General features: G+C 61.8%; 54 protein-coding genes and 2 pseudogenes (2 of these 56 only partly in view). 35 read left to right on the top strand and 21 right to left on the bottom strand.

Translation table 11 applies throughout. The features are described 5' to 3' along the window. Nucleotides 1-810, top strand: partial view of an MFS transporter gene (locus ABDW49_RS28400; RefSeq protein ID WP_343617323.1) — the 3' portion only. Its footprint begins 381 nt before the window's first position; the window shows 810 of its 1191 coding nt (coding positions 382-1191); its start codon lies off the left edge, out of view; the stop codon is at nucleotides 808-810. A 26-nt stretch (nucleotides 811-836) separates the two neighbouring features. Continuing rightward, nucleotides 837-3077 carry a TonB-dependent receptor gene (locus ABDW49_RS28395; RefSeq protein WP_343617321.1) on the top strand — a complete coding sequence of 747 codons (2241 nt, stop codon included), beginning with the start codon at nucleotides 837-839 and terminating at the stop codon, nucleotides 3075-3077. Between the two features lie 494 nt (nucleotides 3078-3571). On the opposite strand, the gene ABDW49_RS28390 is transcribed toward ABDW49_RS28395, so the two are convergent. Both ABDW49_RS28390 and ABDW49_RS28385 read right to left on the bottom strand, forming a co-directional pair. Beyond that, nucleotides 3572-4054 carry a PA2169 family four-helix-bundle protein gene (locus ABDW49_RS28390; RefSeq protein ID WP_343617319.1) on the bottom strand — a complete coding sequence of 161 codons (483 nt, stop codon included), beginning with the start codon at nucleotides 4052-4054 and terminating at the stop codon, nucleotides 3572-3574. Nucleotides 4055-4119: 65 nt separating this feature from the next. Further along, nucleotides 4120-4704, bottom strand: a complete 585-nt coding sequence (locus ABDW49_RS28385) for a DUF4142 domain-containing protein (protein WP_343617317.1) — start codon at nucleotides 4702-4704, stop codon at nucleotides 4120-4122. A gap of 361 nt (nucleotides 4705-5065) precedes the next feature. Here ABDW49_RS28385 and ABDW49_RS28380 point away from each other — a divergent pair, with 361 nt between their 5' ends. The 3 genes and pseudogenes from ABDW49_RS28380 (at nucleotide 5066) to ABDW49_RS28370 (ending at nucleotide 7534) form a co-directional block, all read left to right on the top strand. Beyond that, on the top strand, nucleotides 5066-5437 hold the full coding sequence (locus ABDW49_RS28380) for a hypothetical protein (protein ID WP_343617315.1): 372 nt from the start codon (nucleotides 5066-5068) through the stop codon (nucleotides 5435-5437). Nucleotides 5438-5985: 548 nt separating this feature from the next. Beyond that, the gene (locus ABDW49_RS28375) at nucleotides 5986-6306 is read left to right on the top strand and encodes a hypothetical protein (RefSeq protein ID WP_343617313.1); all 321 of its coding nucleotides are present in this window, start codon (nucleotides 5986-5988) and stop codon (nucleotides 6304-6306) included. 60 nt (nucleotides 6307-6366) lie between these two features. Next, a pseudogene (locus ABDW49_RS28370) lies at nucleotides 6367-7534 on the top strand (IS3 family transposase). 355 nt (nucleotides 7535-7889) lie between these two features. Here the strand turns inward: ABDW49_RS28370 and ABDW49_RS28365 are convergent. Together ABDW49_RS28365 and ABDW49_RS28360 are read right to left on the bottom strand one after the other, a co-directional pair. Further along, nucleotides 7890-8870: an NAD(P)H-quinone oxidoreductase gene (locus ABDW49_RS28365; RefSeq protein WP_343617311.1), complete on the bottom strand. Its 981-nt coding sequence runs from the start codon at nucleotides 8868-8870 to the stop codon at nucleotides 7890-7892. Continuing rightward, on the bottom strand, nucleotides 8867-9406 hold the full coding sequence (locus tag ABDW49_RS28360) for a hypothetical protein (protein ID WP_343617309.1): 540 nt from the start codon (nucleotides 9404-9406) through the stop codon (nucleotides 8867-8869). The genes ABDW49_RS28365 and ABDW49_RS28360 overlap by 4 nt, the downstream gene beginning before the upstream one ends. Nucleotides 9407-9541: 135 nt before the next feature. Here ABDW49_RS28360 and ABDW49_RS28355 point away from each other — a divergent pair, with 135 nt between their 5' ends. Continuing rightward, nucleotides 9542-10465, top strand: a complete 924-nt coding sequence (locus ABDW49_RS28355) for a LysR family transcriptional regulator (protein WP_343617307.1) — start codon at nucleotides 9542-9544, stop codon at nucleotides 10463-10465. A gap of 273 nt (nucleotides 10466-10738) precedes the next feature. On the opposite strand, the gene ABDW49_RS28350 is transcribed toward ABDW49_RS28355, so the two are convergent. After that, nucleotides 10739-11128 carry a helix-turn-helix domain-containing protein gene (locus ABDW49_RS28350; protein WP_343616959.1) on the bottom strand — a complete coding sequence of 130 codons (390 nt, stop codon included), beginning with the start codon at nucleotides 11126-11128 and terminating at the stop codon, nucleotides 10739-10741. A gap of 78 nt (nucleotides 11129-11206) precedes the next feature. Between ABDW49_RS28350 and ABDW49_RS28345 the strand changes: the two genes are divergently transcribed. The 7 genes from ABDW49_RS28345 (at nucleotide 11207) to ABDW49_RS28315 (ending at nucleotide 16434) form a co-directional block, all read left to right on the top strand. Continuing rightward, on the top strand, nucleotides 11207-11941 hold the full coding sequence (locus tag ABDW49_RS28345) for an SDR family oxidoreductase (protein ID WP_343616957.1): 735 nt from the start codon (nucleotides 11207-11209) through the stop codon (nucleotides 11939-11941). Between the two features lie 226 nt (nucleotides 11942-12167). Next, entirely contained in the window at nucleotides 12168-12467 is a 300-nt protein-coding gene (locus ABDW49_RS28340) for an EthD family reductase (RefSeq protein WP_343616956.1), read from the top strand. A 42-nt stretch (nucleotides 12468-12509) separates the two neighbouring features. Beyond that, a complete protein-coding gene (locus ABDW49_RS28335) occupies nucleotides 12510-13334 on the top strand; it encodes an oxidoreductase (RefSeq protein WP_343616954.1) in 825 nt (274 codons plus the stop codon). Between the two features lie 51 nt (nucleotides 13335-13385). Continuing rightward, nucleotides 13386-14234 carry an alpha/beta hydrolase gene (locus tag ABDW49_RS28330; protein ID WP_343617305.1) on the top strand — a complete coding sequence of 283 codons (849 nt, stop codon included), beginning with the start codon at nucleotides 13386-13388 and terminating at the stop codon, nucleotides 14232-14234. A gap of 37 nt (nucleotides 14235-14271) precedes the next feature. Further along, complete coding sequence (locus ABDW49_RS28325) at nucleotides 14272-14802, top strand: VOC family protein (RefSeq protein ID WP_343617303.1); 531 nt, start codon at nucleotides 14272-14274, stop codon at nucleotides 14800-14802. A 66-nt stretch (nucleotides 14803-14868) separates the two neighbouring features. Beyond that, the gene (locus tag ABDW49_RS28320) at nucleotides 14869-15861 is read left to right on the top strand and encodes an alpha/beta hydrolase (protein WP_343617301.1); all 993 of its coding nucleotides are present in this window, start codon (nucleotides 14869-14871) and stop codon (nucleotides 15859-15861) included. Between the two features lie 30 nt (nucleotides 15862-15891). Beyond that, nucleotides 15892-16434: a GNAT family N-acetyltransferase gene (locus tag ABDW49_RS28315; protein WP_343617299.1), complete on the top strand. Its 543-nt coding sequence runs from the start codon at nucleotides 15892-15894 to the stop codon at nucleotides 16432-16434. Here the strand turns inward: ABDW49_RS28315 and ABDW49_RS28310 are convergent. Further along, nucleotides 16388-17251: a LysR family transcriptional regulator gene (locus tag ABDW49_RS28310; protein WP_343617298.1), complete on the bottom strand. Its 864-nt coding sequence runs from the start codon at nucleotides 17249-17251 to the stop codon at nucleotides 16388-16390. The two genes, ABDW49_RS28315 and ABDW49_RS28310, sit on opposite strands and share 47 nt — an antisense overlap. A 156-nt stretch (nucleotides 17252-17407) precedes the next feature. On the opposite strand from ABDW49_RS28310, the gene ABDW49_RS28305 reads away from it, so the two are divergent. The 4 genes from ABDW49_RS28305 (at nucleotide 17408) to ABDW49_RS28290 (ending at nucleotide 22231) form a co-directional block, all read left to right on the top strand. Then, on the top strand, nucleotides 17408-17551 hold the full coding sequence (locus ABDW49_RS28305) for a hypothetical protein (protein WP_343617297.1): 144 nt from the start codon (nucleotides 17408-17410) through the stop codon (nucleotides 17549-17551). Nucleotides 17552-17577: 26 nt separating this feature from the next. Then, nucleotides 17578-18861 carry a retropepsin-like aspartic protease gene (locus tag ABDW49_RS28300; protein ID WP_343617296.1) on the top strand — a complete coding sequence of 428 codons (1284 nt, stop codon included), beginning with the start codon at nucleotides 17578-17580 and terminating at the stop codon, nucleotides 18859-18861. Nucleotides 18862-19124: 263 nt separating this feature from the next. Then, a complete protein-coding gene (locus ABDW49_RS28295; protein WP_343617294.1) occupies nucleotides 19125-21038 on the top strand; it encodes a CocE/NonD family hydrolase in 1914 nt (637 codons plus the stop codon). A gap of 923 nt (nucleotides 21039-21961) precedes the next feature. Continuing rightward, on the top strand, nucleotides 21962-22231 hold the full coding sequence (locus tag ABDW49_RS28290; RefSeq protein WP_343617292.1) for a hypothetical protein: 270 nt from the start codon (nucleotides 21962-21964) through the stop codon (nucleotides 22229-22231). 357 nt (nucleotides 22232-22588) lie between these two features. Here ABDW49_RS28290 and ABDW49_RS28285 read toward each other — a convergent pair whose 3' ends face one another. The 3 genes from ABDW49_RS28285 to ABDW49_RS28275 all read right to left on the bottom strand — a co-directional run bounded on the left by ABDW49_RS28285 (nucleotide 22589) and on the right by ABDW49_RS28275 (nucleotide 24741). Beyond that, complete coding sequence (locus ABDW49_RS28285; protein WP_343617172.1) at nucleotides 22589-22816, bottom strand: 4-oxalocrotonate tautomerase family protein; 228 nt, start codon at nucleotides 22814-22816, stop codon at nucleotides 22589-22591. Between the two features lie 14 nt (nucleotides 22817-22830). Further along, complete coding sequence (locus ABDW49_RS28280) at nucleotides 22831-23514, bottom strand: SDR family oxidoreductase (RefSeq protein ID WP_343617290.1); 684 nt, start codon at nucleotides 23512-23514, stop codon at nucleotides 22831-22833. A gap of 58 nt (nucleotides 23515-23572) precedes the next feature. Then, nucleotides 23573-24741, bottom strand: a protein-coding gene (locus tag ABDW49_RS28275) for an IS3 family transposase (RefSeq protein ID WP_343617288.1) whose coding sequence is annotated in 2 segments (ribosomal slippage) — nucleotides 23573-24480 and nucleotides 24480-24741 — 1170 coding nt in all. Because the reading frame shifts where the segments join, the coding sequence is not laid out codon by codon here. A gap of 36 nt (nucleotides 24742-24777) precedes the next feature. Between ABDW49_RS28275 and mug the strand changes: the two genes are divergently transcribed. Together mug and ABDW49_RS28265 are read left to right on the top strand one after the other, a co-directional pair. Then, a complete protein-coding gene (mug, locus tag ABDW49_RS28270) occupies nucleotides 24778-25272 on the top strand; it encodes a G/U mismatch-specific DNA glycosylase (protein ID WP_343617287.1) in 495 nt (164 codons plus the stop codon). Nucleotides 25273-25413: 141 nt separating this feature from the next. Next, nucleotides 25414-26763 carry a hypothetical protein gene (locus ABDW49_RS28265; RefSeq protein ID WP_343617285.1) on the top strand — a complete coding sequence of 450 codons (1350 nt, stop codon included), beginning with the start codon at nucleotides 25414-25416 and terminating at the stop codon, nucleotides 26761-26763. A gap of 22 nt (nucleotides 26764-26785) precedes the next feature. Here ABDW49_RS28265 and ABDW49_RS28260 read toward each other — a convergent pair whose 3' ends face one another. Both ABDW49_RS28260 and ABDW49_RS28255 read right to left on the bottom strand, forming a co-directional pair. After that, entirely contained in the window at nucleotides 26786-27175 is a 390-nt protein-coding gene (locus tag ABDW49_RS28260) for a type II toxin-antitoxin system death-on-curing family toxin (RefSeq protein ID WP_343617283.1), read from the bottom strand. A 1-nt stretch (nucleotide 27176) separates the two neighbouring features. Next, nucleotides 27177-27404: an AbrB/MazE/SpoVT family DNA-binding domain-containing protein gene (locus tag ABDW49_RS28255; protein WP_343617281.1), complete on the bottom strand. Its 228-nt coding sequence runs from the start codon at nucleotides 27402-27404 to the stop codon at nucleotides 27177-27179. An 80-nt stretch (nucleotides 27405-27484) separates the two neighbouring features. On the opposite strand from ABDW49_RS28255, the gene ABDW49_RS28250 reads away from it, so the two are divergent. After that, entirely contained in the window at nucleotides 27485-28117 is a 633-nt protein-coding gene (locus ABDW49_RS28250) for a tyrosine-type recombinase/integrase (RefSeq protein ID WP_343617279.1), read from the top strand. Nucleotides 28118-28279: 162 nt separating this feature from the next. On the opposite strand, the gene ABDW49_RS28245 is transcribed toward ABDW49_RS28250, so the two are convergent. Continuing rightward, complete coding sequence (locus ABDW49_RS28245; protein ID WP_343617277.1) at nucleotides 28280-29263, bottom strand: aldo/keto reductase; 984 nt, start codon at nucleotides 29261-29263, stop codon at nucleotides 28280-28282. 97 nt (nucleotides 29264-29360) lie between these two features. Further along, complete coding sequence (locus ABDW49_RS28240) at nucleotides 29361-30485, bottom strand: NADH-dependent flavin oxidoreductase (protein ID WP_343617275.1); 1125 nt, start codon at nucleotides 30483-30485, stop codon at nucleotides 29361-29363. Between the two features lie 101 nt (nucleotides 30486-30586). On the opposite strand from ABDW49_RS28240, the gene ABDW49_RS28235 reads away from it, so the two are divergent. Then, nucleotides 30587-31480, top strand: a complete 894-nt coding sequence (locus tag ABDW49_RS28235) for a LysR family transcriptional regulator (protein ID WP_343617273.1) — start codon at nucleotides 30587-30589, stop codon at nucleotides 31478-31480. A 144-nt stretch (nucleotides 31481-31624) separates the two neighbouring features. Here the strand turns inward: ABDW49_RS28235 and ABDW49_RS28230 are convergent, their stop codons facing one another. The 3 genes from ABDW49_RS28230 to chrA are packed head-to-tail and all read right to left on the bottom strand — an operon-like array spanning nucleotide 31625 to nucleotide 34515. After that, nucleotides 31625-32455 (bottom strand): chromate resistance protein ChrB domain-containing protein, encoded by an 831-nt coding sequence (locus ABDW49_RS28230; RefSeq protein ID WP_343617271.1) that lies wholly within the window; start codon nucleotides 32453-32455, stop codon nucleotides 31625-31627. 14 nt (nucleotides 32456-32469) lie between these two features. Next, nucleotides 32470-33189 carry a Fe-Mn family superoxide dismutase gene (locus ABDW49_RS28225; RefSeq protein ID WP_343617269.1) on the bottom strand — a complete coding sequence of 240 codons (720 nt, stop codon included), beginning with the start codon at nucleotides 33187-33189 and terminating at the stop codon, nucleotides 32470-32472. 15 nt (nucleotides 33190-33204) lie between these two features. After that, on the bottom strand, nucleotides 33205-34515 hold the full coding sequence (gene chrA, locus ABDW49_RS28220; protein WP_343617268.1) for a chromate efflux transporter: 1311 nt from the start codon (nucleotides 34513-34515) through the stop codon (nucleotides 33205-33207). 570 nt (nucleotides 34516-35085) lie between these two features. Between chrA and ABDW49_RS28215 the strand changes: the two genes are divergently transcribed. The 6 genes and pseudogenes from ABDW49_RS28215 to ABDW49_RS28190 all read left to right on the top strand — a co-directional run. After that, a complete protein-coding gene (locus tag ABDW49_RS28215) occupies nucleotides 35086-37971 on the top strand; it encodes a TonB-dependent receptor (RefSeq protein WP_343617266.1) in 2886 nt (961 codons plus the stop codon). 14 nt (nucleotides 37972-37985) lie between these two features. After that, nucleotides 37986-39434 carry a YfcC family protein gene (locus tag ABDW49_RS28210; RefSeq protein WP_343617264.1) on the top strand — a complete coding sequence of 483 codons (1449 nt, stop codon included), beginning with the start codon at nucleotides 37986-37988 and terminating at the stop codon, nucleotides 39432-39434. Between the two features lie 10 nt (nucleotides 39435-39444). Continuing rightward, the gene (locus ABDW49_RS28205) at nucleotides 39445-41280 is read left to right on the top strand and encodes a CocE/NonD family hydrolase (RefSeq protein ID WP_343617262.1); all 1836 of its coding nucleotides are present in this window, start codon (nucleotides 39445-39447) and stop codon (nucleotides 41278-41280) included. Between the two features lie 6 nt (nucleotides 41281-41286). Then, nucleotides 41287-42204 carry a LysR family transcriptional regulator gene (locus ABDW49_RS28200; protein ID WP_343617260.1) on the top strand — a complete coding sequence of 306 codons (918 nt, stop codon included), beginning with the start codon at nucleotides 41287-41289 and terminating at the stop codon, nucleotides 42202-42204. A 588-nt stretch (nucleotides 42205-42792) separates the two neighbouring features. After that, nucleotides 42793-44034: an SGNH/GDSL hydrolase family protein gene (locus ABDW49_RS28195; RefSeq protein ID WP_343617258.1), complete on the top strand. Its 1242-nt coding sequence runs from the start codon at nucleotides 42793-42795 to the stop codon at nucleotides 44032-44034. 162 nt (nucleotides 44035-44196) lie between these two features. Continuing rightward, nucleotides 44197-44787 (top strand): annotated as a pseudogene (locus ABDW49_RS28190) (NAD(P)-dependent oxidoreductase); the annotation flags it as partial. A gap of 230 nt (nucleotides 44788-45017) precedes the next feature. Here ABDW49_RS28190 and ABDW49_RS28185 read toward each other — a convergent pair. Then, nucleotides 45018-45923, bottom strand: coding sequence for a LysR family transcriptional regulator (locus ABDW49_RS28185; RefSeq protein ID WP_343617256.1), 906 nt, complete (start codon nucleotides 45921-45923; stop codon nucleotides 45018-45020). A gap of 144 nt (nucleotides 45924-46067) precedes the next feature. On the opposite strand from ABDW49_RS28185, the gene ABDW49_RS28180 reads away from it, so the two are divergent. Then, nucleotides 46068-47051: an amidohydrolase family protein gene (locus ABDW49_RS28180; RefSeq protein WP_343617254.1), complete on the top strand. Its 984-nt coding sequence runs from the start codon at nucleotides 46068-46070 to the stop codon at nucleotides 47049-47051. Nucleotides 47052-47336: 285 nt separating this feature from the next. On the opposite strand, the gene ABDW49_RS28175 is transcribed toward ABDW49_RS28180, so the two are convergent. After that, on the bottom strand, nucleotides 47337-47540 hold the full coding sequence (locus ABDW49_RS28175; RefSeq protein ID WP_343617252.1) for a TetR family transcriptional regulator: 204 nt from the start codon (nucleotides 47538-47540) through the stop codon (nucleotides 47337-47339). Nucleotides 47541-47564: 24 nt separating this feature from the next. Between ABDW49_RS28175 and ABDW49_RS28170 the strand changes: the two genes are divergently transcribed. After that, nucleotides 47565-48356, top strand: a complete 792-nt coding sequence (locus ABDW49_RS28170; RefSeq protein WP_343617250.1) for an SDR family oxidoreductase — start codon at nucleotides 47565-47567, stop codon at nucleotides 48354-48356. A gap of 2 nt (nucleotides 48357-48358) precedes the next feature. Next, nucleotides 48359-48754 carry a nuclear transport factor 2 family protein gene (locus ABDW49_RS28165; protein ID WP_343617248.1) on the top strand — a complete coding sequence of 132 codons (396 nt, stop codon included), beginning with the start codon at nucleotides 48359-48361 and terminating at the stop codon, nucleotides 48752-48754. A gap of 84 nt (nucleotides 48755-48838) precedes the next feature. Here ABDW49_RS28165 and ABDW49_RS28160 read toward each other — a convergent pair whose 3' ends face one another. Further along, the gene (locus tag ABDW49_RS28160) at nucleotides 48839-49753 is read right to left on the bottom strand and encodes an AraC family transcriptional regulator (RefSeq protein ID WP_343617246.1); all 915 of its coding nucleotides are present in this window, start codon (nucleotides 49751-49753) and stop codon (nucleotides 48839-48841) included. Nucleotides 49754-49980: 227 nt separating this feature from the next. Here ABDW49_RS28160 and ABDW49_RS28155 point away from each other — a divergent pair, with 227 nt between their 5' ends. Beyond that, on the top strand, nucleotides 49981-51027 hold the full coding sequence (locus tag ABDW49_RS28155; RefSeq protein ID WP_343617244.1) for an aldehyde reductase: 1047 nt from the start codon (nucleotides 49981-49983) through the stop codon (nucleotides 51025-51027). 164 nt (nucleotides 51028-51191) lie between these two features. Here the strand turns inward: ABDW49_RS28155 and ABDW49_RS28150 are convergent, their stop codons facing one another. Next, nucleotides 51192-51971 carry an NAD(P)-dependent alcohol dehydrogenase gene (locus tag ABDW49_RS28150; RefSeq protein WP_343617241.1) on the bottom strand — a complete coding sequence of 260 codons (780 nt, stop codon included), beginning with the start codon at nucleotides 51969-51971 and terminating at the stop codon, nucleotides 51192-51194. Further along, entirely contained in the window at nucleotides 51968-52819 is an 852-nt protein-coding gene (locus ABDW49_RS28145) for an NAD(P)H-dependent oxidoreductase (protein WP_343617239.1), read from the bottom strand. The genes ABDW49_RS28150 and ABDW49_RS28145 overlap by 4 nt, the downstream gene beginning before the upstream one ends. A 112-nt stretch (nucleotides 52820-52931) precedes the next feature. Here ABDW49_RS28145 and ABDW49_RS28140 point away from each other — a divergent pair, with 112 nt between their 5' ends. From ABDW49_RS28140 to ABDW49_RS28125, 4 genes are all read left to right on the top strand, one after another. Then, on the top strand, nucleotides 52932-53834 hold the full coding sequence (locus ABDW49_RS28140; RefSeq protein ID WP_343617237.1) for a LysR family transcriptional regulator: 903 nt from the start codon (nucleotides 52932-52934) through the stop codon (nucleotides 53832-53834). Nucleotides 53835-54207: 373 nt separating this feature from the next. Then, nucleotides 54208-54432 carry a hypothetical protein gene (locus ABDW49_RS28135; protein ID WP_343617235.1) on the top strand — a complete coding sequence of 75 codons (225 nt, stop codon included), beginning with the start codon at nucleotides 54208-54210 and terminating at the stop codon, nucleotides 54430-54432. Between the two features lie 28 nt (nucleotides 54433-54460). Further along, entirely contained in the window at nucleotides 54461-55792 is a 1332-nt protein-coding gene (locus ABDW49_RS28130; protein WP_343617233.1) for an MFS transporter, read from the top strand. 46 nt (nucleotides 55793-55838) lie between these two features. Continuing rightward, nucleotides 55839-55983: the start of a substrate-binding domain-containing protein gene (locus ABDW49_RS28125; protein ID WP_343617231.1), read on the top strand. 905 nt of this gene lie beyond the right edge of the window; 145 of the gene's 1050 nt are visible here — the first part of the coding sequence; the start codon lies at nucleotides 55839-55841; the stop codon falls past the right edge of the window.

Genomic DNA, 55983 nt, shown 5'->3' with positions numbered 1-55983 from the left:
ACGCTGATCGGCGATTACTACCCGCATGACAAGCGCCGGACCTGGCTGATGCTGCAGGCTGCGGCGGGGCCGGTATTCGGGGTGTCGCTGCTGATGTTCTCGGGCCATCTGGCGGCGCAGGACTGGCATCTCTCCTTCCTGATCTATGGCGTGGCCGTTCCGATCTTCCTGGCGATGCTGGCCTTCATCTTCGAGCCTTCGCTGGTGAGGGAAACCATCGCCAAAGCCTCGCCCTTTCCCCTGCGCTCGGTCGTGATCACGGGCGGTGTCACCCTGTTCTCGGCCAGCCTCTACTATGTCTACATCGTTCAGGTGGGGCTGGCCTTTTCCGCGATTGGCGTCACCGCGCCTGACCGTGTCGGAATGCTGATCGGTCTGGCGAACATCGGGGTGTTTATTGGCGGCATCGCCTTCCAACCCCTTTCGGCGCGGCTGTCGCCCATGTGGCAGATCGCGATTTTTCTGGTGCTGCTGGGCATTGGCATGGCCGGGATCGGCATCGCCCATACCGAGAGCACCATGACCATCTTTGCCTGCGTGCAGCAGCTGGGTGCCGGCATCCTGATCCCGGCGCTGGTCCTCTGGGCGATGCAGGGCCTGCCCGCTGAGCACCGGGGCCGTGGCATGGGGGTGTGGAGCGCCTGCTTCTTCCTTGGACAGTTCACCAGCCCCCTCTTCGTTTCGGTGGGCACTGCTGCCACGGGCAACATTCAGAATGCTTTTAGCCTGCTGGGCCTCATCGCTTTGCTCGGAGCCGTAACAGCGGCCGTGCGGGCCAACATACCGATGAAAAGGGCATCGATCGCATGACCAATAAACTAAGGGAGGGTAATAACATGAAAAATAAACTGATTTTGGCGGCGTTGCTGGGCTCTTCGGCCCTGCTTTCACCCGCTGTTGCTTCGGCTCAGGACACGGCAGCCGACAATAAGGCTGGCTTGCAGGAAATCGTGGTGACGGCCAATCGCACCGCCAGCGCCGCCCAGAAAACCTCGGTGGCACTGACGGTCTATTCCGGCGCCGATCTGGTGTCGAAGGGCGTGACCAACATCATGACGCTGGCGACGGTCGATCCCAGCGTCAGCGTGACGCCCAGCAATGGCGCGGGTTATGTCGCTGTGCGCGGCATAGCCTCGACCGACACCACGGAGATTGGTGATCCTTCCGTGCCGATCGCGCGCGATGGCTTCTACACCAACCGATCCTTCAGCATGCAGACGTCGATGTATGATCTGGCGCGTGTCGAGGTGCTCAAGGGCCCGCAAGGCACGCTTCAGGGGCGCAACTCGACCGGTGGCCTGATCTCGCTCATCACCAACCGCCCGACTGATAAGGATGGCGGCTATGCCCGGATGGGCGTGGGCAATTATGGCGCCTTCAACAGCGAGCTGGGTGTCAATCTGGCGCTGACGGACACGTTCCAGGTCCGGGCTTCGGGCATCTACACCTATCACAATGGCTATCGCACCGTGACAGGGCTCTACACCGGGCAGCCTGAAAGGGGTGACGATCAGAATGTCGCCTCCGGGCGCGTCCAGTTCGCCTGGCAGCCGGTGGACAATCTCAAGCTCTGGGCGTCTTACCAGCATGACTCCGTCGTCGGCGTGGGCGATGTGTCGATGAACCTGCCGATCAGGACGGTGCCCACCATCACCAACGCTTCCACCTTCACGAATGTCGCGCCGACCAGAAACAATGTGCAGGGCGATCGCGTGCGCTGGGAGGCGAGCTACGCCGGACTTCCCGGCAATGTCAGCATGATCTACTCGGGCGGCTGGGACAGACAGATATGGACCCATGCGCTCGACGCGACCATGGCTGGCTACAATGATCCGACGAGTACGGGCTATCCGGCCGTCCGCCAATTCCTTCAGAGCGAGCATCCCACCACCTGGAACCATGAGGTGCGTTTTGCCAATGACTCGGGCTCGCGGCTCTTCGTTCAGGCAGGCTGGTTCCATTTCCAGGAGGTCAACAATCTCGACTCCGGCATTTACAATGTTGCGATGACGGGGCTTTTCGCGCCCGGCGCTCCGCTGGCGGCTCTGGGGCAGGCGGGGCAATATGCGATCCACTTCAACTACAATGTGCTCACCAAGTCGGATGCGGTGTTCGGGCAGGGGGTCTATCGCCTTGGCGATAAGGTCAAGCTGAGCGTCGGCGCGCGTTACACCTGGGACAAGAAGATCCGCACCGGCGGCGCTGCGCTCAATCTTGCGGCGCTCGTCAGCCCCTTCATTCCGGCGCCGGTGATGGTCACGCCCGGCAATGGCCAGCTGAGCACGGGCCAGGCAACCTTCCACGGCGGCATCGATTACAATCCGACCAACAGCAACCTGCTCTATGCCAAGGTCGATACGGGCTACAAGCCAGGCGGCTTCAACTCGAATGGCAGCGCGCCGCCGGTTAATTACGGGGCGGAAAAGGTCACCACCTTCGAAATCGGCAGCAAGAACCGGTTCCTGGGCAGCCGTCTGCAGATCAATCTGTCGGCCTTCTATTCCGACTATCGCGGTTATCAGGCCTCGCAAATGACCGGGGCGCTCTCCAGCGGATCGGGTGTGTTCAACGTCGGCAGCGCGAAGATTTTTGGTGGAGAAGCACAGTTGATCGCCTTGATCGGCGATGGTTTCCGCTTCGATTTCAATGGCGCGGCTTTGCACACCAAGCTCGGACAGAACATCTTCGTTGCAGATGGCGAGACGCCGCCTGTCACCTTCAATATCTCCGGGCATCGGCTGCCTAACGCGCCCAGCCTGTCTTTTTCGACCGGTCTGGAAAAGGCTCAGAAGATCGGGTTCGGCACTGTTACGGCGCGGGTTGAAGGGAAATATTCCTCGGCCTTCTATTACGATGTGCTGAACAATGCGGACACGCGATCAGCTTCCTATATGACCGGCGGCGCATCCCTGCGCTTTGAACCGGATCAGGGCGGTTGGCAGATCGAGGCTTATGTGCGCAATCTTACGAATAAGATCGTATTCGCCAACGCTCAGCGTAACTACAATTCCAATTACAACACTTACGAATTTCAGCCGCCACGAACTTACGGCGTCACGGGTAGCGTGAAATTCTAAGATAAAAGTGATGAGTGTTGGTGTCACCCAGGTGGTGGGCGACACCAATCCATCTCTCGAGCAACCAGCGTCGAGGCTTCATCGAGTGGGGTAACCCGGCGATTCCGAATCGGCAGGGAAGCCATCGGCAAGGCGATCGAGATCGATGGCCTCGAAATGCCCATGCAGGATATCTACGATGCGTTCCTTTTCGATATCTGGATGCGGCTCAAGAAAGATGTCTGGAGCCGCGAGCCAACTGAAGGCGTCGTGTTGATTGGGGTCGATGACTTTACTTAGACCATGGCGGTCCAGTCCGCCCCCCTCCTGCGGAACAGTGAGTTCCCTAGACTATATCATGCCCGTTCAGCGCGATGGTGCCGTTTTCGTCTATACTGTGGGGACAGCCAACCCCGCCGAGAGGGCGGCCATTCGAATCTCAATTCGCATGCCATAATCACGACCACCAGTTCAGGTTATTGGGGCTGGCCTGAATTGAACTGGTATCGCCCATGCTAGATACGATGGGTATGTCGTTCTCTACGAAACGGCGAGCGCTTGCTACGCTTAAGCGCACTTGCCTGATCCTGATCAGCCTTCACAAAAGCAAAACCCTTCTCAATCGCCGTAATGGTCGTCAGCTGAAGTGCTTTGTCCATCAGCGCCTCCTCGAACCTGGCGGTAATGTAATTTTCGCCGCGCTCGACTTCAGCAATAATCACGTTGTCATTCTTACCGGCAAACGGCCGCTCGGTGTTGATGATGTTGCGATGGGCCGCCGCCAGCACGCTGGCGCTTTTCCCAGATTCCCCGTGGAGTTCACGGACTTTGGCTTGAAGGATAGCGGCAACCCGCCCGCGATCCTCCGCGAAATCGGTGAACATTGTGGCATATGCAATGCCCTTAACATTCTCTGCCGCGTCTTCGAACCCCTTCATGCTATCAAGGGTCGCTACGGTTAGCCCGTTCAGCACGCGAATATCACGGTCGTGGGACATTCGTCTTATCCTCGATGCTAGGTCGGAAAAACCGGGCAGATACGAATCTGCCCGATTTTGCGTGCTTAGTTGCCTGAAAGCGCCGAAGGCAGAAGCGCCTGCGCCTGCTGGATTTGCTGCGCAATAAGGGGTGCGCCATTGCTGGCCACCTGCTTGAGAGACGGGTCGGAGCCATCCTCGGCATAACCTTTGTAGGTTGCCCAATTCCCCTGCTGCACCTTCACCGACTGAGTGAGATAGAGGTTGTCGAAGGATCCGCTGGGCGCGTCGCGCAATATCTTGAGCATCGAGGCCCGTTCGGCTGAGAGTCGTACCCCAGGCTCGGCGAACTTGCGCTGAAGGTTGTTGAGCGAAGCCATGAGCATCTGCTCGGATGTCTGCGATTTCGGCATGATGTCCCGGGCATAATCCTTGACATCACTGCGCTGTGAACGCTCGAGACTGAGCCGGCTTGCCGCCATCTGATACTGATTGGCATCCGATGCGGCAGCCAAGAAGGCTGGCCCATCGAGACCATGAATTGGTGCGACTCCGACATCCATGCTGGACTTGTCGTTCGCTGTCATCGGCTGCGCGACCTGGGCCGATGCAACCAAAGGCATCCCAAGCACGGCCGTCCCGAGCAGGACCGAGAAGATTGCATATTTCATATTGGTTTCCTCGCAAAGGCGAACTCACACCGCGCTTTGATGAGAAAGATCGCATCTGCTCTTGGCTGGAAACGCACCGTCCGGGATGGGCAGCATCGCTTGGAGCAATGAAGCAACAAGCGACAAGGAAAAACGTTGCCTTGCTGTCCAAATATTTTAATTAATTTGTGAGAATGTTGATTCTATTAAATATTGACTTTCCATAAAGAAAATAAAATCACTAGAGTATGGATAAAATTTTATTTTTCAGTCGTTGAATTTGAGAATTAAGATCTTATTTTATTTCTATCGTAAATTGATGTCCGGGCAAATATACGACTGAGAGACGGTCCGCGCTCCCGCTCCTGAATGGAGACGCGAAATGACACCTTTCCCTAATCCTGCTGCAAGCCCGCGCAAAGCGGCAGTCCCAATTGCGCCGCCAGCCGGCCCGGCATCGGTCGTCGCCCTGGATGATGCCAGCCGATCCCGCGCGGAGGACAGTTGGGAAAATGAAGGTGGCCATCTTTCCAGTCGCAAGCCCAAAGTAGTATCGCTTACGCCTTCCGCTAGCGAAATCGACAAGCTGGAAGCTCAAGTCAACATTTCGGCGAGCAAGTTGGTCAACGATTTTGCAAGTGGGCGGGTGGGAATCCGTTACAACACCTATGCTCACCGCGCCCGCGTGCTGCGCCTGCAAAGGGCGGAGTTGGCTGCCATGAGGGCCCGCTTGTATGAGTCGGAGCAAGGCTAATGAAAAGCTTAACTCAACTCGATCAATCGGACGCATCCGCCCTTATGGTACGCTATGGAATCACCCGCGTTCCCGTTGATCAATATCACTATAGAATATATAGATATTCTCATCTGGGCGATGCAATCGCCCAGGCAGAGCGCGATCTTCGGTCTTTCTGAGATGCTGAGATGCTGAGATGCTGGGAAGATGGTCTGTATTCGCCGAATCTCGCGACACCTCAGCCTATCATGCCCTTTCATTGAGGAACGCGCGAAGGCCATCGTTGCAGACGAAGCGCTGATAAAATAATGCATTCTGGCGGTACCCTCGCCTTCATTTTTACGAGACGACGCAAATGACGCATATTATTACCACAAAATCAGATAATTATTGATTTATATGAATTATTATATGAGTTTTTAAAAATTCGGGGAAATAAATTTCCGGCACTTGCCTTTCATGCTTGAATGTCCATTGGCGGATTACCACGTATGCTCCTATCGCTATCCTTATTTTGAGCGAACGGCGACTGAGAGTTGATTGCTCCCGCTCAAGCGGTGAAAGCCATGACTTATAAATCTTTCAAAGGAAGAGGATCCTTTTCTGCGCTTTCGTCGGCAGCGGAAGAAGCTCAACACCATCAGGCCCCGTCCGGCTCGACAGAATCGGTGCCGTCCGACCTTGGCGATCACGGAGCCAATGCTAAACCTCGCGAGGTCACGACGCTCGAGCGGCGCGTTCTTGCTCACGAGCGCATCCTGCAGACCCTGATTAGCCATCTCGCTGAAAACGATCCGGACATTTTCGAACAATTGAACATCCGGTTTGGTGCTCCATATGACCTTGGTGCTCACGAGCAGGATTATGTCACGACAAGCCACTACTGATCTGCCCCCTTCTGAGTGGCCCATCGACTATCATAGTCTGGATCACGAAGGAGGAATGGAATGGCTCGGAAGCACAAGCCGGAGGAGATCATCGGCAAGCTGCGTGAAGCGGAGATCGTGCTGGCGCAGGGTGGGACGGTGGCGGATGCCTGCCGACGGATCGGCGTCACCGAACAGAGCTATTATCGCTGGCGCAAGGAGTATGGCGGCCTGAAGATGGATCAGGCGCGGCGGATGAAGGACTTGGAGCGCGAGAATGCTCGGCTTCGGCAGGCGGTGTCGGACCTAACGCTAGACAAGATGATCCTCCAGGAGGCTGCACGGGGAAACTACTGAGCCCCGCGCGCCGACGTCGCTGTATCGACCACATCCAAGGGATGATGACTGTCTCCGAGCGGCGGGTCTGCCGTGTGCTCGGCCAGCATCGATCGACACAGCGCAAGGCCCCCGCGGGGCAGACGAGGAAGCAGCTCTCACAGAGGACATCATCGCTCTGGCTCGGCAATATGGTCGTTATGGCTATCGCCGGGTGACGGCCTTGCTGCGCGATGCCGGCTGGCACGTGAACCGCAAGCGGGTCGAGCGCATCTGGCGGCGCGAGGGGCTCAAAGTGCCGCAGAAGCAGCCGAAACGCGGCCGTCTCTGGCTCAATGACGGATCGTGCATCCGGCTGCGACCCGAGTATCCGGGGCATGTGTGGTCCTACGACTTCGTCGAGGGCCGCACCCACGAAGGCCGCAAGTTCCGCATCCTATCGATCATCGACGAGGCCAGCAGGGAGTGCTTGGCCTTGCCGGTCGCGAGACGGCTCAGAAGCGAGGATGTGCTGGCGGCGCTGGCCGATCTGTTCATCACCCGCGGCCCGCCGGCACATATACGTTCGGACAATGGTCCTGAATTTATCGCCGCGGCCGTGCAGCAATGGCTGGCCAGGATCGGTGTGAAGACGCTCTACATCACGTCCGGCAGCCCATGGGAAAATGGCTATTGTGAGTCCTTCAACGGCTCGATGCGCGATGAACTGTTGAACGGGGAGATCTTCTACACGCTGGCCGAGGCGAAGATCCTGATCGAAGCCTGGCGGCGGCACTATAACACCATCCGCCCGCACAGCTCGCTCGGCTATCGACCGCCGGCACCGGAAACAGCGACGCCGCCATGGCCGCCCTCCGGTTCCGCTGCGCTCCACCTACGGTCGACCATGGCGCCGGAAGCAACAATGCACTAACAATCAACACGGACCACTCAGTGGGGGCCGATCACTTCCCGTTATCAGGTGCATCGTCACACGCTCGAACGCGGGCCGGAGAAGGCGTGGGTAAAAGGCGGGGGGCCCTGGGCCCATCGCCCCCGCAGCAATTGCTCCTTTTCAACAGATTCTTCGCCATTGGAGGGGCTTTTCGGCCGGATCACATCTTCAGCGCGTGAGGGAATACGAAATGCTCTCCGGCTGCTGCTCATCCCCATTAACGAAGGGCGGCTTCTGACAGCTACGTCTAAGGGCCTGTATGTCGCCTTTGTCAGCGCTACCGAAAGAAGCGGCAGGCTCGCGCGGTTCCAAGCGAAGAGCCTGCCCGGGGCCCTTACACAGCCAGAATAATTTTGCCCATACCGCCACCGGCCTCCATCAGTCGATGGGCATCGGCGGCCTGGTCCAGCGGGAATTGCGCATGGATCAAAGGGCGCGGGCGGCCATCGGCCATCAGCGGCAGGGCGATTTCGGCAAAGCGCTCGACCATCGCGCGCTTTTCGGCGGGTAAGCGCGATTTCATCACCGTGCCCTGCAGACGCAGATGATTGTGCAGCAGCAGGTTGAGCGGAAGTGTGGCATCCGCCTTGCCGCTCAGAATGCCGACCTGAACCAGCGTGCCGCCAGGGCGCAGGCTCCGCAGATTGGGCGCCAGAGTGTCGCCACCCACAAAATCGATCACGGCATCGACGCCCTGCCCATCGCTTGCCGCCCTTACACCGGCCTCCCAGTCGTCAGCGCGATGGTCGAAGGCAACGGAGGCGCCGATCTCCAGCACATCGGCCAAGCGGCGGGCGCCTGCCGTGGCGAGCACGCGGGCCCCCAGCGCATGGGCCAATTGCACGCAGGCCGAGCCGATCCCGCCCGCCGCCGCATGGACCAACACGCTTTGGCCCCGCTGCAGCCGGGCGAGATGGCACACCGCCTCGACCGCCGTGACGAAGGCTTCCATCACCCCCGCCGCCTCGGCAAAGGACAGGTTCGGCGGAACTTTCACCGCCATCGCCTGGTCGACCCGCGCATATTCGGCATAGGCGCCACCGCCCACGATGGCCATCACCCGGTCTCCGGGCCGCATGTCGGCCACTGCCTCGCCGACGGCGATGATTTCTCCCGCCAGTTCCAGCCCCAGCAGATCGCTTTCGCCGAAATGCTGCCCGGCGTAGAAACCTTCGCGCTGGAGAATGTCGGCCCGGTTCACGCCTGCGGCATGCACGCGCACCAGCAGGTCATTGGGTCGGATGTCGGGCATCGGCACCTCGGCGGAGTGCAAGACCTCCGCCGGGCCGAAGCTGCTTTGAACGATCGCTTTCACAGCGCCGCTTCCTGGGCGCGGCGGGCGATGCTCTCGGCGAAGAAGGGCGTTTCGCGGCGGTTGTGGTCGCCCCCAGCGGCCTGACGCCCGGCGGCGGCATCCTCGAAGCGCAGGCCGTGCTGGGCCAGGAAGTCCATGAAGGCGTCGGTGGGGCGGGCCGTCACGCGGTTGGTGTAGCGGGTACGCCCGTTCCCGGCATCTTCCGCGATCAGCTCCCACAGCACATTGACCTGCGTGCGGCCATTGGCGGTGAAGACGTCGCTGATCGAATTCATGCGGACGTAATCGGGCCGGGCCTCCTCGGCGACATAATGCTGCACCACCAGCCCGCTGCCGATCATCTCGACATTGATTACCATGCGGCGGCCATCGTCGGCGGTGGTGATGCCTGATGCGATATGGTCGGGCACGCAGCAACGCAGATATTCCGCCTCGGGCAGGGTGAAGAGCCAGTCTGCGATGTCGATTTTGCCCAGTGGCACGTCGATCTCATGCGAATAGGCCGATTGCGACAGGATCTGGTCGAGCACTTTCATGAGGTTTTTCCTTGGCTTGGGGCAGATCGCCGTGATCTGCCGGTACCCCTCAGATGCCTCGACTTGGGCGCGATGATAACGCATGGTGATGCGCAAACGGCTTTGCCAAAACCGCAAAGATGGAGATCCACGCGCATGAAAGACCCCCGCTTTGCCGAGCATCTGGCGGTGTTCGTCGAGGTGGTGCGCCATGGCAGTTTCTCGGGTGCGGCGCGGCGGCGCGGGCAGACGCCCTCGGCCATCGTGCGGCAGATCGACGCGCTGGAGCATTCGCTGGGCGTGCCATTGCTGGTGCGCTCGACGCGCGCGCTGGTGATGACCGATGCTGGCGAGCGCCTGTTCGAGCGGGCCCAGCCGTTGTTGGATCAACTGGCTGATACCCATGCGGAAGTCGCCGCTTTCGATGGCGCGGTGGCGGGCGTGGTGCGGATCGCCTGCTTTCCCACTTTCGGCAAACGCTATGTGATCCCCGCGCTGGAGCAGGTGATGGTGAACCACCCACAGTTGCAGGTAGAGCTGGACCTGACCGAGCGTCTCGCCGATCCCGTGCTGGAGCGACTGGATGCGGTGATCCGCATCGGCCAATTGGCGGACAGCACGCTGATCGCCACCAAACTGGCCGACCAACGCCGCCTGCTGGTGGGCAGCGCGGCCTATCTGGCGCGTATGGGCATGCCCCAAACGCTGGAGGATCTGGCAGGGCACAGGCTGATTGACAAGCTGCACGGCGCTGACCTGCTGGGCTGGGCAGACCTGCTGGGTAGCCCGCTCAATGGTCTGGCAGACAAGGACGCAGTGTTCCGCTGCGACGATTTCGAAGCGATGCGTCTGGCTGCCCGGGCCGGATTGGGGCTGGCTTTGTTGCCCGACTGGGTGGTGGGGGAGGATGTGCGCTGCGGTGCGCTGATGCGCCTGCGCCTGTCGGGCGAGATATGGAATGCCCAGCTGGTGGGGATTTGGCTCCTGCGTGCCTTGGCCCAGCCCTCGGCGCGTTTGCGGATTGTGACCGCCGCCTTAAGGCAGGCGATCGGCAGCCCGCCGGTATGGCAGGCTGAATGAATGTCTGGTTGCGGCTTCTGACCCAAATGGCGCAATGGCTAGCTGGGTGGAGCCGCTGCTGAAAGACAGTCGGCGCCCGAACTGGCAGGTTTCGACCAAGCCCAGCCATTTGCCAGTCGTCCCTCCAGCGGCAACTTCCGCCAAAATCGTCCGTTCGCCTTGCCCAAAGACATCCGGCGGCAACATGCCCACCTCCAAGCCTTTAGGCCCATTCTGATCTGTCCTGTAAGATGGCATTGGTTGTGGCGCATCAGCCATTTACAAGCCCGATGGTCATTCTCCACGCGACCGGTCGTAGGCTATGGCAGCGGTTGCCATAGCATGCTCATGCGCCAGCGCCCAGGAACAGAGCGCCTCAAAGGGTTCGCGGAGCGAGTGACCCAGTGGCGTAATCCTGTATTCGACACCGATAGGGCTGGTTGGAAGTACAGTTCGAGTAATCAGTCCGTAGCGTTCCAGGCGCTTCAACGCGTCGGCGAGCGATTTGTGAGTGATGCCGCCCAAGCGTCGCTTGATATCGTTGAAGCGCGCTGGCTGGGGGCAAAGCACCGTCAGGATCATGACCGTCCATTTGTCCGCGATCTTGTCGAGCACGGGGCGGATCCTGGGTACATCCATCATCGCCTTGCACGAGAGTGCCTCTAGGTCGGTATCGTCAGCCATATCTAGGCTACTCCAGGTGCGTTCTTGATAGCAGATATGCCTCGTATATCTGGTTGCCCGTCTCAAATGGAAGGACGGATGATGGCAAGCATGGAAAACAAGGTTGCACTGGTGATCGGCGGCGCGAAGGGGATCGGTCTGGCAACTTCGCGGGCGCTTGCACAGGAGGGTGCTTCCGTGATCCTCACGGGACGAAGGCAGTCCGAGGTAGCGGCTTCGGCGGAGGCGATCGGTCCTTTGGCGCAGGGCTTGGTGGCGGATGCGGCTTCGCAGGCGGACCTGCGGCTGGTCGTGGGCGAAGTTGATCGCCGCTATGGCCGCATCGATGCGCTTGTGCTGAATGCCGGACTGTCGGAGCCGGCGACAATCGCCGAAGAGACGTCCGGGCATTTCGATCGGCACTTCGCGGTGAACGTGCGGGGCGCTTTGTTCGGTATCCAGGTGGCGCTGCCGCTGCTCAAGGAAGGCGCGTCGGTCGTGCTGATCGGGTCGATCGCGGATGCCATGGGCGTAACGCCCTTCAGCACCTATGCCGCGACCAAGGCCGCGTTGAGGTCTTATGCGCGCAGCTGGGCGGCCGAACTCGCGCCGCGGCGCATCCGGGTCAACGTTGTGGCGCCGGGGCCTACCGACACGGACATGATGACCGCCGTGTCCGATGAGATGCGACAGAAACTGATCGCACCCATTCCCCTCGGCCGGATGGCGCACCCCGCAGAAGTAGCGGCCGCCGCGGTGTTTCTGCTCAGCGATGCGGCAAGCTTCGTGACCGGAGCGGAGCTTTGCGTCGATGGCGGCATGGGGCAGGTGTAGAGGCACGGTGCCGGCGGGGGAGAGCAGCCACGTTAACGATCAATCTGGCGGCTCCCTTCGCGGCAGATCATCTGTACAAAACTGAACGGCAAGTGTGCAACCTTGGCGGTTCAAGAACAAATCCAAGTATCTAGATTGTCTCCATCGTCGGGAACGAGGCGAACAGGCGGAAGTCGTAGCTGACTGCCGCAGACGGTCCGAACGCTCGTGCACAAGGATTTTGAGGATGATCACAATGCTGGTGACCTATGCGGGCGATCCGCACACACCGTTCGATCGCGACCACTGGATCGACGTCCACTTCCCGCTCGTGCGGGAAAGCTGGGGCCGCTATGGGCTCGTCAGTGCCGCTGGTTTCTTCCCTCAAACGGACGGCGCCGGGCTGATCGCGGTTGGGGTTGTCAACTTCCGCGACGGGGCCGCCATGGAAGCGGCGCTCCACGCGCCCGAAACCGCCCAAATCATGGCTGACGTCGCCCTCTTCACTTCCATCCAACCGCAGCGCAGCGTCGTGCATCCGCTCTGAGCGGAGCGTCGCCACTATCTGAAAACCAACGGAGCGCATGTCATGAAAACCTGGCTCATCACGGGCTGCTCGAGCGGCTTCGGGCAGCGACTTGCGCTTGCGGCGGCACGGCGCGGCGACCGGGTCATCGCAACGGCACGTAATGTCCAGGCGATCGCTGCCCTGGCCGAGCCGTTCGGGGGCCGAATGCTCACCTTGCCGCTCGATGTGACCGATGCCGCGGCGGCCAGGACGGTGGTCGCACAGGCAGTCAAAGCTTTCGGCGGGTTCGACGTGCTCGTGAACAATGCCGGCTACGCATTGTTCGGCGCGATCGAGGAAGGCACGCCTAAAGAATATCGGCCGATGTTCGAAGTGGACGTCTTCGGGCTGATCGAGACCACCAGAGCCGCGCTGCCCGTTCTGCGGCGCACGGGAGGCACCGTCGTCAACATGTCGTCGGGCGCCGGGATCGAGGGAAGGGGCGGCGGTGGCTATTACCATGCCGCCAAGTTTGCCGTGGAAGGGATTTCCGAGGCGCTCGCCGGCGAGCTGAAGCCTTTGGGCATCCGCGTGCTGATCGTCGAACCCGGACCGTTTCGCACCGATTTTCTTGGTCGATCAATCGCCATGGCCGCCAACGAGATGCCCGAATATGCCGCGAGCTCGCGCAAGCATTACCGGGAAACCGGCGACGGCAATCAGGCGGGCGATCCGGACAAGGCGGTCGCGGTGATCCTGCGGGCCGTCGATGCCAAAGACGCTCCGCTGCACCTGCCGCTCGGCCCGTCCGCCCACGCGATCGCCGAGCGGAAGCTCGCCGCTTTCCGGCGCGATATCGATGCCTGGCGTGACATCACGATCGCCACCGATTTCGACCCAGCCTGAGCGCCAGTCCTGCACACCGTTTGAACGTTATTATCCCTTTGGAGAGCGATCATGATCGCAGCCCTGCCAGGCTTTGCCCAGCAACTGGTGCCGGCTAACGGCATCAAGATTAATGCCGTCACCGGGGGCTCAGGGCCGCCGATCCTGTTGCTGCACGGTTGGCCGGAAACCTGGTGGGAATGGCATCATGTGATGCCGCTGCTTGCCGAGCATTTCAGTGTTGTGGCCATTGATCTGCGCGGTGCGGGGTTTTCCGACTGCCCGCAGGGCGGCTATGACAAGGCGACCATGGCGCGCGACGCGCACGAGGTCATGCTTGCTCTTGGGCATCAGCGCTACGCCGTATGCGGGCATGATATCGGAGGCATGATCGCCTTGGCGCAGGCTGCCCTCCATCGCGAGGCGGTCACCCATCTGGCGGTGCTCGACGTTCCGCTTCCCGGCTGGTCGCAATGGGAGGCGACGACTGAAAAGATCTGGCACTTCGCCTTCCACGCGAACCGGGATCTGCCCGAGCGTCTGCTATATGGCCGCGAATATGATTATATTTCGACCTTCATGGCCGAGCGGTTCTACGACCACGGCAGCTTCGATCCCGCGGACATCGATATCTATGCCAGGGCGATGGCGCTTCCCGGTCGCACGCGCGGCGGCATGGAATGGTATCGCACCTTCAAGGCCGATCACGCGGCCGCGCTCGGTTACAAGAAGCAGCCGCTCGAGATACCGGTGCTCGGACTGGGCGGAGACCAGCGCTTCGGCGCGCAAATGGTGGCGATGCTCGAGGAGTTCGCCACCAAGGTGACTGGCGGCGCCATCGCGCGTTGTAGCCATTATGTGGCGGATGAGCGGCCTGAAGCGGTCGTTGCCGCCCTGATCGCGTTCCTCAACGCCGGCTGACCCAGCGCTCGATTGAACAGCAACAAAGGAGACTCTCATGACCGCACCCATCATTCGCGGCGTCAATCATATCGGCATCACGGTGCCCGATATCGAAGCCGCCAAATCGTTTCTGATCGAGGCCTTTGGCGCCCAGTTGATCTACCAGTCGTTCGGCCCGCAGGATCCGCCGCGGCAGGGGCCTGAGTTTGAGCGGGCCGTGGGAGCGTTCCCGGGCACCATCGTGCGCGCGCAGGCGATGGTCAAGATCGGCACCGGACCCGATATCGAGCTTTTCGAAATGCACGGGCCCGAGCAGGCGCCGCCGATCCGCGCGAGCGATTTCGGCATCACCCACTTCGCGCTCTACACGGATGATATCGACGCATCAGTCGAGCGCTTCGAAAGAGCAGGGGGTACGCCTCTCACGGCGCCGAGGGCCATTCCCTATGCTACTGAAAAAGGCCCTGGTAACAAGGTCTGCTATTGCCGCATGCCATGGGGCACAACAATGGAATTCATCACCACGCCGGATCGCATGGCCTATCACGACCAGACCGATCTGCGCAGGTGGCAGGACGAGGATTGAGGAATCTGTCGATGGACCCGCATCCGCATGGCACTTTCAAAATACCGACGATCGGGGCGTGCGCCCATGGATGAACAAACTGTCGCTGTGCGGCTGCCCGCCCGCGTGCTTCCCGCGCCCCGCTCGATCAGCGCGGAAGCGCGGGCGGTACTGGACCGCCTCCTGGATTCCGAGGGAATGCCGATCAACGCGAAGAACCCGATGCCTGATCCCGAGGATCATGACGGGTGGCTCCGTATCAAGAAGACGGTCGATGCGCACTATGCCGCCAGCATGAAGGATCTCGCGGGCACGTTGCGCGCCAGCGTCCAAACCATTCAGGTTGGCGCGGCTGCCGTTCACTTGGCCACGCCCGAGGCCGCAACCGTGGGGGAAGGTGCCTATCTCGACCTGCACGGTGGCGCGCTGGTGTTTGGCGGCGGCGAGGCGTGCCGGGTCGGCGCGCAGATGCAGGCCGACCTACACGGCCTACGCTGCTACGGCGTCGATTATCGGACTCCGCCTGAGCATCCCTATCCCGCGGGTTTGGACGATACGCTGGCGGCCTATGTGCACGTGCTGGAGCAACACGGGCCTTCAGGCGTGGTCATTGGTGGCAGGTCGGCAGGTGGCAACCTCGCCGTTGCCATGCTGTTGCGGGCGCGGGACGAGGGGCTACCCATGCCCGCCGGCCTCGTCCTGCTGTCGCCTGAGGTGGACCTGACCGAGTCCGGGGACAGCTTCGAAGTGAACCGTCTGGTGGACGTGATGCTGCCCTTGCCTCTGCGCTCGGCAAACCTGCTCTATGCGCAGGGCGCGGACCTTTCCAACCCCACTCTCTCGCCGTTGTTTGGCGACCTGACCGGGCTGCCGCCGACGCTGCTGCAATCCGGCACGCGCGATCTTTTCCTATCCAACACCGTCCGCATGCATCGTGCCCTCAGGAAGGCGGGCGTGGCTGCCGAGCTTCACGTCTTCGAGGCGATGCCGCATGGCGGTTTCATGGGCGGCACGCCGGAGGATCTGGAACTGAACCGTGAACTCGTCCGCTTCGTCCGTGCTTGCCTGCGTGGAGACTAAGGAATTTCGCCATATTCCACTGCCGCCCATATGATCGAAACTGAACGGCTGCTCTTGCGCTGCTATGAACCCGGTGACCTGCCGTCGATCATGGCTCTGGCGGCTGACCCGGCTGTGCGCAGGTTCATCGGCAATCTACCCGATTCCCAAGAAGCCGCCTGGACGAGGGTGCTGCGCTGCGCGGGCCATTGGAGCCTCTTTGGTTTCGGCACGTTGGCCGTTATTGAAAAGGCGAGCCGCAGGATCGTGGGTGAAGTCGGCGCGAGCTTCTTCCGACGCGGTGTCGATCCGCTGCTCGACAGCGTGCCTGAGGCCTCGTGGCTTTTCTCGTCCGGAGTTGGCGGCAGGGGTTTCGCATTCGAGGCGTTGACGGCCCTTCTGCTTTGGATACGGAGGTCAACCTGCCACGATGCCGTTGCCTGCCTGATAGAAGGGATCAATCTTCCTTCGCTGAAGCTGGCCGAAAAGCTGGGCTTCCGGCCGATCAAAGATGTCTCCTACCGAGACAGGCCGTTCGTGCTGTTGGCTAGCCAGGCCCGATCTCCCGAAGGTGCTCGTCCAGCACCCCGATGAACGCGCGGAGGCGCTGCAGATGTTTCAGATCGCGGTGATAGCCCATCCAGATGTCCCGGCTGGGTGGCGCTTCCGGCAGATCGAGCAGACGCAATCCGGGAGTCTGGCTGCCGACGGCGCGGGGCAGGACGGCGATGCCGACCCCTTGTCTGCACATGCGTGCCTGCACGTTCCGGTTGTTCGAGCGCATCACAGCAGTTGCATTGGGGAAGCTTTCCATCAGCCAGGCGATATCGGGGAAATGGCCCGTCGACGTATCATGGGTGATCAGCCGGAAGCCCGCGCCGTCGCCGAACACCGGCTCGGGCGCGCTTGCGGCGACGTAGACGCCGTAGTGCAGCCGGGCCAGCCGCCGCTGCAAGATGTCGGATGTGTCAAAGGGCACAATCCGGAAGGCGATGTCAGCCTCGCGCTGCGCGAGGCTGAAGAGGCGCGTGCCCGTCAGGATCTCGACATCCACGTCCGGGTGGGCGCCCGTATAGTCGGCGACGATGGCAGGCAGGACATAGGCGCCAAACCAGTCGGCCGAGGAGATGCGCAGGCAGCCGCGAAGACTCCGCTCCTGCCCGGCAAGCCGCCGTTCCATCGCCAGCGCACCTTCTTCCATTTGCTCGGCCAGCGAAACGATGGTGCTCCCCTCCTCGGTCAGGATCAACCCATCGGCGGTTCTTTGAAAGAGTGTCTGCCCGGTAGCCGCCTCAAGCGCGCGCAGACGCCTGCCGATGGTCGGATGGCTGAGGCGCAACGCCCGCGCAGCGCCGCCCAGCGTGCCGGTACGCACCACGGCCAAGAAGATACGGACGTCGCTCCACTCCATGGCATCTCCTTACGCATTACTGCGGCGAGGTACACCCTGCGGCAGAAAAGTTCGACCGGCTGTGACCAGCATCGCGTTGCGGGCGAATAAGAGATCATGCGTCCAGACTTTCTGTCGAGAATCATTTCAAGGCTGCCCTCGTGCGCGGCGCGGGCCATGTTCGGCAAGGCTGCCAGTCCCGCGCCGGTCAGTATCACGGATATCGCGCGCTATGCGGCATTCGGCACCTTTTATTTTCCTTCGGCGATCTCGCTGACGGTCAGAGACTCGCGTCGCCGCTCCAAGGCGGTTGCAGCGTGATAAACGTGGAATTGGGAGTTTATAGCATGTTGTTGCAGGCCGTACTTTCCATTGCGGCTACTGCCGCGGTGCCCCTCAATGCCTCCTCGCGAGCCGCGCCCCTGCGGCCCGTCGATAACGCGCTTGCGCGATGGGACATGGCGGAGGCGCGGATGCTTGCTCAGGCGATGCCGGAAGGCGCCGAGCGCTGCGCAGCCGAGGGGGTGATTGCGAATCGAAACAACCATCTTCGTGCAGCGGCGAAATCGCTTTCTCGATGCCTGGTGGCGCTGGAACGAACCCGCTCTCCGCAGGCGCAGGAAGCCTTCGAAACTCTGTTTGACACCTATCGGCGTAGCGGCGAGTTCGGGAAGGAATACAGGTTGATCGTGCGGTGGCTCAATGCACATGCCGACCATATGGATTCCGACCAGCTTGCCGACCTGCGCAGCGAACTTGGAATGGCGGCGGTATTACGCAATCTGGCCAGACCAGCGGCGACGGGCAGCAGGTCGGCAACCTTGCGCGGTTACCGCAATGTGTTGGGCACGCAGAATGTCGATCTGACGGTAGGCGGCGTCACGCTGGCGTGGAATATCGATACAGGTGCCAACTATTCCGTCTTGTCCGAAAGTGCTGCCCGACGGATGCGCCTGCCAGTTCGCGATGCGCCCTTACACACGGTAGGACTGACGGGCCATTCGGTTCCGACGCGCATCGCCGTTATCGGTAGGCTCCCAGTTGGCGGGATCATTCTGCGGAACGTGGTGGTAATCGTCGTACCGGATGCTGCGCTCCTCATCCGGTCTCCGCGAACCGATTATCAGATCGATGCCATACTCGGCTGCCCAGCTCTGGCGCAACTCGGTCGGTTTCGGATCGATGCCGACGGCACGTTTTCGATTGATCGGGGAAGCTCTTTGCTCAGGTCGGGAGCGACGCTTTACATGAACCAGTTGACGCCTGTGGCTGCGGTTGACATCCAGGGGCACAGGAGCTTGGTGAGCATCGACACGGGGGCGAACCGAAGCAGCCTCCATGCGAGCTACGCAACCCGGTTTGCAGATCGCGCAAGCCTTTGGTCGAGGAAGCGGGACACGACTTTGGGTTTGGGTGGCGGCACCGACGGCGATGTTGCAATCGAACCCCGACTCGCGATCACGGCGGGGACGGCAACTGTCATCGAACAGGATGTGTCCGTCACGTTAGAGGGGGACAAGACGGCGATCATCCTTGGTAATCTTGGCCAGCCCGCATTGACTGCGAAAGGCAGCTACACCTTCGATTTCCGTTCGATGCGGCTGATGCTCGGGCCAGATGATTCGCATTGATGTACTGCTTGCGTCCCTCTGTATGACACCGCGCTGATGAGATGAACCGACGCTTGGTGCTGGCCTATTCCTCGGGTTTTCGCCATCGGGCATCGTCGACTAAGTGTGTGCCCATCGTCCGGATTGTCTTCGGCGGGGTGCTCCTCTGGTGTTGCTGAATAAACTTTTCGCCAATGGCCTCGTAACGGATTGAAGTGTCGGTTACAGGCTGCCATGGGGACCCACAGTCCTTTTGCTAACTCCTTCCAAAAGGCGCTCTAGTGATGTTGCAATTTTCTGCGCGTTTCGCGCTGGCTGCATGCTCCGCGCTGACACTCGGCCTGGCTCCCCTTTCTGTAGCGGCCAAACCCGCTAAACCGACGACGACTGCTGAAGTCAGCGACATTCCCGCCAAATGGGAAGCCCCCCGTACCGGCTACGATTACGACCTCCGCGAGGTGATGATCCCCATGCGCGACGGGGTGAAGCTGCACACCATCATCGCCATCCCCAAGGGCGCCAAAGGCCTGCCTATGCTGATGGAGCGCACGCCCTACGACGCCAACAGCTTCCTCAAGCCCAACATCCCCCATCTGCGCGACGCGGTGTGGTCCGCCAACCGCGAATGGGTCGATGATGGCTACATCTTCGTCTATCAGGACATTCGCGGCAAATATGGCTCGCAGGGGCCCTACATCATGACGCGCCCCCCGCGCGGGCCGATGAATGACAGCAAGACCGACGACACCACCGATTCCTACGACACCGTCGACTGGCTGGTAAAAAATCTGCCTGAATCCAATGGCAAGGTCGGCCTGATCGGCTCTTCCTATGATGGCTGGACGGTGACGATGGCGCTACTCGGGCCTCACCCCGCCGTGAAGGCCGCCGCGCCGCAAAGCCCGATGATCGATGGCTGGATGGGTGACGACTGGTTCCATTACGGCGCCTTCCGCCAGATCAACCTCGACTATTTCACCGAGCAGAGCAGCAAGACCGGCAAGGGCGAAGCCGTGCCGCGCAGCAGCTATGACGATTATCAGGCCTTCCTCGATGCCGGCACGGCGGGCGCCTGGGCGGAAACCAATGGCTTCAAGCAACTTCCCTGGTGGCACCGCCTCTCCAGCCATCCGGCCTATGACAGCTTCTGGCAGGATCAGGCGCTAGACAAACAGGTGGTCGCCAAGCCCTCCACCGTGCCCACGCTGTGGCTGCAAGGCCTGTGGGATCAGGAGGACATGTATGGCGCGATCCACAGCTATGAGGCGCTGAAGGCCGCAGGCCATGACAACAACCATCTGGTGATGGGGCCATGGTATCACAGTCAGGTCAACGGCAAGGCCGAGAGCCTCGGCCCGCTGAAATGGAAGGGTGACACCGCCAGCGATTTCCGCCGCGACACGCTGATCCCCTTCTTCGACACCTATCTGAAGGACCGCCCCGGCGCCAAACCGCTGCCCACTGCGATGATCTACAACCCCTCGGAAAACCAATGGGATGAGTTTGCCCAGTGGCCCGCCGTGAAGCCGGAACGGCTCACGACCTTCTACTTCCAAGCCCATGGCGACCTTGCCACCCAGCCTTCCACTGGGGCGGATAGTTACATTTCCGACCCGGCCAAGCCCGTACCGTTCGAGCCACTCCCGGCGCGTATGGGCGACCATCCGAGCTGGTCAACCTGGCTGGTGCAGGACCAGCGCTTCGTCTCGACCCGCCCCGATGTGCTCAGCTACCAGACGCCGGTGCTCGACCATGAAGTGCGGCTGGAGGGCGCGCCCTTCGCCGATCTCTTCGCCCGCACCACCGGCAGCGATGTCGATTTCGTGGTGAAGATCATCGACGTCTACCCGCCCACCTATGCCGAGCAGCCCGAACTGGGCGGTTATCAGCTGCCGATCAGCCTCGACATCTTCCGTGGCCGTTATCGCGGCGGCTTCGACAAGCCAGCGGCGGTGCCTTCGGGTCAGGTGCAGGAGTATAAGTTCCGCCTGCCCACGGTGAACTATACGGTGAAGCCCGGCCACCGGATCATGGTGCAGATCCAGTCCTCGCTCTTCCCGCTCTATGACCGCAACCCGCAGACCTATGTGCGCAACATCTTCTTTGCCAAGCCCGATGATTTCCAGAAGGCCACCATCACGCTGGAACACGGGCCGGACGGCCAGAGCGCGGTGCTGTTGCCGGTGGTGAAGCAGTAGGCTCAAAAACGGCTAGCTTACGGGCGGGCGCGACCGGTCGTCTGCCGCTGATAAAAAACGCAACCAGGACTAAGCCCGCACGCTTGCAGCAGTGCGCTGCCCACCTTATTTTCGGAGAGGGCGGGGCGATGCGTGGGGAAAGTATATCTCTGCCCACGCGTCCCAAGTGGGCCGTCTTGACTGAACCATGATTTAGGCGTCGTCGTATGTTGGCGTACCCTGACCCATATGGGCGGTGTTCACTGGACATACTCTAAAAATTTGACTTGCCAGAATGGCGTTACGAGAGCGTCAACGCGAATGGTCCAGCATGCAGCGAATGCCTCAGGCGCGTGGCGAATGCGATTCGCCTACCAGGGCAACCGATTTTCTTTGAATACTAGCCCTTCTCAATCTGCGCAGGTGTTGTAAACAGATGGTGCAGGCTTTCTATCGGCGCCTGTGCCATGCACGCGGACGATGCGACCCCTATCCGGATGCATGGGCCCGGTGTCATCAGCTCTCACCAGGCAGCTGGTGACATCGGGACGGATGATTGCATCTCGAGACTTCGAAGATCATGGATTCGACTCGCTTCCGCCGTTTGACTTTGTTGCAGTCGATCCTCCTGATGCGAAGGATACGCAATGAACTCAAAGATGCTAATTGCCCTTGAGTTTTTGCTGCTAGCGATGCTCTTGGTTTTGGTGATAGCGGTCAGAATCTGGCCACTGGCCTAGGCGCCGAAACCAATTCGCATCGATTGCGCCCAGTTGGCATATACGCATTTTTTCTTGAGCTATAGATCCCTGACCAGCTCTCCATGAGCCCTGACGTCGCTCCCTTTGAAAGCAGCGGCCACGGCTTCCCTCGAGGATGTGAAGGCCGTAAATTTGTCGATTGTCGATGATGCTTTCGCGATTTGTGCCAAGGTTGTCTAAAAAATGTCGCCGCAGTATGGGCTGGAGGCGATCTACTTCAACACCATAGAGTTTGCTGGATGCGGGATCACGCTTGCCACCAAAGTCATTCTCGAGCGGGAAGGCGAGCAGGCGGGCGCGTTCGCGTCCACCGGGTTCGAATTGCTGGACGTTCGGCCTGCGGTCATCGACCGGAACGGCTATGGCGCTGAGATGGCAACTACCAGCGGCATCAACGTCGTGATCGATCCCGAGAACGTCACGATGGTCAGCCAGCCAGACGAGCGCGAATAACACTCGTGGGGATTAGCTGTCGGGCGCCACAATGCGCGGCGACCGACCTGTGCCACGCCCACATCGTGCTCCAAGCGATTCCACTAATGACCGGTGTCAGCGTAACCGGACGTTTCCAATCGCGCTGCCGATCGGCAGGAATGTCCCACTTTTTGCCAATTCGCGATGCCCTTCCATCACCTTAACCTATGGCAAATTTCGACGGGCGTCATTGGCGCGGTGAGCGGCAGCTATTGTTAGCGAAAGCGCCTGTTCGTGGCAGGGCCCGGCTCGCCACCGCACGAGTAACGCTAACCCTCCCCAAGGCCCTTGCTTCAAGTCCTGCCTGCTTGACGCCGATGGAATTCGGCCCCGGGCCTATCCCGAACGTCGCTTCCGCCAGGCGGGCACGGATTGGCCGCCACGTCCCCAGTCTTCAGGTTCCACCTCCTGAATGATGACGAACGTATCCTCCGGGTCCTTGCCCAGCACAGTGTGAAGCAAGTCGGAGACGCCCGCGTGAAGCGCCTCCTTCTGCTCGATGGTGGTGGCCTTCGCGCCCGGGAGGGTGCCCTCGCGCGTGATCTGAATGGTCACGATTGGCATCGCCTGTCTCCCGATCAGTGCCCGGCGGACTGGCCGCCATCGACATGCAGGATCTCGCCGGTCACGAAACCCGCATCCTCAAGATACAGCACCGCTTGGACGATATCCTCCACCTCGCCCATGTGGCCGATGGGATGCAGCGCATCGAGAAAGCTATGCGTTTCAGGCGTATGCATCGGGGTGCGGATCACACCGGGCGACACGGCGTTCACCCGGATGCCGCGCGCGGCATATTCGATGGCCAGACTGCGCGTGGCGGCGTTGAGCCCGCCCTTGGTCAGCGCCGCCAGCGCCGAGGGCACGCCCGAGATCGCGTGATCGACAAGGCTGGTGGTGATCTGCACCACATGGCCCTGGCCCTGCCGTTCCATCGCGGCGATGGCGTGCTGGGTGATGTGGAAGAAACCATGCAGGTTGGTGGCGATGTTGGCCTGATACTGTTCGGGCGTGAACTGCGTGAAGGGGCTGGCGGTGAAGATGCCCGCATTGTTGACCAGCGTATCCACCCGCCCGAAAGTCTTGAGCGCCGCCTCGATCACGCGGGCGCCGGTGTCAGCCAGGCCGATGTCGCCGGCGATGGTCAGCAGGTCGGGGTTGTGTGAGGGGGCAATCGAGCGCGAGGTGGCGACGACCCGGTAGCCGCGCTGCAGAAAGGCCTCGACGAAACCCGCGCCCAGTCCTTGCGATGCGCCGGTCACGACGGCGACTTTGCGATCTTGTGTTGATCGGCCCCCACTGAGTGGTCCGTGTTGATTGTTAGTGCATTGTTGCTTCCGGCGCCATGGTCGACCGTAGGTGGAGCGCAGCGGAACCGGAGGGCGGCCATGGCGGCGTCGCTGTTTCCGGTGCCGGCGGTCGATAGCCGAGCGAGCTGTGCGGGCGGATGGTGTTATAGTGCCGCCGCCAGGCTTCGATCAGGATCTTCGCCTCGGCCAGCGTGTAGAAGATCTCCCCGTTCAACAGTTCATCGCGCATCGAGCCGTTGAAGGACTCACAATAGCCATTTTCCCATGGGCTGCCGGACGTGATGTAGAGCGTCTTCACACCGATCCTGGCCAGCCATTGCTGCACGGCCGCGGCGATAAATTCAGGACCATTGTCCGAACGTATATGTGCCGGCGGGCCGCGGGTGATGAACAGATCGGCCAGCGCCGCCAGCACATCCTCGCTTCTGAGCCGTCTCGCGACCGGCAAGGCCAAGCACTCCCTGCTGGCCTCGTCGATGATCGATAGGATGCGGAACTTGCGGCCTTCGTGGGTGCGGCCCTCGACGAAGTCGTAGGACCACACATGCCCCGGATACTCGGGTCGCAGCCGGATGCACGATCCGTCATTGAGCCAGAGACGGCCGCGTTTCGGCTGCTTCTGCGGCACTTTGAGCCCCTCGCGCCGCCAGATGCGCTCGACCCGCTTGCGGTTCACGTGCCAGCCGGCATCGCGCAGCAAGGCCGTCACCCGGCGATAGCCATAACGACCATATTGCCGAGCCAGAGCGATGATGTCCTCTGTGAGAGCTGCTTCCTCGTCTGCCCCGCGGGGGGCCTTGCGCTGTGTCGATCGATGCTGGCCGAGCACACGGCAGACCCGCCGCTCGGAGACAGTCATCATCCCTTGGATGTGGTCGATACAGCGACGTCGGCGCGCGGGGCTCAGTAGTTTCCCCGTGCAGCCTCCTGGAGGATCATCTTGTCTAGCGTTAGGTCCGACACCGCCTGCCGAAGCCGAGCATTCTCGCGCTCCAAGTCCTTCATCCGCCGCGCCTGATCCATCTTCAGGCCGCCATACTCCTTGCGCCAGCGATAATAGCTCTGTTCGGTGACGCCGATCCGTCGGCAGGCATCCGCCACCGTCCCACCCTGCGCCAGCACGATCTCCGCTTCACGCAGCTTGCCGATGATCTCCTCCGGCTTGTGCTTCCGAGCCATTCCATTCCTCCTTCGTGATCCAGACTATGATAGTCGATGGGCCACTCAGAAGGGGGCAGATCAAATCCGGGATTGCTGGCGGCTGCAACCGGGCATCATTTTGCGGGGCGAGGCAACCGTTTCTGGCAGGTGATGCATGAGGCAGGCTTCACGCCGCATAGGTTCGCCCCGCAGGACAGCCGGGACTTGCTACACCATGGCTGCGGCCTCACCACAGTGGTTGCGCGCCCGACGGCGCGTGAGGATCAGATCGATCCGGCTGAATATCGCGCGGCAGCCGATGCCTTCGGAGGCAAGATCGCCCGTTACCGACCGGCCTTTGTCGCCTTTCTGGGCAAGCCGGCGTGGGCGGGGATGTCGGGCCAGCGGGAGATCGCATGGGGGCGGCAGGCCATGGGTTTTGCCGGCGCGACGACCTGGGTGTTGCCCAATCCCAGCGGTCGCAATCGCGCTTTCACGCTGGAGCAACTGGTCGAAGCTTATCGGGGCCTGCGCTGCGTGGCGTTTGCTGGGCCAATTCCATCACCGTGAATGAAGGGCGACTTTCGAGAGTTTAAGGTCACCACCTGAAGGGCAGGAATCGCGGCGGCAGGCACTTCCCACTTGGATTCATGGCGTTGACGTCAATGGATCGAAAATGCAGGACGGGACAACACCAACAGGAGCCCCCCCTTGCCCGCGACCCACGACCTGTCCGGCCTGATCAAATATGCCGGGCGCGAGCCATGGAAGGCGCGCCTTGATGATTGTCTGGCCGAGCATTTCGGGCCTGCTGCTGATGAATTGAACGTGGATTTTGACGAGTTGCTCGACCTGGTCGGGCCGCATTGGGAAGGCCCGCTGTGGGGTTGCGCGTTCGAAGACCTGTTGGGGCGTGAGATCGATGGCGAGAATCTCGCTGACGATTATCTCAAGCGCCGGGGCTGGAACGAAACCCCTTCGGTGAAAGCCTATATCAAGGCCCTGCGCGACACGCCGATGTCACTCTACGAAGTAAGCGAAGTGGTGCCCGGCCAGTCGATGCGTCTGCGCGATCTGCTGCAAAATGACGAACCGGTCACGGTGCAGGAGCGGAGCGCGACCCGCAATTTGCGCAACTGGGACAAGATCGCCACGCGCCTGATCATGGGGCGGAGCGGCACGGTCATTTCAGGGGCGCTGCTGGCTTTCGGGCCAGAAGCCAGCGCCCAATTGATCGACGGTTTTGCCAGGATCGGCGCACAGCCCGGCCCCGAACTCCATTTTGACACGACGGACCGCGCCGCGTTGCTGCGCCATAGCGCCCCGCTGTTCACTGCCACCTGGCTGATTGAGGCAGCAGGGGGCATGCGGCCTGCTATGCCTGATTTCGTCAACAACGATGGCGACGACATTCTGTTTCACCGCCTCGTGTTCCCAATCTCCAAAGGGGTGAAACAAAAGCAGATCGCTGCCCGGTTCCACACGGTGCCCACCTTGTCTCCCGCCTCCGCTAAATTCTGGAATTGGCTGGAAGACAAGCGCGCAAAACCCAAGAAGGTGGCAAAGCCCAACGCCCAGGTGCTGGCATCGACGATGGACGATGGCTCGACCGTCCTGGGCAATGTTGATTTGGCCGGGCGCTTCCTCACCATCGAGGTGAACAGCGCCAAGCGGGCAGAACGCGCAAGGCACCTCTTCATCCCGCTGCTTGGGGACTTGGTTCAGGCGCCGCTGACAGAAATCCTTACCGTTGCACAGATGATGGAGGAGCAGGACCGCGAGCGCGAGGCGATTGCCGAGCCGGAAATACCTCTCGCCGAAATGCAGCGCATTGTTGGAGAGATGATGGACCGGCAATATCGGCAGGTCCTCGACGAACCAGTGCCCGCATTGGGCAACAAGACACCCCGCCAGATGGCCAGAACCAAAGCCGGTCGCGCCAAGGTGCGGGAATGGCTCAAATACATTGAGAACATGACAGCCAAATCGGGCAATGAGCAAATGGGGGGTTGCAGTTTCTCCTGGATATGGGACGAACTCGGGGTCGCCGACTTGCGTTGAAAGAAGAAACTCGGGTGCAAGTTCACACTTCCCTTGCTCTGAACCACTCCGCCACTTCGGCTTCGGTCAGCGCGCCACTGGCCAGTGCCAACACCATGCGAATGGCTTCCTCGGGCGCAAAGCTGATCTGCACATTGTTCAGCGCCAGGAATAGGCGCGCCAGCACCCATGCCGTGCGTTTGTTACCGTCGACAAAAGGGTGATTGCGCGCCACGCCATAAGCATAGGCCGCCGCCAAAGCGCAAAGATCGGCCTCGCCATAGGCCCACTGGTTGCGTGGGCGGCCCAAAGCGGATTCCAGCGCTGAAGCATCACGCAGGCCAATCGGGCCTCCATGCTCGGCCAGTTGGCGGTCGTGGATAGCAAGCGCAAGTTCGGCCTCGATCCAGACCGGCTCAACAATTTGCGCCATGTTACTTGGCCAGCACGCGCAGAATATCCCTGTCCTCGCGCATGATCTGTTCTGCCAGTGCCATCTTGGCCTCGAAGGAAGGGTCTGCCGCCGTGATCCGGAGGCCATCGGGTGTTTCGGTCACATACAGTGTGTCGCCCACGCCAGCGCGCAGCTTGGCAAGCAATTCCTTTGGCAGGACGACACCGGCAGAGTTGCCGATCTTGGTGATCTTGAGGCTGGCGTTCATACGGTAGTTATAACACAATGCCTAACATTCTCAAGAGGCGTATCCTGCCAACCGGCCATCACGGCCGCAGGAGAAGCATAATGGGACATTCAGATGTTGACCCCGCCGTGCATGAACGGCGCCCTTGGAACGCTGGACAGAATGTGGGGCCGAAGCGCCCGCTAAGGCCGCAGGACATTTGGGCTATCCGGTTCTATCTCAACGAACATCGGCGCCTGCGTGATCGCGCCCTGTTCGACCTTGCGATCGACAGCAAGTTGCGCGGGTGCGACTTTGTGAAGCTTCGCATCGGCGATCTGGTCAGCGGTGGCAGCATCCGCAACCGGGCCACCGTCATCCAGCACAAGACCGGCCGCCCGGTCCAGTTCGAAATCATGGCAGAAGCACGCAAGAGCCTGCTGGCTTGGCTTGAACGGCGGAAGGGATCCTTGAACGACTTCGTTTTTCCAAGTCGGGTGGATTACATGGGCCATATCAGCACCCGGCAATATGCCCGCCTGCTCGATGAGTGGGTGTCGACCGTTGGCCTCGACAAGAGCCAGTATGGCACGCATTCCATGCGCCGAACCAAGGCCGCGCTCATCTACAAGGCAACGGGAAATCTGCGGGCGATCCAGATCCTGCTCGGGCACACCAACATCGAGCATACGGTCCGCTATCTCGGCGTGGACGTCGATGATGCGTTGACGTTGTCAGAAAGAACTGAGCTTTAAGCGAAGATCCGGCCTATCGCGCCATTGGTGGGCCGGTATTTCTGGTATGAACGAACGGGTGGTTTCGACACCGTGGCAATGGACCGCGAACGTCTGTTTCTGGGGCGATCCTGGTGGGCGTGGCAATTTGGTCTGCTTGCCACGCCCACCGGAAATGTAAGATCAAACGGTATAATCGATCTGGCTCATATGCGCTGTCCCCATTCTGTCTCCATAGACCGGAAATCTGGATAGCGACGTCTCGATGTCCTGCACATCGGCGGGCGTAAGGCGAAGGTTCCGCGCACCCAGATTTTCCAGCAGATGCGCTTCATGGCGCCTGCCGGGGATCGGCACGATGTGGTCCCCTTTGGCCAGTAGCCATGCCAGGGCGATCTGGGCGGGCGTGGCGCCCTTGGTTTGGGCGTAGGCCTGCAACCATGCGATGATCGGCATGTTCAGCGGCATGAACTGCTTTGAAAAACGCGGAAAGCCTCCTCTGAAATCGGCATCACTATAGGTCGTTGTGGTATCGTACTTGCCCGTAAAGAAACCTTCCCCCAGCGGCGCCCATGGTACAAAGCCGATGCCCAGTTCCCGGCAGGTCGCCAACACGCCGTTCAGTTCCACATTGCGCGTCCAAAGCGAATATTCGCTCTGCACCGCCGACACCGGCTGGACGGCATGGGCGCGGCGGATCGAGGCGGCGCTGGCCTCGGAAAGGCCGAAATGCAGCACCTTGCCCTGTGCGATCAAATCCTTGATGGCGCCGGCAACCTCCTCGACGGGCACGGCGGGATCGATGCGGTGCTGGTAATAGAGGTCGATACGGTCAGTGCGCAGGCGTTTGAGCGATTGCTCGACGACTTTGCGGATATGCTCGGGGCGGCTGTTGAGGGCGATCGTTCCGTCGATGGCAAAGCCGAACTTGGTCGCGATGGCTACGCTGTCGCGAATTGGCTGTAGCGCTTCGCCGACCAGTTCCTCGTTGATGTAGGGCCCATAGACCTCGGCTGTGTCGAAGAAGGTGACGCCTAGTTCGGCGGCCTTGCGGATGGTGCGGATCGACTGGGGCACATCGGCGGGCGGGTTGTAATTGCCGCTCATGTTCATGCAGCCAGAGCCGAGTTCGGAGACGGTGAGCGAGCCGAGTTTGCGGGTGTTCATAGTCTGGGTCCTGTTGCGAAAGAAGGGCGAGCGAAGGCCAGCGCCGCTCCGGCCACGGCGGCGTCAAGGAAGGCGCGGCGGTCGATGGCGGGCATGGTCACGCCCCGCGTGCCGGGAACCACCCCGGCGTCGATGCGATGATCCGCCATAGTTTTGGCGGCACGGCCAGCGGGGCGACATCCTCTGGCCCGATGGCCAGTTCCCGCATTGTGGTGGTCTCCCCGCATAGCTGTGCGACCCAATCCGGGTTCATCACCAGGGCCTGCCCGATGGCCACAGCCGAGAGGCCCATATTCAGCGCCTGCTTTGCCTGCAGCGGCGTGCGGATCTGCCCCGCCGCGATCAGGGGAATGCGGCCTGCCAGATGATCGCGCAGGATGGTGATGATTGCGGGGCCCTCTGGCGCATCGACCGGACGGGCATCCAGAGCCTGTCCAAGCGAGGCATGCAGATAATCGATCCCGGCGCCGATCAATCCATCGACCAGAACAAGGCTGTCCGCCATGCGCAGGCCATCGTCATAGGGCTCGTCACAGGTTAGGCGATAGCCCAAAGCGAAAGGGCGGTTGGCGCAGGTCGCGATCACGTGACGAACCTGCGCCACCACCTCCAGCGGGAAGCGCTGGCGTCCCTTCAGCGATCCGCCCCAGCGATCCCCACGGCGGTTGCTGTGGGGAGAGAGGAAGTTCTGGAGCAGGAAGCCATGCGCGCCGTGCAGTTCCACCCCATCGAAACCGGCGATGATCGCCCGGCGCGTGGCATCGCCAAAGGCCTGGACCACCGCCTCGACCTCGGCATCCGCCAGCGCGCGCGGCATCAGCGCATCGGAGAAAGGCCCGGCCTCGCCCTCGACAGCGCTGGCCGCGACCACGTCTGCCACCAGATCAGAGCGCGTTTTGCCCCCGGCATGAAAGATCTGGAGGATGGCGGGGGCACCGCCGCTTTTGGCCGCAATGGCCAGTCGGGCGAGGCTGGGGATGAAGCTGTCGTCATGCGCGGCGAATTCGCCGGTAAAGCCAACGCCGTTGGCCTGAACATGGGTGCAGCCGGTGATGACCAGCCCGACATCGCCCACGCGGCGGCGATACCATGCCTCCTCCTCATGCGAGACGGTGCCGTCGTCGTCTGCGGCCCAGGTGGTCATCGGCGCCATGGCTACCCGGTTGCGCAAGGTCAGGCCGGGGATCAGCGCAAAGGGTTCAAGCAAGCTGTCGGCGTCCATTGATCATCATCCATCCAGGGGGCACTGGCACTGGAATAGGGCATGGGCAGATCTGCGATTAGCCACTAGTATCGGCATGGACCTAGAAGGAGTAGCACTGAATGCGGCGGGGCGAGATGGCTGACCTGACCGCCTTTGCGGTGGTGGCCGAGGAGCGTAATTTCACGCGCGCGGCGGCCCGGCTGGGCATGTCGCAATCGGCGCTCAGCCAGATTATTCGGCGGCTGGAGGCGCATCTGGGGCTGCGCCTGCTAACCCGCACCACGCGCAGCATGGCGCCGACACAGGCGGGTGAGCAGTTGCTGGAAACATTGGTGCCCGCCCTCGGTGCGCTGGATGCTCGGATCGCCACCTTGACCGAGATGCGCGAAAAGCCTGCGGGACTGATCCGCATCACCTCGGTCGAACATGCGACCGCGACCATACTCTATCCCGCGCTGGCGCGCTTGCTGGCCGACTATCCCGATATCCGGGTCGAGATCGTGTCCGATTATGGACTTGCCGACATTGTCGCCGACCGTTTCGATGCGGGCGTGCGGTTGGGTGAGGACGTGGACAAGGACATGATCGCGCTGCGCATCGCGCCCGATCTCCAGATCGCCATCGTCGCCTCGCCCGCCTATCTGGAACGGGTGGGTGCGCCGATGGTGCCGCAGGATCTGGTGCGCCATCAATGCATCAATTTGCGCATTTCAGCCGATCGCGGTTTCTACATCTGGGATTTCGAGAAGGACCGTCATGCCCTGCGCGTGCGGGTTGACGGGCAGATGGCGTTCAACACCATCGACATGCTGGCACAGGCTGCGCTCGATGGTTTCGGGTTGGCGCATCTGCCGCTCGATCAGGTCGAGCACCATCTGGCCAGCGGTCGTTTGGTGCGCGTGCTGGAGGACTGGTCGAGGCCGCTGCCTGGATACCATCTTTATTACCCCAGTCGGCGTCAGCCTACAGCGGCCTTTGCCATGCTGGTGAAGACCTTGCGATATCGGGAATGAAGGTAATTTGCAGCGCTCCACACCGCATGCTTGGGGAGCTTCTGCGGCTTAGTTCGAGCATCTGGAAGTGATGAACAGAAGGCCGCTCTTAGCCCTCACAGCAGAGTCATGGAATGACCGCTTTGTTAGCGGCTCAGAGAGTTTCTAAAGCTCGCCTCTCCGTGATCTGTGCGAGGCCCAGTTGTGGGTTTCATCCGTCGCGTCACGGCTCCAGCGGTACAGGGCGTCATAGACCAGCAGCCCCGCATCGAGTTGACGATGGTCGTCATCGAACATGCGCGAGAGCCCCAAAGACAGAGCAAGCAATCCCGGCGCTTCCGGGGCAATCGCCACCCGGTCCGTATCGGCGCCGCGCACGATCATCGCCAGGCGGGCCAGCGCAGCCAGTTCGCCAAGGCCGAAATCCTGCACCATTGCATCGAAGGTGCATAGCTCACCGCGATGCGTCCAGCGCAGGCCCTCACCTTCGACATCGAAGGGCGTAGCGCCGAACGCCAGCGTCACGGCCTCGATCTCGGATGGGGCGGCGAACAGGAACACGGCCTCAGGGTCCACGAAGCGGCGGATCAGCCATGGGCAGGCGATGCGGTCCACCTTGGGCCGGGCCCGCGTAACCCAGACTGTCCGCCCAAGCGCATCGCGCGGTGGCAAGGCCTGCGGATCGATGGTTGGCAATCTGGCCGCCTGCCACCCCACCATGCCGCCTTCGAGCACCTGAGCATCGGCCCCATGGTGGCGCAGCCACGCCGCAACACCCGGACTGATGGCACGACCGTTGTGGCAGATGACCACCACCTCTCGCCCGGAAAGACCGGGTGCCCATGTTGTCACCTCGGCGCCGTCGCGCAGGACAGCACCGGGGAACAGGCTTGCCGCTGTCTCCTGGGGAGAACGGACGTCGATCAGCACCGGGCAACCGGGCGTTCCCACCAGCCTCATGAGCTTGGTCGGAGCAATGGCGTTGAGTGCGGACATGGCAGGCCCCCCGTTCAGTCTTTGCGCGTCGCGCTCTTGTAGCGCGCATCGACGACCGCCCAATCGACATTGTGCATGAAGGCATCGACATATTTGGCCGCCGCCGCCCCGTAATCCAGCGCGAAGGCATGCTCATACATATCGAGCACCAGCAGCGGCGTACCGGTAACAGGACCGTTGGTGTGGTCCCAGGCCCAATAGTTATGGAGCGATCTGGTGTAGTGATTCCAGGCCAGGATGCACCAGCCCGAGCCGCCCGCCAGCGCCATGGCGGTGCGGCGGAATTCGGCTTCCCACGCCTCGAAGCTGCCGTGGCTGCGGATCAGGGCATCGTGGATCGCGCCCGAGGCCTGCCCATTGCCGCCAAACTGCTCGAAATAGAGCTCATGGAGGATCACCGAGCCGGTGCGATGCAGTTCCTCGCGCTTGAGCCCGCCATAGATCACCGGCGGCAGATCCTTGTCGGCCATGGCGCTGGCAAGGCGTCCCTCCACCATGTTGAGCGCCTTGACCGACCCCTGATAGTTGTTCTCCCAATGCGAGCGGATGAGCTTCTCCGACAGGCCGGTGAGTTTGGTGGGGTCGAAGCCCAAAGGCTTGGGCTGATGGCCACCGGCGAAAGCCAGCACCGGGGCGGGCGCCGGGCTCTGAGCGCCTGCTTCGATCGGGGCTGTAGCTGCGGCCATGCCAAGGGCGATGCTGCCCAGAGCGTTGCGGCGGCAAAGATCGGTCATGGGGGTATGCTCCGTTCAGGGGATCAGGATGAGAAGGCAGCCGCTGATGGCGGCAAGGATGAGAACCGGGATGATGGGTTTGCGCGCGGCGATGATCGCCCAGCCTGAAGCGATCGCGATCAGCCCCGCGCGCCAGTCGAAGCTGGCGAGCACCGGCAGGTTGAGAGCGACGGGGCCGAAGGTGACCGGATGTAGCGCGCGGAACAGCACCTGCAGGGCAAACCATGCGCTCAAATTGGTGATGACGCCGACGACGGCCGAGGTGACCAGCGCCAGCGCGCCCTTGAGCAATTGCGCGCGTTCGAGCCGCTCGATCCATGGAGCCAGCGCGAACACCCAGAGAAAGCAGGGTGCGAAGGTCACCCATGTTGTCAGCAGCGCGCCGAGGATGCCTGCCGTCAGCGGCGTGAAGGGCGCGGGCGCTCGAAAGGCGGCAAGATAGCCCACGAATTGCGTGACCATGATGAGCGGGCCCGGCGTGGTCTCGGCCAGCCCCAGCCCATCGGCCATTTCGCTGGCGCTGAGCCAATGCTGTGCGCTGACGGCCTGTTGGGCCATATAGGCCAGCACCGCATAGGCCCCTCCGAACGTCACCACCGCCAGCTTGGAGAAGAACAGGCCGATCCGCCAAAGCACATGCTCTTTGCCCAGCACCGCAAGCACCCCGACCATCGGCGCGACCCATGCGAGCAGGCCGAGCCCGGCCGACCACAGACTGTGCCGCCACGGTGCCGGGGATGCATGTACGAGCGCTGTTGTGGGTTTGAGTCCCAGGAGATCAGGACGCTGACGGGCAACGAGCCATCCGATGGCTCCGGCGCCGATGACCACTAAGGGAAACGGTGCATTGAACAGGAACAGGGCCAGGAACGAGGCGACCGCCACGCCCTTGCGAAAGGGCGTGGCCAGAGCTCGGCCAGCCAAGCGCAGCACCGCTTGCACGACGATGGCCAGCACCGCCGCCTTGATTCCAAGGAACAGAGCCGCGAACCAGCCCAGATGCGCGGCGAAGCCATAGAGCACCGACAGCGCCAGAATGACCAGCGCACCGGGAATGACGAAGAGCAGACCAGCGGCCAGCCCGCCGCGCACACCATGCAGCTTCCATCCGATCCAGATCGCCAATTGCTGCGCCTCAGGACCGGGCAACAGGCGGCAGAAGTTGAGGGCGTGGAGGAACTGGTCTTCGCTGACCCAGCGCCGTTCCTCGACCAGTTCGCGGTGCATCAGCGCGATCTGCCCGGCCGGGCCGCCAAAACTCAAGCAGCCGATGCGTGCGGAAACGCGCAGCAGTTCTGGAAAATCGGGAGGTGAAGGTGCTGTCATGAACCCAAACGCCTTTCGATCCGCGAAACGCGGGTCATAGAAAGGCAACTCTTGGGCTGACGCCTGATCGGGAGGTTGCTTGGTCCCGATGCACCTTCACTAGCGCAAAGGCTCTACCGCAGCAAGGCTAGGTACCATGGTGAGAATGGTGATGAACGACGGGCAGCTATTAGCGAGGACACAGGAGGGGCGCTAGGGCAGCTTTGTTGGCGGCTCTCCCCGCAGCGTCGGAACGAGAGATCTCGACCAACACACGCCGGTCCGAGGCGGTGCTGGGAATGTCAACTTACGTCGAAACCTGCCGTTCGCCCTCTCGCTTCTGGCGGTCGACACCGGTAGACATGTTAGCTGCTCTCGCTGAATAATGACTCTTCTCTAAGCCGCCTTTTGTTTACGTAACGGAAGGACTGGCGCACGAAAGCTTGGAAAAGGAGTGAGCGTTAGTGTCGTGGAAAAATCCTGGCCGCTTCCCTATATCAAAAACGCATGGATAGATGAAAAAACCTAATCCTGTTTCATAGCTGTGACAGCCTCCCTAAGCCGGTTGCATCCGGTTTTAGGGGGTTTCATATGGCATCGGCCTTTCGCAAACGCATCGCTCTGTCTCGCATGCTGGCTTTGGGGGGCAGCGTGTTGGCCCTGACATCGGGGCAGGCCCAGGCGCAGGACGGCGCCGCGCCAGAGGCAGCGCCCGCTGCCGCACCGGCTTCGGCGAATGACATCGTCGTCACCGGATCGCGCATCCGTCGCAAGGATGCGGACTCGCTGGGGCCGCTGCTGACCATCACCTCCGACGAGATCGCCAAATCGGGCTCATCCTCGGTGGGCGATCTGTTGCAGAAGCTGCCGTCGGCGGGTGTTAGCCTCAATTCCAACGGCACGCAGGGCACCTCTTACGGCGCCAGCTCGATCAATCTGCGCTATCTGGGCGGGGCGGAAGGCAGCGGCAACCGCGTGCTGGTGCTGGTGGACGGCCATCGCTGGGTCGATGGCGTGGGGCAGCGCGGTTTCCGCGATTTCGTCGATCTCAACACCATCCCGGCGGGCATGATCGACGGGATCGAGGTGCTGAAAGACGGGGCCTCGGCGCTCTATGGCGCGGACGCCATCGCGGGGGTGGTCAACATCAAGACGATCCAGCCCTTCAACGGGCTGAAAGCCACCGCCAAGGCGGGTGTGACCGACAAGGGTGATGGCGCGGAATATTCCACCACGCTCAATGTCGGGCACAAATGGCAGGGCGGCTCGATCATCCTGTCGGGCAGCTATTACCAGTCCTATCCGATCCTGACCTCGGCCCGCGCGCTCACCGCCAACACGCTGGTGCCCGTCACCACGCCGGGCACCAGCCCCAACGGGCTCTATGTGCTGCCGGGGCTGGCCAACAACGGCTATTTCGGCACCGGCGCCGGTTTTGCCAGCAGCGCCGCGCCCATCGCCTTCAACGGCGGATCGACCTATGGCGCCGGACCGCTGGCCGACAACAGCTATCACACCGCCAGCCTGCCGGGTGACTATTACAACACCGACGCACAGGGCGTCTATTCCACCGGCCCTTCCAAGCGTTACGGCTTCTATGCCCGCCTCGATCAGGAGATCAGCGATGGCATCACGCTGAAGGTCGAGGGCCTCTACAACAAGCGCACCTCCGAGCAGTTGTTCTCGCCCAATCTGCTGGATATCGGCGGCACATCGGGCAGCGTGCAGGGCTTTGCCATCGCCAACAATCAGGCCTACAATCCCTTCGGGACCGCCAATGGCGTGCCCACCGCCAATGCTCTGGCCTTTGCCGCCAACAGCCCGTGGCGCATCCGCAAGGTGATCACCGAGGTCGGCAACCGCACCAGCCTGCAGGATGTGACCACCTGGCGCATCGATGCCGGGCTGAACGGCAGCTTCTCCATGCTGGGGCATGACTGGAACTGGAGCGTCTATGGCGCCTATTCCAAGGACATGATGAAGTCGGCCTCGCTCAACTTCCTCGATTACGACCATCTCTATCTGGCGCTAGGGTCGCCCACCACCTGCACCAACACAGCGGGCTGCACGCCGATCAATCTGTTCGGCCCGATGTCGAGCGCTCAGGCCGATTATTTGCGCAACAACAGCTATGAGGGCAACAGCACCAGCCTCTACAACGCTACCGCGGATCTGACCGGCACGCTGCTCGACCTGCCCGCAGGCCCCCTGCAGCTGGCGGTGGGTTACGAGTTCCGCAAAAACGGCGGCGAGGACCATCCCGATCCTTACGTCAACAGCCCCTCGCTCTATCTGAGCAGCGCCTACACGCGCACCAGCCAGCAGCAACGCACGCCCACCATGGGCAGCTACGATCTGCATGAGGTCTATGGCGAGCTTTCGGTGCCCGTCTTCAAGGACTGGGCGCTGGGCAAGAGCCTCGACGTTGATCTGGCCTCGCGCTTCTCGGACTATTCGACCGTGGGCAGCAAGGTGACGATGAAGGCGGGCTTCGGCTATCGCCCCATTCAGGACATTCTGCTGCGCGGCACCTATTCGCAGGGCTTCCGCGCGCCATCGCTGCTGGAGCTTTATCAGGGCGCGCGTGCCACCAACTTCCAGGGTATCGACCCCTGCAATGGCGGCGCGGCGGCGCATAGCGGATTGCCCGGCTGCGCTGGCGTGCCGACCACCTACAACCAGTCGGGCTACAATGGCGCGCTGCTGCCCGGCATCATCAGCGGCAACACGCAGCTGAAACCGGAAACCGCCAACACTTACAGCGCGGGCATCTCCATCACCCCGCATCAGATCCCGGGCCTGAGCCTGACGGTCGATTACTACAAGATCGTGGTCAACAATGCGATTGCCTCGCAATCGGCGACGCAGATCCTGGGGCTGTGTGCCACGCAGGGCGGGGTCTTCTGCAATCTGGTGACGCGCGATCCGAACTCGGGCGCGATCATCGCCATCCAGCAGACCTCGCAGAACCTCAATTCGATCAGCACCGACGGGGTGGACGCCACGCTGCGCTATGAACGCTCGACACCCATCGGGCGGATCACCGGCACGGTCGATGCTTCCTATCTGCACAGTTTCCAGACGGTCTCGCCCAATCCGGCCGGCGGCGCCCCCATTGTGGATGAGCGCGCCGGCAAGGGCGACCAGCCGCGCTCGACCTATCCGCACTGGAAGGGTCAGGCCTCGCTGGGCTGGTCGAAAGACCGCTTCGATCTGACCGCGCGGGCCCGCTACATCGGCCCCACCACCGATGTGGTGAACCCGGTGAAGGATGCCCATACCAAGTCGATCATCTACACCGATCTGGAAGGCGGGGTGAGCATCGGCGAGGGCGCCTATCGCCTCGGCTTCGGCGTCAGCAATCTGTTCGATGTGCAGCCGCCGCTGTCCTACGCCAATGCGCCGATCAACTACGATATCTACACCTATGACGCGCGCGGGCGCTATCTTTACCTGCGCGTCGCGGTCAAGATGTGAGCGCCATGGAGCAGGTGAGCCTTCTTCCGTCAGGTGACACCCAAGGTCACCCCGCACCGGCGGAACTCTCCGCCGGTGCATCCTCTCATGCACGCCGCCGCTGGTCGCTCGATCCGCTGCTGATGATGCTGGCGGCCATGGCAGTGGCCATCGCCATGACCTGGGCGATCCCCTCGGGCCTTTACCAGCGCGCCTCCGACAAGGAGAATGCGCCGGTGGTGGCGGGCAGCTATCGCCCCCTGCCCAAGCCGATCAGTGCCGCCGCGCTGATCCCGCATGAGGCACCCAAGGGCGTGGCCCATCCCGTTAGCCCGCTGGCGCTGGTCACCTCGATCCCGCAGGGCCTGCTGAAAACCGCGCCGATCATGATCATGGTGCTGATGCTGGGCGGGATGTTTGGCATGCTGCGCACCTCCGGCGCGCTGGATGCGGGCATCCGCCGCCTGCTGGCGATCAGCGGGGGCAGGCCGGTGGTGCTGGTGCCGCTGCTGATGCTGGCGCTGTCGGCGGGCAGCACCTTTCTGGGCATGGTCACCGAATATCTGCTGCTGATCCCGGTGATCGTGACGCTGGGGCGCGATATGGGCCGCTCGACCATGTTCGGCTTCGCGCTGGTGACGCTGGCGGCCAAGGTGGGTTATCTCGCCTCGGTCACCAACCCCTTTGCGCTGCTGATCGCCCAGCCGATTGCCGGTGTGCCGGTGTTCAGCGGACTGTGGTTGCGGCTCTCGATCTGGGTGCTGTTTCTGGGCATCGCCATGGTGGTCGTGCTGCGCACCGGGCGCGGTGCCGCCACGCCGGCGCCTCTGGATGCCACGCGCCTTGCCCCGCGCCATCTGGGCATTCTGCTGGTAGCGGGCGTCACGCTGGGCACAATGATTTATGGCTCGGTGGCGCTGGGCTGGAAGGAGATGGAACTCGCTTCCGTGCTGATCGCCGCCGGAGCCGTGATGGCCGCCATCGCCCGCATGGCCCCCGCGCGCGCTGTCGAGGTCTTTGTCGAGGGCATGCATCGCATGGTGCTGGCCGCCGTGCTGGTGGGCCTTGGCCGCAGCGTCGATCTGATCCTGCGCGAAGGCCAGATCCTCGACACGATCATCGAGGCCGTTACCCTGCATATCCAGGGCATGAGCCCCTTTGCCGTCGCCCCCATCCTGATGGGCGTGGAGATGCTGCTCACGCTGCTGATCCCTTCCACCTCGGCCAAGGCGGCGCTGAGCATTCCCATCCTTGTGCCCATTGCCGCCACTTGCGGCGTTTCGGCCCAGACCACCGTGCTGGCCTTTCTGCTGGGCAATGGGCTGGTCAACATGTTCGCCCCCACCTCGGGGATGCTGCTGGCCTATCTCGCCACGGCGCAGATCAGCTATTCGGGCTGGTTTCGCTATCTGCTTCCGCTGTTTGCGCTGTTCACGGCGCTGTCGGTGAGCGCGCTGCTGCTGGCTGTCGCCACCGGATATTAGGACGTATTCCATGACCGAACCGACCCTTCGCGACATGATGGTCGCGATGCGCGACGGCGTCTGCCTGTCGACTGATATCTATCTGCCTCCGCAGGCACTGGCCGGAAACCCCGTCCCCGTACTGCTGGAGCGCACCCCTTACGACAAGCGCGGCACCAACCATGGCGACCGCACCGCGCTCGATCCCATCCCCCGCGCCAAGCCGGAGATCGCCGCGCAATTCGTGGAGGCGGGCTATGCCTATGTGCTTCAGGATTGCCGGGGCCGCTTCGGATCGCAGGGCAGCTTCACCAAATATCTCAACGAGGCCGAGGATGGCTTCGACACCATCGCCTGGCTGATGGCGCAGCCATGGTGCAACGGCAGGATCGGCACGCTGGGCCTGTCTTACTGCGCGCATGTGCAGGCGGCACTGGCCACGCTCGATCCGCCGGGGCTGACGGCGATGTTCCTCGATTGCGGGGGCTTTTCCAGCGCCTATCACAATGGCGTGAGGCAGGGCGGCGCCTTTGAATTGAAGCAACTGACATGGGCCTACAATCAGGGCACGGATGCGGGCGCGGCGCAGGACCCCGCCGTGGCGGAGGCCGTGCGCGCTGAAGATATCCGTGAGTGGATCAAGGTGATGCCATGGCGCCGGGGCCACTCGCCCCTCACCGCCGCGCCGGAGTATGAAGATTACGTCGTCGAGCAGTGGGAGCATGAGGACTTCTCTCCCTTCTGGCAGCAGCGCGGCATCTATTGGCGCGGCTATTACGAGCAGACCGCCAATGTGCCGATGGTGCATCTCTCGGGCTGGTACGATCCCTATTCGCTCACCGCGATCGAGAACTGGACCGCCCTTTCCGGCCCGGATCGCGCGCCCTGCCGCCTGATCCTTGGCCCATGGACGCATGGCCAGCGCTCGGTCAGCTTTGCGGGCGACGTCGATTTCGGTCCCGCCGCGCCGCTCGACGGCAATCTGGCGGAGGATTTCGTCGCCCTGCGCTGCGGCTGGTTCGACTATCATCTCAAAGGCAGCGAGGAGGACGCCCTGCCTCACCCCGTCTCCATCTTCGTGATGGGCGGCGGCAGCGGGAGGCGCAACGCGGATGGCAGGCTGGAGCATGGCGGCCAATGGCGCCACGAAAGCCAATGGCCTCCCGCCGCGATGGTGCCGCAGACTTGGCATTTCCACGCGGATGGTTCGCTGGCCGCCCAGCCCCCGCAAGAGCCGGACGCCAGCCTGCCCTATGACGCCGATCCCGCCAATCCGGTGCCCACCATCGGCGGCGCGGTCACTTCCGGCGCTCCGGTGATGGCGGCGGGCGCCTATGACCAGCGCGAAACCGAAGCGCTGTTCGGCGCCACCCAGCCAGGGCGCGATCTGGGCGACCGCCCCGATGTGCTCAGCTTTGTCTCGGCACCGCTGGAAGAGGATATGGAGCTGACGGGGCAGATCGTCACGCGGCTTTTTCTCAGTTCTTCGGCGCCCGATATGGATGTGACGATCAAGCTGATCGACCTCTATCCGTCAAACGACGAGCACCCGCAGGGCTTTGCGATGAACCTTGCCCATGGCATCCTGCGCGCCCGGTATCGCAATTCCTTTGCGACTCCCGAAGCGCTGGAGGCAGGCCATATTCATGAGATCGAGATCACGGCTTTCCCCACAAGCAACCTCTTCCTGCGCGGCCACCGCATCCGTATCGACATCGCGGGCAGCAACTTTCCGCATTTCGACATCAACCAGAACCGCGACTGGCGTGATCCTGATGCCGCCCCTCAGGTGGCGCACAACCGCCTGCATCTTTCGACCAGCCATCCCTCCAGCGTCCTCCTCCCAGTGGTGCCGCGCCGGGGGTGAACGCCCATGAATCGCGCGCGCCAGATCAGCCTGCGCGCGATGCAGGGCTTTGTCGAGATCATGCGCAGCGGATCGGGCACGGCGGCGGGGCGCGCGCTGGGCCTCTCGCAGCCTGCGATCAGCCGCCTCGTCGGCCAGATGGAGCAGGATATCGGCTTCGAGCTGTTCTACCGCGACAAGGGGCGGCTGATCCCCACCAAGGAAGGCCTGCTGCTGGCGCAGGAGGTGGAGTTTGCTCTGGCGGGTGTGGCGCGCGTCCATGCGCTGATCGACGATATCGCCAACCATGCCACCGGCGAATTGCGCATCATCGCCCCGCCCAGCTTTGCCGAAGGGGTGATGCCGGGGATCATTTCGGCCTTTGCCGCGCGCGTGCCGGGGGTGCGCATCGCGGTGGATTCGCGCAGCATCGCCACCACCCGCACCATGATCGCTACCCGCGTCGCCGATTGCGCCTTCATGCGCATGCCGGTGGGGTATGAGGATCTGCGCGCCCGCGTGGTCGTCACCAGCCAGAGCATCTGTGCCCTGCCCGTCGATCATCCGCTGGCCGCGCATGAGGAGATCACCCCCACGCTGCTCAAGCATATGCCGATGATCGCTTTGGGGGCGGGCAATGCCTATGGCCGCCAGATCGACGATATTTTCCGCGATCACGGCGTGCAGCAGCATGTGGTGGTGGAATGCCACACCACCAGCGCGGCCTGCGCCCTTGCGGCGCGAGGCATGGGGATCGCCATCGTCAACGAACTGCTGGCCAAGGCCTATCTGGGGCCGCATTTGGTTGCGCGGCCCTTTGCTCCGGCGCTGACACATGATTATGCGCTGGTGACCTCGGCCCGCACCCGCCCGTCCTCTCTGATGGACGTTTTCGAGGAAACGGTGATACATTATTTTCAAGAGTCACACCCAGCGTTCGAGTAAGAGATCGCAATTGTATAGGTGAACTCCATGCGCTTAGCTTCTAGTGGAAGCGGAAACGCCCGTGACCAAACCAACCAACGGACTTGCCAAATCAACCGGCTTCAAGGCGGGTGACCGGTCACCCCTTCCAAGGGCAGCTATTCTTCTGGGCACTGTAAGGCTCCGTTACAGTGCCCAGGACCATTCTGCCATCGACTGACCTCTTGGCTTGAGAGGTGGGCATCAGCTTTTGGCGGATTCGGCCATTCCCAGGATGGCAAGCGACTGTTGGAAAAGTCCCAGCCCACGGCATTCCAGCGTACGATGAGGCCGGTGAACAAACGACCGGTTTCGACGCCCCAGCCCGCGCCGCTGAACGTCGGGTTTGTCAGCGGAGGCGGAGTTATGGGTCTGTGGGAAGCCAATCACCATTAGAGACGGAGGACTATCGGTCCGAAAGCGTATGGTTGCGGGGTTTTCGAAGGCTTTCGCCATTTTGCATTTTTCACGCTGGCCCACGAATTGACGGCAGCCTCCGTTTGGGCGATATTAGAATGCTAATACTATTTTTGGGAAGGTTCTGTGCTCATAAACGGATGGAAGCGGTGCATGGTCAGCGCCATGGCTTTGGCGATATCAAGCGGTGCGACGCAGGCCAAGCCCGTGTGGCGAGAGGCGTTTGAGTCCAGCCCAGCCACTTACGAAGCGGCATCGGAAAGCTTCGTCAAATTTGCCGCCGAGCACTGGCACTTGCCGGCAGACAAATTGCGCCTCGAACTGACGCCCCAGCCGGTTTCCGGCACGGTCCGCTATCGCATCACCGTGCAGGCGGCCGGAAGCAAGCTGCGCATCAGGCTGTCGAATGAGGAGGGTTCCGCGCCGCTGCGTTTGAATGCGGCCTCGATCGGCGTGGCAGGCGATGCTTTCGCTGCCCGCCCTGGCTCGCTGCACGCTTTGACGTTCGGAGGCGCCGCCGGCGTGACGATCCCGGTTGGCGCGCCCGTTCTGAGCGATCCCGTCGATCTGGCGGTCAAGCCAGGCGCAGAGCTGATTGTGAGCGCCGCGCTGGCCTCACCAATGATGAACGAAGGGCGCGGCGGGGCTGGTTTCGTGATTGCTCCGGGCAATCAGGCCATGCAAACCGCGCTTGCTCAAGCAGCCCGGATGAAGGGCAGGCCGCTGGTCACCGGCGCTTCAGTGCTTAGCGAGGCGCCGCCCCATGTCATTGTCGCGCTGGGCGATTCCATCACCGATGGCAACAAGGACAGGCCGGATGCCCTGCATGGCTGGCCCGAAGTGCTGGCGCGCAGGCTTGCGGCGCGCAAGGGCGGCGGGCGCTATACGGTGTTGAATGCCGGGATCGCGGGCAACCGGGTGCTCTCGCCGGGGTGGGGTGCGGCCAGCGTGGCACGGTTGGATCGGGATGTGTTGCGGATTGATGGCTTGACACATCTCATCCTGCTTGAGGGCATCAACGACATCAATTTCTCCGGTCACAGCCTGTTTGGCGATTACCCGGACATCACGGCAGAGGAACTCATCGCCGGCTACCGCCAGATCATCGCGCGAGCCCATGCCCGCTCGGTGAAGATCTATCTCGGCACGCTGACGCCCAATCCCTTTGATCCTCTCACCTCAACCCCAGCCAAAGTGGCGATGCGCGACGCAGTCAACCACTGGATCCGCACATCGCACGAGCCGGATGCGGTGATCGATTTTGAAGCCATGGTGGGCGATCCGGCCAAGCCGACGCAGTTCAAGCCCGAGTTCGACTCAGGCGATCATCTGCACCCCAGCGATAAGGGGCATCAGGCCATGGGCAATGGCATTGACCTCTCGCTCTTTCCCTGACGTCGATCGCTGTAAGGAGGGAGATGATGCGGTATGCCGCAAGCGTTTTGGCCAATGAACCTATGGCAGGTTTGAACGAAACATGTTTGGCGCCAGAACGTCGGCTACGGCGGCGAGGATGGTTTTGACACTGCGGCATACGCTTGTTAGCCGGCTGAAGTTATGCATGTTCTTTTGACAGGCTCCTCCGGTTGGCTTGGCCGGTTTCTGGCTCCGCGCCTGCGTGCGGCGGGGCACCGCGTGACCGGGTTGGACATCGCCGCCGGGCCGGACACCGATCATATTGGCTCGATTGCCGATCCCGGCGTTGTGCGTGCCGCCTTTGATCGCGGGGTTGATGCCGTCATCCATGCCGCAGCGCTCCACAAGCCGGACATTGACCGCTATTCCGAGCAGGCCTTCATCGATGTGAATGTCACCGGCACGCTTAATTTGCTGGCGGCAGCCGCAGCAGCGGGCCATGATCGCTTTGTCTTCACATCGACGACGTCCTTGATGATCAACCGGGCCATTCGCGATGAAGCCGGTGACGCCGCCGTCTGGCTTGACGAGGGGGCCGGGCCGCTTGCGCCGCGAAATATCTATGGCGTGACCAAGCTTGCCGCCGAAGGTCTGTGCCGCCTGTATGCCAGTGAGCACGGCCTGCATTGTGTGGTGCTGCGCACGGCGCGGTTTTTTCCAGAAGAGGACGATACGCACACCCATCTCTCGGGCGAAAACCTGAAAGCCAACGAATTCCTCAATCGGCGCCTCGCCGAAGGAATAAAATGAGAGCGTTAACCAATGACCGGTTCCTACGCCTCAGGCCAGGCTCCTAAAGGTCTGGTTTTAAGGCGAGGGCTCCCTCCAGCAGCTCAATTGACGCTGGCCTAGGTGCTGGCGCCGGGCGAGACCATCGGGCCCATTGCGGGCTTGTGAACAATTCTCAATCTGGTAGCCGATGTTGGGGGGGGATCTACATCTCTTTGCCCAAGGTCCGGAGATCATTCAGCATTTCCAATTTCCTGCTGGCAGATGGCGTGGACTGTATCGCGCAGCCAGCGGTGGGCCGGATCGGCGTCAAGACGCGGGTGCCACATCGTCGACACAATGATGCCAGGCGTGGCGATGGGCAAAGGAAAACCGACGAGTTGCTGATCGCTATTAAGGCATGATCGCGGCACCAGCGCGACCAGATCGGACTGGCGCGCCAGCCGCAAGGCGTCGGGAAAGCCGGGCACGATGGCCGCGATCCTGCGCACCAGCCCCAGTTGGGCCAGCGCCTCATCGACAGGGCCGGAACGTGCGCCACGGCGCGAGGCCACCACATGGTCGCAGGCGGCATAGCGTTCCGGCGTGATCGTACCGACCAACAGCGGGTGCCCGTCGCGCACCGCCCCCACCACCCTGTCGCGGAACAGCAGGCGGGTCCGCAATTCGGGCCCAAAGTCCGCCGGAACGCCGATGTCCAGATCGATCAGCCCCTCGCGCAGGGCCCGCGCATCCTTGTCCGGCTTGGGAGCGAAGCGCAGCAATACGTGAGGTGCGGCTTCGCGTAATCCCCGCACCAGAGGCACCATGAAGCGTTCGAGAAATCCTTCTCCCGTGCGAATGGTGAAAGTCTGCTCCAACCTTGCGATGTCCAGCGCCTGCGCGGGCGGGCTGAGCAACAGGCGCGCATCCCGATGCGCCTGCCGCACTCTCTCGCGCAGGGCCAGCGCATGGGGCGTGGGCACCAGCACCCGTCCGGCGCGCACCAGCAGCGGATCGCCGATGGCCGCGCGCAGGCGGGTCAGCGTCCGGCTCATGGCTGATGTGGACAGCGACAGGCGGCGCGCGGCGCTGGTGACGCTGCATTCGGCCAGCAGTACATCGAGGGCGGTCAGCAGGTTCATGTCGATGTCATTCATGGGATGAGTGTATGGCCATAGCGTCGTGCATGATAGGCGTTTAGTGCAAGGATAGTTTGCATCCGTTGCGTCTGGCACTGCCTGTGAGCGGTGGCCATACGGGTCGCGTACGGCCCGGCGCGGGCCCCAGCAAGGAGCCCTCCAATGCATCTGATCGGCATCGAAGAACATTTCCTTACACCGGAGGTCGCGCAGGCCTGGCAAGACATTGGCCTAGCGGCACATGACCCCAGCGTCGCCTTTCACGGCGGCCCCATCGAGGGGCGGTTGACCAGCTTGGCCGAGGAGCGGTTGGCGTTGATGGATGAAACCGGGCTCGATGTTCAGGTTCTCTCGCTTACCACCCCGGCGTTGCATGATCTGGGGGACGACAGCGTGGATCTGGCGCGCCGTACCAATGATGCGCTGGCCGCCGCCATCGCGCGCCACCCTGCACGGTTTCAGGGCTTTGCCACCTTGCCCGTGGCGTGCCCTGATGAAGCGGCGCTGGAACTTGAGCGTTGTGTCCGCGACTTGGGCTTCAAGGGCACGATGCTGTGCGGGCGGGTGGGCACGCGCAATCTCGACCACCCTTCGTTGGCCCCGATGTTCGAGAGCGCGGCGCGCCTCAAGGCGCCGATCCTGCTGCACCCCCGCATGCCGCCGCCGGCGGTGCGCGAGGCCTATTATTCAGGGTTGGGCCCACAGCTCGATTTCTACTTCGCCGGACCGGGGCTGGGCTGGCATTATGACGCCGGGATCCAGTTCCTGAGGCTGGTGCTGTCGGGAACGTTTGACCGCCTCCCCGATCTGCAGGTGATTTTGGGCCATTGGGGCGAAATGGTGCTGTTTTATGCCGAAAGGCTGGCGGTGATGGATCGTGTGTCGGAGCTGGAGCAGCCCGTTGCAACCTATCTGCGCCGCAACCTCCATATCACGGGCAGCGGCATGGTCCTGCCGCATTATCTCGAACGCGCGCGCACGGTGGTGGGCAGCGACCGGCTGCTGTTCTCCACTGACTTTCCCTATCAATACAGGGCCGGCGGGGATGCCCGGCGGTTTCTTGAAAATTGCGGGTTGGACGGCGAGGACAAGGCCGCTTTCGCGCATGGCAACTGGCAGCGGTTGACGCAATCCATTGACGGATGAGCAGTTCATGGCAATTCTCAATGATCCAGATCCGAACATGCTGGCAAAGTCTACACAGAGTGGTGGTTCCATCCGTAACACCCGAACTGGAACCACCTGAACGGATGGCCGGTTTCCACGGTTTACTTTGAGCCGCTGAACGAACGAAATTTTGGTGCCAGTAGTGCAAGAGTGATATTATTCTTGCACAGATATGGATTGCTTCTACTTATAGAAAAATGCTAAATTCAATTAAAATTTCGATATAACTAGTTGATGTTAAGACTAAAGTTTTTGATTTTATTCTTAAATTTGTGTAATTGTGTCCATTTTGAATGATGGATACAGTGTCCCGATCGCCACGCCGGCATCGCGCGCGATCTGTTCCAGACTTGCTGCCGCGCCGCGCGCCGCAAAGGCTTGTTTGGCCACGTCGAGCAGTCGCTGGCGATTGCGCTCGCTGTCGGCTCGGATCTTGCGGGGAGTTGGCGAACTGGGCTGATCGGACAAGGTGCAACAATCTCGCTTGATAAAGTGAGGATACCTCATTATAAAAATGAGGATGCCTCATCCTACATCAAGGCGCGCTACGGCGACCAACTCTGGTTCGCGACGCTCGACCTGACCGATACCCATGCGATACGTGGCGTGGTCGATCGCGCATGGAGCGCTCTGGGGCGCATCGATGTGCTTGTCAGCAATGCCGGCTATGGCCTGATGGGCGCGGCCGAAGAGGTGACCGACGATCAGCTTCGCCATCAGATCGAGACCAATCTGGTCGGCTCGATCCAGGTGATCCGCGCGGCCTTGCCTCATTTCCGCGCGCAAAATGGCGGGCGCATTTTGCAAGTGTCGAGCATGGGCGGCCAGGTCGCCTTCCCCGGCGGCTCGCTCTATCATGCCACCAAATGGGGTATCGAGGGCTTCGTCGAGGCGGTGGCGCAGGAAGTCGCGGTGTTTGGCATCGGCTGCACCATTGTTGAGCCTGGCGGTGCGCGCACCGATTTTCGCCACCGCAGCGCTGCCGTGGGCCCCATGAACCCGGCCTATGATGTTTCGCCCTCGCGGATGGTCAACCGCGTCCTCAATGACGAAAGCATCAAGTCGCCGGGTGATCCGGCCAAGATGGTCGATGCGATGATCGCCAGCGTGGCGCAGGAGCCGGCGCCGCTGCGTCTTGCGTTGGGCAGCGATGCCTATGCGCTTGCGAAGAAGGCCTATGCTGCAAGAGCCGAGGCCTTGGAGGCGCAACGCAAACTTGCCTGTTCGACCGACGTGGCGGAGGAGGATGCAGGCACGCCCTGGTATGAGCAGCAGGAGGCTTGAGGATGAGCAGCGCGGAAACGCCGCGCACGGTCGCGCTGGGCTTCTTCGAGGACATCAACGCTGGCCGAAGCGAGGATGCCTTCGCGCGCTTGGCGCCCGACGTGCGCTACGAATTGATGTCGCCGTCGCCCAACGGCGGCATGTTCGACCGCGAGGGGCTTGGCCGGTTCGTGGCGGACAAGATCGCTCCTCGGCTGGCAGGCCCGATGGCAATCGACGTTCTCGGTGTCACCGCGTCAGACGATCGGGTCGCGATCGAAACCAGCATCCATGCCCATGCAAGAGTTGGCGGCGCTTATGTCAATCGCTTCCCCTTTCTGTTCGTGGTTCGCAACGGCCTCATCGCGGTACGTGAATATCTGGTCTCTGCCACCTTCATCGCCTTCGTGGAGGGATGATGCCTGCGCCGGGACTGACAGCATGTGGCAAAGTCGATCTGGGCCCTATGCCTTACCCAACGATCCGAACGCCGAAGCTGGCCTTCAGGCCCCAGTGTTTCTGAAGGATCGCGGCGAGGCGCCGGTGACGCGCTTGAAAGCGTTGCTAAAGCTGCTCTCCGATGCGTAACCCACCGCGCCGGCGATCAAGGCAACCGGGCGCCTTGGCTCGTCACGCAAGGCGCGCTCTGCCAGGCGCATGCGCCAGTTCGTGAGATAGGTGAGGGGCGCCACGCCCGCCACCTCCCGGAATCTTGCCGCAAAGGATGTTCGCGACATGGCGCATGCCTGGGCCAGATCCTCCAGATGCCAAGCACGCGCCGGCTCGCCGTGCATCAGCCTGATGGCCGGAGCAACGCCCGGATCAGCCAGCGCTCGCAGCCATCCGGCGCGGGTGGTGCCTGTCTGCGCGAGGTGGACCCGCAGGATCTGGATGAACAGCAACTGCGCCAGTTGAGCGGAAGCGAGATCGCCGCCGGGAAGGTGACCGCCACGTTCCTCGGTCATTCGGTCTAGCAGCCATCGAAAATTGCCGGCCTCGGGACGATCGGCCCGAACATGGATCCAGGGGGGCAGGACATCGCCGAGGACGGGGCCGCTTGTGGGATCGAGAAGGACGTGACCGCCCAGATGGGCAAAGTCGCTTCCATCTCCGATCTGGACGTCAGCCCTGCCGGCGCCTGAGAAAAGCTCCATCGCGTCGACTGCGGGAAGCGCGGGATCGCTGGCCAGCTCGAAACCGACAGGCGCGGACAGGAGGCCAACGTCACCGGCTGTGAATTCTATCGGCGCCTCACCGTCGAGCCTGACCCAGCAACGGCCCTTTACCACCGCGAAGAACTTGATCGTCTTGGGCGGCGGAAAACGGATCGACCAAGGCCCGCCCGCAGTGAAACCGCCCGTCACCAGGGTTTCCGCGCGTGCCAGCTTGAGAATGTCAGAAAAGGGTTCACCAACCATCTTCGGACTATCACGCAAGTATCTCGGACGATCAAGTATTCTGCGTATCGCTCGTCCTCCGTATGTGAGCGCGTCGCGAAAGCGAAAGGCTTTCCATGACGTTGAGATCGATCTGATCGCTCACGAGATGCAGACAATCGATGAGGCACTGATGACGGGCAAGGTTGCGGGCAATCGCGACCCCGCCAGGATCGACTGTTGAGCATCGCAAGCAAGAAGGAAACAAGATGACCGACGAACAAGTGCTGGTGACCGGCGGCAGTGGTTTCATCGCGCAATATTGCATCCTGGCGCTGCTCGAGCATGGCTACCGGGTGACGACAACGCTGCGCACGCTGGCGCGCCGAGAAGAGGTGCTGGATAATCTGAGAACCGGTGGCGCCGAGCCGGCAGGCCGCCTTTCCTTCGTCGAGGCTGATCTCATGTCCGATGCGGGCTGGTCGGAGGCGGCGGCCGCTTGCACCTATGTGATCCATGGCGCTTCGCCCACGCCATCGGGCGATCAAGTGAGTGAGGAAGATTGGGTGAGGCCCGCGGTCGAGGGAAACCTGCGCGTACTGCGGGCGGCGCGTGATGCGGGCGTCAAGCGCGTGGTGCTCACTTCGGCCTTCGGGGCAATGGCAGGCGGACGAGCGGAGCCTCGCACCCGCCCCTTTGACGAGACCGATTGGAGCGACCTGTCGGGCAATATCGCGCCGTACCAGAAATCGAAGACGCTGGCCGAGCGCGCCGCGTGGGATTTTATCGAGCGGGAAGGGGATGGCCTCGAGTTTGCCACTGTCAATCCGGTGACTGTTCTTGGCCCGGCTCTTGGCGCTGACTATTCGCATTCGATCCGCCTGATCAAGAACATGCTCGACGGGCAACCGGGTTGCCCGAAGATCAACACCTGCGTGGTTGACGTGCGCGATGTCGCCGACCTCCATATCCGCGCGATGACGGATCCTGCCGCACGGGGCGAACGTTTCCTCGCGACCACAGGCAAAAGCCTGTGGCTGGCAGAGATCGCAGGATTGCTGAAGACTCGCATGGGTCCTACCGCAGACAAGGTGCGCGCGCGCGTATTGCCGAACTGGTTTATTCGCGTTGTGGCCCTGTTCAATCCGGCAATGCGGGGCATCGTCTGGCAGCTTGGTGCCGATATGAACGCCAGCGGCGACAAAGCCAGGCGCCTGCTCGGTTGGCATCCCCGCTCACGCGAGGAGGCGATCATCGCGACAGCGGAAAGCCTCTTTCGTCTGAACTTGCTGAAAATCGCACCCGAGAGGAGGTGAACATGAAGATTCTCGAACAATGTTTCCGCGTCTACGCTGCAGCCGACGCACTTGAGGCCACCATCGCGTTTACGAAGGGTTGCAGGGTGTCCCCTGAAGTCGCTGTTGGCGCGCCATCAGCAGGCCCGTGGGTACATCGCCGTCGCGTCCAGTGAGGACGCCGATCAGTGCGAGATGGCCTCCGCTCGTCCTGCCTGGATCGACTGGGCCAGCGTGCCGGGGCCGCCGACCTCGACGACATGGTCGACGCCGCGTCCGCCGGTGATGTCGCGGACATGCTTACCCCATTCGGGCGTCTTGCGATAATTGACGGCATGATCGGCCCTGAGGGCGAGGGCGCAGTCCAGCTTGTCGTCGGATGACGAGGTCACGATCACCGACGCCCCTATTGCTTTGGCGAACTGAAGCGCGAAGATCGACACATCGCCCGTGCCCAGAACCAGCACAGTTGCACCGGCCTTCAAGCCACCATCGACGACGAGAGCGCGCCAGACCGTTAGCCCTGCCGTAGTCAACGTCGTGGCTTCGGCGTGGGTGTAGCCCTTCGGCGCAAGTGTAAAGGCGTGTGCTTGTGCCACGACCACTTCGCGCGCGTAACCATCGATACCGTCGCCCGGCGTCGTTGCGAAATCGGTGACCTGCGGCTCGCCATCAAGCCACGTCGGAAAGAAAGTCGGCACGACACGGTCGCCGACCGAGAAAGCCTCTACATCTGGTCCGACCGCCTCGACGACGCCGGCTCCGTCGGCCATGGGGATGCGCCCTGGGGCGGCTGGAAGCGGCCCCGTCACCACACCCAGATCGTGATAATTGAGCGAGGTCGCAGGCAGGCGGACCCGGATTTCTCCCGGGGCCGGCGTCCTCGGATCGGGCAAGTCGACCATCGCAAGGGCTTCGAAGCCCGCCTTACCGTTCGAGCGAAAAGCGCGCATGATGAGCGTCAAGCTCCAACATAGCCGGCTAGTGCGGTAGTATCCGTTTGGGCCGTGCTGAGATGCTCGATGGGGTCACCCGGCTGTGCAAGGTGGATGCGCAGGCCCGTCTCTCCTTCGCCAAGGCCAGGCTTGAGCACCTGCTGTCCATCGTAATGGCCGCCATTCTGCTTGCGATACGGGATTGGCGTGTCGGTGAAGAGATTTTCCATCCGGACCTTGAAGGCGGCCGCGACTTCGACCCAGCGCTCTTCCGACATCCGGTCGCTCTGGAAGACGGGGAAGGGCGGCATAACCTCCATGCCCGGATAGAAGAGCTGCCCATGCTGGATGGGCCACAGGATCTCGTCGAGGCGGCCATTGACGCCGCGCTCGCTGTAGTGCGGCTCGCGGCCGCCGATGCTGACGACAATCATCGCCCTGCGACCGGCGAGCGTTCCTTCACCATACCGATCACCCCAGCGTTCACCACCATGCGGGCCAACGCCGTAGGCGAAGCCATGCGCATAGACGCGCTCGACCCAGCCCTTCAGGATCGCCGGCGCGCTGAACCACCACAGGGGGAAGGTGAGGATGACCGCGTCGGCCCACAGCAGCTTCTGCTGCTCGGCCACGATATCGGCGGGCTGGGTACCCGTGGCAAAGGCGTTGCCGGATTCTGATGCATAGCGGAGCCGATCGGCGTTCTTACGCTGCGGAAAGTCGGCGGCATCGGCGACGGCCTTCCAGCGCATGGCATAGAGGTCAGAAACCTGAACCTGATGGCCCTGCGCGGTGAGCGTTTCGACCGCGAGGTTCTTCAAAGAACTGGTCAGCGACTGGGCCTCGGGATGGGCGTGGACGATAAGAACGTTGCTCATGCGGTGATCCTGAATAAGAAACGGAAGAGGCGGCTTTCGGCCGTTCCCGTCAAAGTTAGAGACCACATCGCCATTCTTGAAATCAAAGCATCTATGTGCTGGTATCTACACTATGGATACCAGCCAACTCGACTTCAATCTGCTCGTCACGCTCGACACGCTACTGGCCGAGAGAAACGTCACCCATGCCGCTCGACGATTGAATATGAGCCAGCCCGCACTGTCGACGCGCTTGGCACGGTTGCGCGACATCTTCGACGATCCGCTGCTAATCCCGGCGCAACGCGGCATGGTGCCGACACAGAAGGCTCTGGAACTACAGCCGCGTCTACACGAGGCGCTCGAAGCCGTCCGCCAGGTCGTGGCGATAGACTCTGCATTTGATCCATCCCGGGCGAAGGGCACGATTCGTATTGCGGCCAGCGATTATACGCAGAGCGCCTTGCTTCTGCCCCTGGTCCGTACCTTACGGCAGGAAGCGCCGGGTCTTCGTATCGCTTGGCACAGCCTAGACCTCATGGCCCTTCATAGCCAGATGGAGCGCGGAGCGGTGGATCTTGCCATAAACCGCCCGCAAACGGCGCCAGAGCAGTTGCGGATGCGCAGGCTTTGCCATGAGGAATATATTCTCATCGCGCGATCCGGGCACCCTCATGTCAAGGGCGGGATCGACCTCGACCAGTTCTGCAGCCTCGATCATGTCATCGTATCTCCCGATGGGGGAGGCTTCGCCGGGCCGACCGATACTGTTCTCGAAGCCATGGGACGATCACGACATGTTGCGCTCTCCACTCCGGGCTTCCTTGTGGTTCCCAGGATCGTTGCGAATTCTGACATGATCGCAGTCGTGCCGGCGCGCATCGTCAGCGAGGAGAAGGAGAAGCTTCAGGTTCTCGATCCTCCCATCGGCGTGCCGGGCTTTGAACTTGCCATGATCTGGCATGACCGAACGACGACACATCCGGTTCAGAGATGGTTGCGCGATCGATTTGTCCTACTCGTCGAGAACCTCTAACCCCCTATGACCTCTTCAACCTGCGACAGTGGCACAGCGTGCCCACCCATGCCGTCCTGCGGACTGATCAGGAACGATCAAGCGGAGGCGGCGCGTCATAGCGCCCCGACGGCCAAGCAGCCAAAAAGAGAGGCCTACATCAATCATTTTCGGGCCCTGAGCTTTCGTTATTACGGTCTGAATGGGGCGGTTCCAGCACTTTATGCGGAGGGTGCGCTCGCCAGTCTTAGCGGCGAAGTGCGAACCCGATGATGCCCATTGTTTCCGCGCTGCGCCGTATTGCTGCCCGCGCATGCCCAGGCAAAGGCAGCGCCTGACCTGCTGCGACAACCAATTTAGGGTGTTTCAACATGTTCGGACCGAAGCTGGCTGAATGACGGAGTATCCAAGAGACCCGCATGCGGGAGGCTTGCCTGTCGCGGTTGCCATGGTACCGGGCCAGCCTTCAAAGACCAGGCATGATCACCCATGGTTCATCCTGATCGCCCTGATTGGCCTCGGTCTCAATTATTTCGTTCGCGAAGTTAAAAACGGCGGGCGATCCGGCCAGTCTTTTCGTAAAGTCATTCTTGGCATACACCGGGTTGCCGAAAATTGAGAAGGCCTGGTTAGGAAGGCGAGGGGGGATGGTCGGCGATACAAGGCAGAATGCAAGAATGGAAACAAAAGATATCTCACTCCATCTGAGTGTGGGGTATCTGGGGTTACAAATCGCTTTTGGGCTGGAAAGCGCAAATCTAAGTCGGATTTTTCAGCAACTTGGAGCAGCTAACGACCAATTAGCCCTGCTTTGGCTGGCAGGCCCCGTCACCGGTTTGCTGATCCAGCCGATCATCGGCTGGATCAGCGACCATAGCTGGTCGTCCTATGGTCGCCGTCGGCCTTTCATAGTCGTTTCAGCAGGAGTGGTCGTGGTTGCCTTGTGGGTGCTGCCAAGGTCATCGACCGTTGGTTGGGCGGTGTTGACGATCTGGATACTGGAAACGGCGATGAATGCCTTACATGCGCCATACAGAGCCCTCGTCGGTGACTGTCTCGCGGTCGAGCACTATGCTCAAGCCTACTCCATGCAAACGCTGTTCATTGGCCTGGGCGCATTTCTGGGAGCTTGTTCACCCAGCTTGATAGGGAGAACCGGTCTTTCGGGGATGGCCATGCCTGGTGTCACTTCCTCCACCATTCGCCTTAGCTTCTTGGTAGCAGGCATGTGTGTGGCACTGGCAGTCGGCTGGACGGTCGCAAAGGTACGAGAGCCCAAACGTGCCGCCCTCGCATCACGGCAAGTACATCCTGTGCCATCAACCCCCAATGCTTGGAGGCCGCGTTCGATTGGCAGGATCTTGAAGGGTTTTCGCCCGATCGCCATCGTGCAGTTTTTCAGCTGGACTGCGATGTACGTCTTGTGGGTCTATGCGACGCCTGTCGTGTCCGCACAGGCCTTTGGGGCCCGTAATCCTTTTGAACCTGCCTATACGCGCGGTGCCGACTGGGTGGGGCTGATGTTTGGCATTTATAATGGTGTCGCTGCGCTTTTTGCTCTCTTCCTCCCTCGTATCATAAGGGGGCTGGGGTTGGCGCGTGCTCATGCGCTGGCTTTGATGGTAGGGGCGGTGGCCTTCGCGGGCATCGCGTACAGCCATTCCGCTGGCTTGCTGTTGGGCTGTTCTGCCCTGATCGGCGTGGCCTATGCCTCCATCATCAGCATTCCTTTCGTGAAGGCGAGCGGTATTTTACGTGCTGAATCGGCTGGAATCAGCATCGGCATCATGAATGTCTTTATCGTCCTGCCGCAATTGCTGGCCGGTCTCCTTGCGGGCAGCCTGATAGATCATCTGCTCCATGGCCGGGCCGAACTGTTGATGCTACTGGCTGGAGCGGGGTTGGCGATGGGGGCGCTGGCTTGTCTCGTTCTATGGAGCGAGAAGAGCTGGTCGACAGACGTGATGGCCGTAAAGTGAGTTCGTGCAATTGCAAGAACCTTGCCCGCGATGATAGGGCTGTCTGATGAAGCCGCCAGCCAAATCAGCCCATACCCTTCAGGATATCGCCCGGGAGACCGGCTTTTCGATATCGACCATTTCCCGTGCGCTTGCTGGCAACACCGCCATTAGCGAGGACACGCGGGAGGTGGTGTTGGCCGTTGCGGCGC

The sequence above is a fragment of the Novosphingobium sp. genome (assembly GCF_039595395.1).
Lineage (GTDB): Bacteria > Pseudomonadota > Alphaproteobacteria > Sphingomonadales > Sphingomonadaceae > Novosphingobium.
The sequence above is the reverse complement of the archived record's forward strand: the minus strand, read 5'-3'. Positions and strand labels throughout refer to the sequence as shown.

Bases quoted from the DNA above. Each gene is read 5' to 3' on its own strand.
- ABDW49_RS28395 (WP_343617321.1), top strand. From the start codon at position 837: ATGAAAAATAAACTGATTTTGGCGGCGTTGCTGGGCTCTTCGGCCCTG.
- ABDW49_RS28390 (WP_343617319.1), bottom strand. From the start codon at position 4,054: ATGTCCCACGACCGTGATATTCGCGTGCTGAACGGGCTAACCGTAGCG.
- ABDW49_RS28385 (WP_343617317.1), bottom strand. From the start codon at position 4,704: ATGAAATATGCAATCTTCTCGGTCCTGCTCGGGACGGCCGTGCTTGGG.
- ABDW49_RS28380 (WP_343617315.1), top strand. From the start codon at position 5,066: ATGACACCTTTCCCTAATCCTGCTGCAAGCCCGCGCAAAGCGGCAGTC.
- ABDW49_RS28375 (WP_343617313.1), top strand. From the start codon at position 5,986: ATGACTTATAAATCTTTCAAAGGAAGAGGATCCTTTTCTGCGCTTTCG.
- ABDW49_RS28360 (WP_343617309.1), bottom strand. From the start codon at position 9,406: ATGAAAGTGCTCGACCAGATCCTGTCGCAATCGGCCTATTCGCATGAG.
- ABDW49_RS28355 (WP_343617307.1), top strand. From the start codon at position 9,542: ATGAAAGACCCCCGCTTTGCCGAGCATCTGGCGGTGTTCGTCGAGGTG.
- ABDW49_RS28350 (WP_343616959.1), bottom strand. From the start codon at position 11,128: ATGGCTGACGATACCGACCTAGAGGCACTCTCGTGCAAGGCGATGATG.
- ABDW49_RS28345 (WP_343616957.1), top strand. From the start codon at position 11,207: ATGATGGCAAGCATGGAAAACAAGGTTGCACTGGTGATCGGCGGCGCG.
- ABDW49_RS28340 (WP_343616956.1), top strand. From the start codon at position 12,168: ATGATCACAATGCTGGTGACCTATGCGGGCGATCCGCACACACCGTTC.
- ABDW49_RS28335 (WP_343616954.1), top strand. From the start codon at position 12,510: ATGAAAACCTGGCTCATCACGGGCTGCTCGAGCGGCTTCGGGCAGCGA.
- ABDW49_RS28330 (WP_343617305.1), top strand. From the start codon at position 13,386: ATGATCGCAGCCCTGCCAGGCTTTGCCCAGCAACTGGTGCCGGCTAAC.
- ABDW49_RS28325 (WP_343617303.1), top strand. From the start codon at position 14,272: ATGACCGCACCCATCATTCGCGGCGTCAATCATATCGGCATCACGGTG.
- ABDW49_RS28320 (WP_343617301.1), top strand. From the start codon at position 14,869: ATGGATGAACAAACTGTCGCTGTGCGGCTGCCCGCCCGCGTGCTTCCC.
- ABDW49_RS28315 (WP_343617299.1), top strand. From the start codon at position 15,892: ATGATCGAAACTGAACGGCTGCTCTTGCGCTGCTATGAACCCGGTGAC.
- ABDW49_RS28310 (WP_343617298.1), bottom strand. From the start codon at position 17,251: ATGGAGTGGAGCGACGTCCGTATCTTCTTGGCCGTGGTGCGTACCGGC.
- ABDW49_RS28305 (WP_343617297.1), top strand. From the start codon at position 17,408: ATGTTCGGCAAGGCTGCCAGTCCCGCGCCGGTCAGTATCACGGATATC.
- ABDW49_RS28300 (WP_343617296.1), top strand. From the start codon at position 17,578: ATGTTGTTGCAGGCCGTACTTTCCATTGCGGCTACTGCCGCGGTGCCC.
- ABDW49_RS28295 (WP_343617294.1), top strand. From the start codon at position 19,125: ATGTTGCAATTTTCTGCGCGTTTCGCGCTGGCTGCATGCTCCGCGCTG.
- ABDW49_RS28290 (WP_343617292.1), top strand. From the start codon at position 21,962: ATGTCGCCGCAGTATGGGCTGGAGGCGATCTACTTCAACACCATAGAG.
- ABDW49_RS28285 (WP_343617172.1), bottom strand. From the start codon at position 22,816: ATGCCAATCGTGACCATTCAGATCACGCGCGAGGGCACCCTCCCGGGC.
- mug (WP_343617287.1), top strand. From the start codon at position 24,778: ATGGGCCACTCAGAAGGGGGCAGATCAAATCCGGGATTGCTGGCGGCT.
- ABDW49_RS28260 (WP_343617283.1), bottom strand. From the start codon at position 27,175: ATGGCGCAAATTGTTGAGCCGGTCTGGATCGAGGCCGAACTTGCGCTT.
- ABDW49_RS28255 (WP_343617281.1), bottom strand. From the start codon at position 27,404: ATGAACGCCAGCCTCAAGATCACCAAGATCGGCAACTCTGCCGGTGTC.
- ABDW49_RS28250 (WP_343617279.1), top strand. From the start codon at position 27,485: ATGGGACATTCAGATGTTGACCCCGCCGTGCATGAACGGCGCCCTTGG.
- ABDW49_RS28245 (WP_343617277.1), bottom strand. From the start codon at position 29,263: ATGAACACCCGCAAACTCGGCTCGCTCACCGTCTCCGAACTCGGCTCT.
- ABDW49_RS28240 (WP_343617275.1), bottom strand. From the start codon at position 30,485: ATGGACGCCGACAGCTTGCTTGAACCCTTTGCGCTGATCCCCGGCCTG.
- ABDW49_RS28235 (WP_343617273.1), top strand. From the start codon at position 30,587: ATGCGGCGGGGCGAGATGGCTGACCTGACCGCCTTTGCGGTGGTGGCC.
- ABDW49_RS28230 (WP_343617271.1), bottom strand. From the start codon at position 32,455: ATGTCCGCACTCAACGCCATTGCTCCGACCAAGCTCATGAGGCTGGTG.
- ABDW49_RS28225 (WP_343617269.1), bottom strand. From the start codon at position 33,189: ATGACCGATCTTTGCCGCCGCAACGCTCTGGGCAGCATCGCCCTTGGC.
- chrA (WP_343617268.1), bottom strand. From the start codon at position 34,515: ATGACAGCACCTTCACCTCCCGATTTTCCAGAACTGCTGCGCGTTTCC.
- ABDW49_RS28215 (WP_343617266.1), top strand. From the start codon at position 35,086: ATGGCATCGGCCTTTCGCAAACGCATCGCTCTGTCTCGCATGCTGGCT.
- ABDW49_RS28205 (WP_343617262.1), top strand. From the start codon at position 39,445: ATGACCGAACCGACCCTTCGCGACATGATGGTCGCGATGCGCGACGGC.
- ABDW49_RS28200 (WP_343617260.1), top strand. From the start codon at position 41,287: ATGAATCGCGCGCGCCAGATCAGCCTGCGCGCGATGCAGGGCTTTGTC.
- ABDW49_RS28195 (WP_343617258.1), top strand. From the start codon at position 42,793: ATGGTCAGCGCCATGGCTTTGGCGATATCAAGCGGTGCGACGCAGGCC.
- ABDW49_RS28185 (WP_343617256.1), bottom strand. From the start codon at position 45,923: ATGAATGACATCGACATGAACCTGCTGACCGCCCTCGATGTACTGCTG.
- ABDW49_RS28180 (WP_343617254.1), top strand. From the start codon at position 46,068: ATGCATCTGATCGGCATCGAAGAACATTTCCTTACACCGGAGGTCGCG.
- ABDW49_RS28165 (WP_343617248.1), top strand. From the start codon at position 48,359: ATGAGCAGCGCGGAAACGCCGCGCACGGTCGCGCTGGGCTTCTTCGAG.
- ABDW49_RS28160 (WP_343617246.1), bottom strand. From the start codon at position 49,753: ATGGTTGGTGAACCCTTTTCTGACATTCTCAAGCTGGCACGCGCGGAA.
- ABDW49_RS28155 (WP_343617244.1), top strand. From the start codon at position 49,981: ATGACCGACGAACAAGTGCTGGTGACCGGCGGCAGTGGTTTCATCGCG.
- ABDW49_RS28145 (WP_343617239.1), bottom strand. From the start codon at position 52,819: ATGAGCAACGTTCTTATCGTCCACGCCCATCCCGAGGCCCAGTCGCTG.
- ABDW49_RS28140 (WP_343617237.1), top strand. From the start codon at position 52,932: ATGGATACCAGCCAACTCGACTTCAATCTGCTCGTCACGCTCGACACG.
- ABDW49_RS28135 (WP_343617235.1), top strand. From the start codon at position 54,208: ATGACGGAGTATCCAAGAGACCCGCATGCGGGAGGCTTGCCTGTCGCG.
- ABDW49_RS28130 (WP_343617233.1), top strand. From the start codon at position 54,461: ATGGTCGGCGATACAAGGCAGAATGCAAGAATGGAAACAAAAGATATC.